The organism is Paenibacillus sp. 2TAB26 (assembly GCF_052115145.1).
Classification (GTDB): domain Bacteria; phylum Bacillota; class Bacilli; order Paenibacillales; family Paenibacillaceae; genus Pristimantibacillus.
On the sequence record NZ_JBFRGC010000003.1, the window covers coordinates 1 to 57,671 of the forward strand.

The following is a 57,671-nucleotide window of genomic DNA, read 5'->3' on the forward strand; positions in this document are numbered from 1 at the left end:
GGCTTATACAGTGCGGGAGAATATGAGACTTCAACCAAAGTCGACTTAGTTGCTCGCCTGCTTAAGGATCACAATATCCAATCGGCTTGGATGGTAGGAGACCGCTCTTCGGATGTGGAAGCGGGTAAAGGCAACGGTCTTCAAACGATCGGCTGTGCGTATGCTACATATGGTCGTGCTTCAGAAATTGAGGGAGCGGATGTACTGATTAATGATTTCCGCGAGCTCCTGCCTTTATTGGAACAATAATAAGCAGCTTGAATAAAAACACACCTGTTAGGGAGGCCGAGAGATGGCGCCGCCCTAACAGGTGTGTTTTTTTGCTATGGATTTCAAATGCTCAGCCGCATCACAGCTCCTTATCAGAAATGAAGTTCTCATCCACACGGGCATCTGATACGGCAGCCTGCTTCTCTTTACCTTTCTTTCGCTTCTTCTGGTTATATAGCCAGATGGCATATTCCAGAGGTCTAATAATCGCATTGCGATAAACCTCTTTCTCTCCAGCCTGTGCAAATACTTCTCTAGCTGGCTTCGGATTTACCTCCAGCAGCCAGATCCCGCCTTTTCGATCAATTGCCAAATCGAGAGCAAGCTCACAAAGTCTGCCGTAATTTTGCTCTAAGTAAGCGGCAATGCCGACCCCCAGCTTCTCTGTCTCTTCCTTAACCTGCGCGACCTTCGCATCATCGCGAAGCCATTCCTTGAGCAAGCTGCTCATCGTAGCAGCATTGCCGCCGCCGTGTAAATTAGAGGTAATGCTGCCGGATGCCCCGATTCGTCCAGCGCAACCGGTAACTTCCCAATTGCCTTCTCCGTTTTTTTGAACAAGCATCCGATAATCGTGGACACGTCCGCTAGCAAGCTTTATTTGAATGCCCTGCTGGGCGATGTAGCGATTGCCTTTCAAATTCCAAGGAGCCAAATAGCTGTTTAAACCTGCAGTGGAAATATATTGCGGTCGTATAATTTTTCTTGATTGATCCCGGCCTTGGATGTGAAGCTGACCATCCTTGCGCCGTTCGATTCGCAAAATTCCTCTGCCGCCGGTTCCATTAATAGGTTTGAGATAAACAAGCTGATGTTTTCGGATCATATCGGTAATATCTTGATTATCGGTGACATACTTCGTGGCAGGCAGATAGCTTTTATATCGAGAATCTTTCGAGAGGATGCGATGGATGGTCCATTTGTTGCGAAGCGGGCGATTAAGGAACGTAAGATGTCCATAGCGTTCACGAAACTTTTTGAGCTGGTCAAAGCGGTAGGTACGTTGGATTCGGCATCGATCATAAATCATATTTGGAAACGAGGTCCACCTTCGTGACCATGTTTGTGTGTCAAGATTGTAGAACTGCGCGTGAATTTTGTTGTTAATATAATTGACGTCCATTGGCGTAAACACGAAGACGCTTAGTCCCAGCTTTCGTCCAGCGGAAGTCATTTTCTGATAGATGGAACGTTCCTCCAGATGTCCGGCTTCATTGAGATATAGAGTCAGGATGCCTAGGACGGGCTGTTTCATTCGTGGTTCCCCTTTCAAAGCGAAGCGTCGGTTTGCCTGTTGGCCCTCTATGCATGGAAACGGCTGTCATGCCTAAACGAAAACATAAAGCCATGCTTGCCGTATTGTCCGTTGCCACATTGCAAGTGAGTTTCCCTAAACGTTGAATCATGGCTTGAACGAGTGAACTGCCAATCCCGAGGCTTCGAGCTTCGGGATGGACGACGACCATGCACGCAGCCTCGCCGCCGTCCTCTGCAAAACCGAAGCCGACGACGCGGTTTCCTTGCTTAACGACTGCAGCAACCGCGCCGCATGGACGGCTCACTCCATCTTGTAGTAATGAAGGATCAAGCTTTCGGAGCGCATGAATAGTCGAAACTGCAAGCCGCTTATCTCCGAAGCGAATGGCAAAGCCAATGAGTCTTTTTTGTTCCGCTAACCATGCTTCCGGTGTAAGCAGCTCTAGATCCACGTTATGCGCCTCCTGCTTTTTCTAATTTTGTTCTAGCTAAATAAGCTCCATAATGAAATACGCGCTCTAACGATTTTTGACGAATATGAGGCTCGTCGAATTTCATAGGCTTAGAATTAGCTTCGAAAAACCACATGTTCCCTACGCTGTCGACGCCTAAATCCAACGACATTTCGCCGAGCTGCTGGCCTGAGGCGCGTTCAATCTGCTTAGCGATAAGAACGGCCGCATTTTTTGCTTTTATAAGCAGTTTACGCGCCTGCTCTTCATTAAATGAATTAATGAGTAGCTTCTCTGGGTCTTCAATCATACCGCCGCGAGGAACATGGGTCGTAATGCTGGATGCGCCTGCAATTCGGGCACCTATTCCAGTAATATCCCATTGCCCTCGTTGGTTTTTTTGAACAAGCGCGCGAAGGTCAAATCTTCGGTCCTGGAAGGAGGCGAGCTTGATGCCTTGTTGAGCGATATAGGCCTCATTGCCGCTTTGTTTCTGAATACGACTCCAAAGTTTATGAAGGGTGGAGCAATTGTAAGTCGTACTCTTTTTGTTTTCTTGAATTCTTAGCCGATAAGGAAGCTGCTTCTCAGCGTGAACCTTGATCGTCATTATGCCTTTTCCAGCTTTTCCGCTTTCTGGCTTTAAATAAAGATAAGAATGTTTTCGCATCATGCGTTCCAGGCTCGTAACCGAAACGAGTTTTCGTGTTAATGGGATATAAGGTTTGGTCAGTTTTGATAAACGAAGCCATTCGAATAAATCCCATTTGTTGAAAAAAGCCGGATTAAACAGCGTGACTCGCGGATGCTTGCGGCAGGCGTTGATCTTTTGCCTTACAGCCGGTTGGATCTCATCTTCGCGCAGCGGAATTCGGTTGTAAATCACGTCGGGAAAGGGCAGCAATCTTTGCTGCCAGCTGTCCTCAGCTTCATTGAAGACATATCCCTTTAAGCTGCTTCTGGTCAGAAGCAGGTTTTTTACGGTGAGGACATAAACGATGAAACCCATCGATTGACCCGTTCTAATCAAATCGACAAAATTGCTTCGATTGCCGCGAAAGAGCTGAACATCATCATCGATCGTCAAAATCGCCAATACGGTTCGGCCGGCACGCTGCTCTCTAACGTCTGCATCATCGGGAAGTAAGCTATCCATCAGCTGGTACCTCCCTCATCTTTGAAGCGGCTGAGATACAAGCAATGCTCTAAGATGTAAGATAGCGAAGCGCGGCCCTCAGAGCGAAGCGCCGGATGCTTGAAGATTGATCGTCCAGGCTTGGCGTTCGCTTCGAACATCCATACTTCTCCATCCTTATCAATGCCGAGATCCAGTCCCAACTCACCAAGTCTATGAGGGTAGTTGCGTTCGATCGCTTCTGATAGTTTAATCGCAGCCAGCTTTGCTTTCTCAAGAACGGCATCTGCTTGCGTGCCGAATGTTTTGCCAAGCGCTTGCTCAGGCGTCATGAGCGAGCCGCCGTTTTTCACATGCGTAGTTACACTTCCTCGGCCTGCTTTTTTGGCTCCGATTCCAGCAGGAACCCACTCGTTGCTGCCGTTCTTATGCATGTGAAAGCGAAAATCGAGCGGGCAGCTGTCGATCTCAACTAAGCGAATGCCTTGCTGAACGACATAATGATTCAAGCTGCTGCCATGCTTCGCCTGAAGCATCCGCATTAAGCTGCTGAATTGCGTGAATCGAAGCAGCACATTTTGGCTGCCCTTGCGATAGCGGGCGAAATACCCGCGCTTCGGGTGATAGGTCAATCGGTAGATTCCTACTCCAAGGCTGCCTGCCGTAGGTTTGTAATATAGAAATTGATGTTTCTCCAGCATTTCCTTAATTTTTTCGGAAGATGGACCAGAGACCGATTCAGGCAAATGAGTCAGCGCTTCAGGATCATTATCAAGCAGCTTGTAGACATCGGCCTTGTTGAAGAAGCTCCAATTAAAAAATGGGATTTTGCGGCGCACGAAGCGTTCGCGCAGTGAATTAATGGATGCAGATGTCTCCGCTTTGCGGCTCGGAAGACGATTGTACACGACGTCCGGGAGCGGAACGATTTTGCGATACCAGCCGCCCTGCGGGTTAAGGAAATAGCCATTGACCGTTTCTTGCTGCCAGTTGATGTCGCTTGGTGTAAAGCCGAAAAGGTAAGCTTTATGTTCACCTGTTTTAATGACTTGCTTGATAAATCCGGTACGCGGACCAAAAGGATTGCTCTCAGAGCGTGTCGAATTGTCGCTCAGTATGCCGACCAGCGGTCCGAGCTGAACCTCATTATCGCCTGAATTAAGCACGTAAACGTTGCCTGACTTCGGCACTTTAATCGATTGACGGATGGCAGTTGATAAATACAGATGATTGCCCGGCCGCTTCAATGGCTTGATTTCAGCTACGATTACCTCTTTGCCCAGCTTGAGGTGAACCGATTTTTTGCCTGAGAGCTTGAGATGTTTGAGCAGTGGGCTGGATAAATAGACAATTTTATTCGATTGCTGTGAGAAATGTACGTTACAAGTTGTCAAACTCATCGATGAACCTCCTGAACGTTGAAAGGCCGTAATTGGTTGTCAGAACTTGAATGATGACGACGGCCATTTGCGAATTCATTGGCTACAAAGGACGGTGATAGTCGCCTAGACAGCATTCGTGCATATAGAAGCGGTCTTTCAATGGAAAGCCGCTCGGCCTCATGATCGCTTATGATTCCAAAGGAAGAGCGGCCAGGCTTCGAGTTCGCTTCGAGCAGCCATATTCGGCCGCTCTGATCAATGCCATAATCTAAACCGAGCTCGGCAAATCTGCCGAATTTGCTTTCCAGTCGTTCTGCCGTTTGCTTGCTTATTGTATGGATCATCTCTAGCAAACGTTCGGATTTTGACTCGCCAAATTTGGCTGACAGCAGCTTTGCCGCCGGGACGGCGCCGCCCCCGCCATGAAGATTGGATGTTAAGGAGTCCGCTTGCCCTGTGCGCACAGCGGCTCCAGAGATCGACCATCTGCTCTTCTCATCCTTTTGAATGAGCACTCGTAAATCAAATGGTTTGTTGTCATTGCCGCTAAGCTCCAGATAGGGCTGAATCAAATAGGAGGTTCCACTTATGAAACGATGAATCCATCGCTCAAAAGCTAAATCCTCCTTAAAGGAGACCGAGAAGGGATGGTTTCTTCGGTTTCGACCTTTTATGAGCAGTGATTGCTCAAACGGGCAGCGCTTCACAAGGATGATGCCTCTGCCCTGCATCCCTGAGGAAGGCTTAAGAATGATGCCTCCTCGGAAACGATCGGCGAGCTCAAGAAGCTGCTGTGTCGTTTGCATGGGAAGAGTAAGCGGCAAATGCCTGCTCAGCATATGGTCTTCTTTGAGTGCTTCATACACATCGAGCTTCCCAGGAAGTTTTCCGTTTAGAAGCTGGTAAGGCTTAACTTGAGCAAGGGAACTGAGCATGCGGCGGCAGTTTATTCGCTGATTGGCTTCAGTAAAGAAACAGCGGTCATAGATGATGTCAGGAAATGGGACGGTCTGTTTAGAAAAATGCTCGTTCTCCAATCGATAGCCTACGAGAGACTCCGTATGCTGCTGAAAGTCTTCTGCTGTAAATAGATAGACGTCCATGCCAAGCTGCTCGCCGGCAATGCTGAGCGCACGATAGAAGGAAGGCTCTGGCATTACCGGAATAGATGCATGCTCTGAGGCATTATCGTTGATTGAGGCCACGAGAATGGCAAGTTTGACCTTTCGATTCTGCATAGAAGCCTCCGTTAAAAGCCCGCTAAAAAACGGGAGTATTGAATCATCATGCGGACGGATGGACGAATTTTATTGTCATTTAGCGGTGTGTTATCATTTTTTGACGGTTTGGAATTGACTTCCAGCAGCCATACGCGGCCTGCCGTATCCATTGCAAGATCGATGCCGAGCTCACCGAAATGTGCTGGTATTTGCGCATCAACGCCGCGCGCGATATTTAGCGCTGCCTGTTGGAGCCGCTTCGCTGCTTCCTGCCTGCTAACCCCTGCCTGCAGATTTGATTTTGCAACAGCTTCTCCAACCGTGCTGAGCGTGCCGCCGCGCGCTAAGTTTGAGACAAAATGATGAGTTCCGGCTGTACGGGCTACAATGGATGTGATCGTCCATTTACCGCTCGAATTTTTTTGGACGAGTGCGCGGAAGTCGACTGGCCGCTTCTGGATTTCAATGAGCTGCAATCCCTGTTGAATTTGGTATCTCACGGTTTTCATCTTCGCGGAAATCGTCGAGAAGAGCTTAACCAAGCTCGTAAACTGCTGTCTTCGAGTACCAGCCGAAGTCGCATACATCACTTGATAATTACTCGAATCAAGATGAGTGATCCGAATGATTCCTTTTCCTAAGCTGCCGCGAACAGGTTTGAGAAAAACGCTGCTGTACCGAGAGCACATTGATTTCAGCATCGTATAGTTGCGCAGCAGATGCGACTCAGGCAAATAGCGAACCAAGCTTTCATCTTTCTTAAGCGCATCGAAAACCTCGGTTTTATCCAAAAACTTTTCATTGAAAACGGTAGTCTGATGGTGCTGTTTTACTTCTTTCATGAAATGTTGTACGCTGGGTCTGTTCTCCAATTTTCGTGAGGTAAGACGGTTATTAACGACGTCAGGAACGGGCATCGAGAGCTTCCGCCAGCCGTCGGAATAGATCCAGCCATCAATGTTGTCGATACTTGTGCCGATCTGATTAGGTGTGAAAAAATAAACGTACGCGCCTTGCGCTGTACAGGCTTCAACAAGCTCCCTGCAAAACATAGTAATGGAACCAAAGGGTTTATCCGGCATATGCGGATAATCTCGGCTAATGAGAACGCCGATTAAAGGCCCAAAAACGAGTGTGGCAGTGCTGGCTTTGTATTGCAGTCGGATCGATGTGCCATTTGTTAATCCCATCTGTCTGGCTAAACTTTGACTGATCCTCATTCCGTCGTACTTTGCGACAGGAATAACCTTGACATGCTGCCGAAAAGCACCAAACTTTACGAGAATGTGCTGGCCTTGAGGGATTTTCCACTGCTTTACTTGTGCTTCGCCAAGCATGAGCGTATCCTCCGGAAGCATACCGGAGCTGATCACCTGTACGGCTACTTTCGATTTGAGCATCATAAATCTCCTTCCAAGCAGGAGGATGACGATAAGAGGTTAGCGGCCTATAGGTGTTTTACACGAATTACTTCAGCATATGAGGACATCTATTCCTTTGTGAATCAGAAACGGTTCTGAAGCTTGTGTTGTTTTAGCATGCTTTTCCATCAAGGATTTGGTTCATGTATAGAATAAGGGGTATGATTGGACGTATTGAATACCAAATGAGAGCGATAAGAATGGGAGAGAGACGAATGAACATTTATGACAAAGCTTATGAATTAGCGAAGGCGCTTAAGGAAAGCGAAGAGGCATTGCTATTAAAGGCTGCGAAGCTGGAAGCAGAAGCTGATGCAGATGCAAAGGAAATGCTGGATGATTTTCGCGAGCGGCAAAACTTTTTACAGCAAAAAATGATGGCTGGTGAAGAGCCTTCTGCCGAAGATATGGAGAAGATGAGCAAGCTCTATGAAGTGATTACGCTTAATCCGTTGATAGGCAAATTGATGGATGCGGAGCGCCGGTTTGCCGTCGTGTTTGAGGATGTTAACCGCATTATGTCCGATGTGCTGAAGTCCATTGTAGACTAATAGGAGACATATACCCTGTCCCTCCTTCATAGAATGATTATGCGGACAAGAATATAAGCCGCTTATGACCGTATGAAGGAGTTGAAGGGAATGTTAGCTGGAAAAGGCCGTCATGTATTGTATTTGCTTATTGCGCTGGCGATGCTTGTATATGCGATTCCGCGTCTCGAGCTGAATGCGCCTTGGAGCTTGATGAGTGTATTCGGATTAGTATGGATTTTGTTCTCTTTAATCATCATAACGTCACATGTCAATGCGCTGGTTATGAATGATGAGAGACGGAAGGAGCTCGCGCGCATTAAGCGAGCGAAGGCGCTGTTATGGGAACAGAAGCTTGTTCAGAAGGCGACAACTGCCCGCAGAGCCCGAGGTTAGCATACAACAAAAAAAAGATCCGTCGGTATTATACCGTCGGATCTTTTTCTTGTTAATAAGCATATTTGACGAAACCTTCTTATTGGATTTCTTTAAATTGAACAAGCTGCTTAACGAATTTATATACCGCTTCCTGCTCCTTTAAGCTTAAGCCGTTCATTTGGTGGGCAACCTTCGTGGCATATCCTTCATCGTCAGTATCATCTGCAGCATCGGGGTTTGGAACAACGTTCACGATTCTCTCGAGCGGCGTTTGAAGGGCAAACGCGATTTTGCTTAGCACATCAATCGTTGGATTTTTTTCTCCCCGCTCAACCTGTCCCATATAGGAAGCATTTATATCAGCGCGAAGAGCAAGCTGTTCTTGACTAAGCCCTCTTTTTTTGCGCAGCAGTCGAATGTTCTCTCCTACAAGTCCTGCAATCCCACTCATTGATTCACCTCAGCCTAACGATAAAACTTTACTAGTCTATCAACAACATTCTATAGAGCATATTAAAAAGAGTGACTATAGTCATTGACTAATAGATGGTCTCTTTACTATAATTGTGTAAAAAAGTATCATTCTAATAATATCATTGCCTTTAAAGGATCAATTTACCATTTTAAATAAAAGTGGTAGGATATATAAGGGCAAAATCAGTGGACACGAGGAGGATGCAAAGTGGTTGACGAATTCGAATTTTTCAGAAAAGTTCGCGCATATTATAACAATGTTCCATTCCTTGTTCAGTTCACATACCGCTTGTCTCACCGTGTCGATAAGGCTTTGGCTGCACGTGGCTCATTCAGCTGTCGTGTTAACCCGCATACCCAAATCGTTGAATATGTGCTTGACTTAAAATCTGATCCTATTTCTCGGCCGCACAGCGAGCAAAGCTCTTTTTTGTTCTCTAGCATATACGATGAAATTCCATCACAAGTGATAGAAATGAATCAATTCCTTATCCAATCACTGCGATATCCGATTCCGATTGAATATGATTGGCAAGCGTTTATCATGTCAGGCGCTGAAGATGCCATCAACGTTCAAACGGTACAGCAGCTGTTCAAGAAATGGCGGTTTAAAGGCTTGGAGGGCCAGCTGATCGATGGCAGGCTGCGTACGAATCAAGTTCTGCTTCAATGGCAGCTCTAGATTAGGCCCGAATTGAGGGTGAGCATGACTTGTTCCTCGCTTTCTCCTATAATAGGGAGAAACAAAGGCAAGTGGACGGAGGATATAAGGTGGCTTCAATCGGACCAGGCAACGAGACTAACACGAAGCATGAACAAATATTGATTTATATACAAAGCTTGAAGATTGGAACGAAAATATCCGTACGCGCGATTGCCAAGGAATTAGGCGTCAGCGAAGGAACGGCTTATAAAGCTTTTAAAGAAGCGGAAAGCTCTGGCCTTGTCAGCACGAAGGAACGTATCGGAACGGTGCGAATTGATCGGAAACGGCGTGAAGCGCTGGACCAGCTTACATTTGGCGAGGTTGCCGAAATCGTGGAAGGCAAGCTGTTCGGCGGAGCAGCCGGCCTTGATAAAACGCTGCATAAGTTTGTCATTGGTGCAATGGAGCTGGATGCGATGCTGCGCTACATTGACGAGGGCAGCTTGCTAATAGTCGGCAACCGTATCGGGGCGCATCGCTGCGCGCTTGAGGAGGGAGCAGGCGTATTGATTACAGGCGGATTTGAGCCGAGCGCGGAAGTAATCAAGCTTGCTGACGAGCGCGTTCTCCCAATCATCTCATCGCGGCATGATACGTTTACAGTCGCCTCCATGATCAATCGTGCGATGTACGACCGGCTTATTAAGCGGAAGATCATGCTGATCGAAGACATCGTAACCTTCAGCAGACCCGCTGATGTGATGCGAATCGGGCAAACGGTTTTGGACTTCCATAAAATATCGCGGGAAACGGGTTATTCCAGATTTCCAGTAGTCGATGTAAGGGGCAAGGTTGTTGGCATGATGACGGCTAAGGATGCTGTGGGATCGCCTGAGGATAGCGCGGTAGATAAAGTGATGACAAAAAATCCGATTACAGCGGCACCCAATATAACGGTCACTTCGGCTGCTCATACGATGGCTGCGGAAGGTATTGATTTGTTGCCTATCGTTGACAGGCATCGCAAGCTGTTAGGCGTTGTGACGAGGCAAGAAGTGCTTGATGCGATGCGATTTGCTGGAAAGCAGCCGGAATCGGGAGAGACTTTCGAAGACTTAATGTGGACGGGCTTTATGGCTACAACAAATGTTAATGTCATTGGTCAGGACGAGCTGGGCATTGCTTATAAGGGAATCATTACACCGCAAATGTCAGGTGCGCTTGGGATGGTGTCGGAAGGACTTCTCTCTACGCTAATGACGCAAGCGGCTCGCAGAATGATTCGAGAAACGGCGAAGCGTGACTATTTGCTGGAGAGTATGACGACTTTTTTTGTAAGGCCGGTTCAAATTGACAGTGAGGTTACGATCATACCTAAAGCGCTTGAGATGAGTCGGAAGTTTACGAAGCTTGAAATCGAAGTGAAGGACAAACAAGGCTTGGCCGCCAAAGCGATGCTGACGGCCCAAATGATTGATCCGTATTAATTGCACATTTAATTTCTTGTCGAGCTGTACGCGCTGAGATTGCGAAGACCAGCAAATACATTAAATACGCCGATCACAAGGAATATAGCGCCAATTACGATGCGAAGCGTAGATTCTCCGGACAAGAACAACTGAACGAGAGCGATAAAAAGCAGCATGGCTCCCATGCTAATATTCATTCTAGCTGTGAAGAGGCCCCGGGTTCTCGCATCAGTGGAGCGGCGTGATTTAAAGCTGAATACAGCCGAAAGCACGAGTGTAATTAGGATGCCCGGCACAAGCAGCCATTGCATCAGTTGATCCATGGAAAAGCAACTCCTTTTAAGTTACGTATGTACAGCTTCGATCTTGTGAATAGACAGGCTCTATTGTATCACGAATCGCAGCTGTATGCTTAAGAAGGAGGCTTTGCATAATCACGCACCTTGATCCAGACATGCAGCACATTATCAACGACAAGAATAGTCTTAACCTCAATGGTATAGTCCTTGCTGTTCACATCCATATAGACCTTCTTCTCAAGGAGGTTGCGTGCGAATTTTGCGTCAGAGTCAATTTCATAAATGCTTTGCCCAAGGAAGACGCTCAAATCCCCTTTTATCCGCTTAATAATCAACGCCTCGGTAACTTGATCAAGATGGGGCCTTCCCGTATTTTGGCCGGCTTCTTTCTCTACACGGGGCAGGATGCTTTTTATAACGGTATGCTGATTCTTGAATTCATTTAAATGTTTTAAATCCGTTTCGTATTGCTCCAGCTTAACCTCCAGCTCACTCTTCAATGTGATTAAAGCCTCAAATTGCGCCAAATAAAGCGAATTGTACACAATTGCGCCAATGATCATCCCGAGTGTCAATACTCCTACCATTTGCAGTCCTCTCGTGAAACGGCTAAACGGCGGCACGCGCATCGCTTAGGTGGCTCCCTTGCAAATAAGCCGCACTAGCTCTGTGCCTAAATGTGCACCCAGAAAAGCGATAATAATAAAGCAGATTTGCTGGGCTGCCGGCGATAACTGACCATCCATAATGTTGCTTTCAATGACTCGAACGGGATCAATCGACCCCCCGATTGCTGCGACGATCGCCCATATTTTCAGTTTTATGGCTGTATCGAGCATTGTATGGGCTGGCGGCATCAGCATAAACACCGATCCCACTGCTGCAAGCGTAGATCCACCTAAAACAACGCCAAATGCGATAAAGAAATCAAGTCCTGCTTTGGACAAAAAATAGCTCACCCGTATCCCTCCAAAAATATAGTCTTGTAGATTAACACCGCATGCTTGTATGCTCTGCTACCATTCTATGGGCGTGTCCATCGCTATTATGATAAAATAGAATTATCTTATTTTTGGACGAAGCGGAAAGGAACCGATGCGATGAGCGGCCATAATGAACAATCTTTCGTGCATTTGCACGTCCACAGCGAATATAGCCTGCTCGACGGCGCCGCCAGAATTAAAGATTTGACAGCTAAAGCTGCGGACCTCGGCATGAAGGCACTTGCGCTCACCGATCATGGAGTCATGTACGGAGCTATTCCTTTTTACCGGGCATGCCGTGCACAAGGAATAAAACCGATTATTGGGTGCGAGCTATATATGACGACTGGTTCTCGCTTTGAGAAAGGGTCGCGCAAGGAAAATCCAATCTATCATTTGATTGTGCTTGCCAAAAACGAAGCGGGCTATCGAAACTTAATGAAGCTCTCCTCCATAGCACATTTAGAAGGTTTTCACTATAAACCCCGCGTTGATTTGGAGATGCTGCGTGAGTACTCTGAAGGGCTGATTTGTTTAAGCTCTTGTTTGGGGAGCGAGATCTCTCAGCATCTGCTGCATGACCGCTTGGAGCAAGCACGAAGCAGCGCTTTGCGTTATAAAGATATTTTCGGAGATGACTTTTATTTARAGCTGCAGGATCATGGTCTTCTGGATCAGAAAAAAGTAGCTGTTGATATGATAAAGCTTGCAGAGGAAACAGGTATTAAGCTGGTCGCTACAAATGATGTGCATTACTTGCAGGCTGAGGACGCTGCTATGCAGGATGTGCTTATTTGCATCGGTACGGGCAAAACGACAGAGGATACTGATCGATTGCGCATGCTGACGGATCAGATGTATCTGAAGAGTGCGGACGAAATGGCGCTGCTGTACAGACATGTGCCTGAAGCGATTGCGAATACAGTTGAGATCGCGGATAAATGTGAGCTTGAACTGACGCTTGGACGCGCTGCGCTTCCTATTTTTAGGCCGGTACCATCGGGTATGAGCTCAGCCGATTACTTAATTACTTTATGCCGCGACGGATTAGTTGCTAGATATGGCGGAAATCCAGAGTGGGTTCAAGATACTGATTATAGACAAAAGGCGGAGCAGCGGCTCGAATATGAGCTGTCTGTCATCGAGAAGATGGGATTCAGCGACTATTTTCTGATCGTTTGGGATTTTATTCGCTTCGCTCATGATTCAGGCATTAGAACGGGACCTGGACGGGGCTCGTCTGCGGGCAGCCTTGTTGCGTATACGCTTCGAATAACGGATGTTGATCCGCTGAAATATAAGCTTTTGTTCGAGCGATTTCTTAATCCTGAGCGAATTTCCATGCCCGATATTGATATTGACTTCAATGATGAACGGCGTGACGAGGTCATTGCTTACGTGGCAGCCAAATACGGCGAAGAGCATGTTGCTCAAATCATTACATTCGGAACGATGGCGGCCAAGGCAGCAGTTCGGGATGTAGGCAGAGCTATGAACGTTCCGTTTCAAGAGGTGGATCGAGCAGCTAAGCTTATTCCAAACCAACTGGGCATTACGATTGAGGAAGCGCTTCGCATGAGCAACGAGCTGCGTGAAGCAAGCGAGCGTCAGCCGAAGACGGCGGCTATGCTGAAGATGGCCTTGAAGGTTGAGGGCATGCCAAGGCATGCCTCCACTCATGCTGCGGGTGTTGTGATTTCACAAGAGCCGCTTACACACTATACGCCTATACAGACAGGAAGCGAGAGAATTCCGCTCACGCAATATTCAATGGAGCATTTAGAAGCTATTGGACTTCTAAAAATGGATTTTCTCGGCTTGCGTACTCTCTCCATTCTAGAGCGTGCACTGCACGCCGTTAAGGAGCAGCACGGCAGAGTGATCGATTTCCACACCATTAGCGATAGTGATCCGGCAACGTATGCCATGCTGAGCCGCGGCGACACGACCGGAATTTTTCAGCTCGAGTCTGCCGGTGTGCGGCGAGTGCTGAAGGAAATGAAGCCAACGGAATTCGAGGATATCGTCTCTGTCCTTGCACTCTACCGTCCCGGCCCGATGGAGTTTATTCCTAAATACATTCAAGGCAAACACGGGCTCGTAACGGTTGAATATCCGCATCCGTCGCTAGAGCCTATTCTCTCTGACACTTACGGCATTATTGTTTATCAAGAGCAGATCATGCAAATTGCCTCCTTGATGGCTGGCTTTTCTCTTGGCGAAGCGGATTTGCTGCGCCGAGCAGTATCCAAGAAGAAGCGTGAGGTGCTCGACGAAGAGCGGGCTCACTTTGTGAAAGGAAGTCTTGCACAAGGGTATTCAGAAACGGATGCCAATCATGTCTACGACATGATTGTTCGATTTGCCGATTATGGGTTCCCTCGGGCGCATGCAGCAGCATATGGAGTACTCGCCTTTCAGACAGCATGGCTTAAAGCTAACTATCCTGTGCCGTTTATGGCATCGATGCTCGCTTCAGTTACAGGAAATCAGCGGAAGACCGCTGAATATGTGGATGAATGCCGGCGAATGGGCATTGCTGTGCTGCCGCCTGACGTTAATGAAAGCAGCGTATCGTTTACACCTGTTGAGAAAGCGGTTCGATTCGGGCTGGCAGCGATTAAAAATGTCGGCACACAAGCCATTGAAGCGATTTTAAAAGAGCGAGAGGATCGGCTCTTCGATAGTCTTCTGGATCTTTGCCAACGTGTAGACCTGCGGGTTGTGAACAAGCGGGTGCTGGAGTCGCTCATTCAGGCGGGAGCTTTTGATTCGTTGCCAGGACATCGTGCTCAGCTACTAGCTGCATTGGAGGAGACGGTAGAGACAGCAATCAAATGGCGCAAAGACCGTGAAGAGCTGCAAATTGAAATGTTTGGTTTAGATGAGGTGCAGAACTGGGATGTCGAGCTGCCCGAAATCCGTCCGTACACGACAGGGCAACAGCTTGATTTTGAAAGGGACCTGCTGGGGCTTTATTTATCCGGCCATCCGCTGGATGCTGCCGAGCAGCAGCTGTCAGCGCTAGGTCTTGATCGGTTGGTTGAGCTGTCTGATGCAAAGGACGGGGCGATTGCTATTGTAGGCATTATGGTCGTATCCATCAAACCTTTCACGAATAAGAAAGGTCTGTCCATGGGTTTCCTCGAGCTTGAAGATCGCATAATGCGTGTGGAAGCTGTCGTATTTCCAACGATCTGGAAGCGAATCGAAAGCAAGCTCAAAAAGGGCGGCTTAGCCATTATACAAGCAACGGTTCAGCAGCAGGATGATGACTATAAGCTCATCGTTGAAGATTGTGTACCGATTGAACATGCGGAGATGGAGCTTGCGGATCACGTAGGACGGCTGCAGAAGCAGGCGAAGGCTCGCGCGGCAAGAACGGGCGGGAGCAGCTATACTTCTCAGGGCAGTACTCAGAAAACGCAAGGCCAAGCTAACCGAACGACGTCACCTAGCAATCGGCCAGCTTTCCAGACTAAGGCTGCTGATAATAGTAGCGTTAAACCCGGCCCTCAGTCCGGAAATAACCGCACGACACCTGCATCCGATGAGCGCAAGCCGCAGCGCGTATATATAAAAATTTTGGCTGAAAATGAACAGCCTGCTGTCCTTGAACAGCTAAAAAGTGTTTTGGCTGGTCATGCCGGACAGCTCGCTACCGTGTTATTTTATGTACAAGGACAAAAATCGATTGCTCTCAGCGATAGTTATCGCGTTAAACCATCTGCTGAGCTTATCTCAGCCGTTGAGCAGCTCTTGGGTGAAGGCTCGATCATCGTAAAATGACAACGACATAAACGAGCTGATGCGAAACCATCTGCAATCTATTTCTCGCTTCGGGTAAATCAGAAATTAAATGCTGATCTTATGCTTGAAAATATGCAATGGCGAGAATAGGTTTGAGYTGAGCAAACCGTGGTTTGAAATTATTTCGATAGTGAGATTATGCAAAAAAATAAGAAGAAAAATTATTCTTTTGCCATGAATATTTAGTATTGATGCAATAGGATTTCTACCCTCCTGTTTTATCTTGCAAGCAACGGCATTTCGTATGCACATCAGAGCCTATCTGTGCATATGTTTAGAGATACATGTGAAGATGGCTATGGGGCTCGGAGAGTGCGAGCGCCGCCTGAGGACAATGTCATCTGCTCACGCCTATGTTTCCAAGATAAACGTACAAGCAGTTACGGGAGGGATGAGTCCTATGACAGGAATCGAGAAATGGCTCTTAAAACGAGGGGTATCCATCGATGATGTAACAGAAATCGTTTATACGCTGCAGCGTCCCTATAATGGTGATTTGACGATGGAAGAGTGTGAGGAAAGCGTAAGGGCGGTACTTGGCAAACGAGAGGTTCAATATGTCATGTATACGGGTATGGCCCTTGATGAGTTAGCTGAGCGGAAGTTATTGCCAGAGCCTTTGCAATCGATTATGGAAAATGATGAGTCGCTTTACGGTGTGGATGAGACGCTTGCGCTCGGCATTACGAATGTTTACGGCATGATTGGATTGACGAGCTTCGGATATTTAGATAAAGTAAAACCCGGTATTATTCGTCAACTAAATATAAAAGGTGAACGAATTCATGTTTTTTTAGATGACCTGGTTGCTGGATTAGCCGCTGCCGCGTCTGCTCGAATTGCACATCAGGACCCGAAAGCGATCCAATATGATTTGCCGGATTCGCCTTAACTATGGTATCATTGTGAGATCATATGGCCTGTTACCGGGATAGCTGTGCTTAGTAAGTGAGCTTTGTGGAAGCAAAGTTTTCAGGAGGTACCATGATGTGGACGGTCATTTATATCGCACCAACAGCAAAAATTGCAGATAACATCAAGAAGCGGCTAACGGATGAAGGGTTTCTGGTGAAAATCCGCTCCGTCAATCTGTCCAAACAGCAATACGAGATACTAGTTCCGTCAGGCGAGTTGGAGGAAGTTCAAGAAGTATTCAACTCCATTATGCGGCCATTATGATGGACTGCTCTATACTATTGCGCCTTGAGAGGTGTCACACGTGCAAATAAAAGATTTATTTACTAAGAAAAAATATGCAACAATACCTTCGGAACCACGCAAGCGTGAAGTTCCTGAGGGCTTGATGAATAAGTGCTCCAAATGCGGCACGATTCAGTATAGCAAAGAGTTGGAAAAGAATTTGAAGGTATGCTCATCCTGCGGTTATCATTACCGTCTAAGCGCGTTGGAGCGTATTGCATTAACGCTTGATGATGGGCATCTAGTAGAATACGATGCCAATATGGAATCCATCGATCCTCTAAATTTCCCAGGTTACGCGAGCAAGCTAGAGCAGCAGAAGAGCAAGTCAAGTCTTCGCGAAGCTGTCGTAACAGGAGAAGGTACGATTGGTGGTTTTCCTGTCGTCGTAGCAGTCATGAGCTTYGATTTTTTCACTGGCAGTATGGGATCCGTAGTTGGAGAGAAAATTACAAGAGCGATCGAAGCGGCTCATGAGAAGAAACTGCCGCTTCTTATTTTCTCAACATCGGGCGGCGCCCGGATGCAGGAAAGTATTCTTAGCTTAATGCAAATGGCCAAAACGAGCGCGGCACTTTCAAAGTTTCAAGGTGCCGGGGGTTTGTTTATTTCGATTTTTACCGATCCTACTACGGGCGGGGTTTCGGCAAGCTTTGCGAGCTTGGGCGATTACAATTTGGCCGAGCCTGGCGCGTTGATCGGTTTTGCCGGACGAATTGTTATCGAACAAACGATTCGCCAGAAGCTGCCTGACGACTTCCAGACGGCTGAGTTTAACTTACAGCATGGCCAATTGGATAAAGTCGTACACCGCAAAGATATGAAACCTACGTTAGCAAAGCTGCTTGATATGCATTGCGTAAGGGAGGAAACATCCTATGGCGGGTGAGCTGCCTTTTGAAAAACCGTTGAACGACTTGCGGCAGAAGGTAACTGAGCTTAAGACCTTAAGCGTGGAGAAGGGTATCGACTTCACGGAAGAAATTCGCGGTCTTGAGCTTAAGTGCAAGCAGCTGGAAGAAGAATTGTATAGTGAGCTGACTCCGGCTCAAAAGATGCATATGGCGCGTCATCATCAGCGTCCGACATCGTTAGACTTCATTCAAACGGTATTTACCGACTATATGGAGCTTCATGGAGATCGTCTGTTTGCAGATGATCTTGCCATCGTTGGTGGCCTTGCTAAGATAAACGGTGTTCCAGTTACTGTTATTGGACACCAGCGCGGCAAGGACACTCGTGAGAATATTGCTCGTTTCTTCGGCAGTCCTCATCCTGAGGGCTTCCGCAAGGCGCTTCGTCTAATGGAGCAAGCGAACAAATTCAAGCGGCCAATCATCACGTTTATTGATACGAAGGGTGCTTATCCGGGCAAAACCGCCGAGGAGCGAGGTCAATCGGAAGCGATTGCGCGCAACCTGCGGGAAATGGCCGGCTTCGGCGTGCCTATTATTTGTATCGTTATTGGTGAAGGCGGCAGCGGGGGAGCACTCGCTTTAGGCGTCGGAAACCGTGTATTAATGTTGGAAAATGCGATTTATAGTGCAATCTCGCCAAATGGAGCGGCATCCATCTTATGGAAAGATGCTTCCAGGGCAGATCAAGCAGCTGAAGCCATGAAGATTACAGCCAAAGATTTGTTAGAATTTGGTGTAATTGAGGATATTGTTCCAGAGCCGCAGGGCGGCGCACATAAGGACTTGGCATTTCAAGCGGAGCAAATTAAGGAAAAGCTGTGGCAGCATTTACAAGAACTTATGAAAATGAGTGCTGAGCAGCTTATCGAAGATAGGTATAATAAATTCCGTAAAGTCGGTCAATTCAAGATCGTTGAAGAGCCCGGAGATGTGGCGGACGGAGCAGTTGCCGATACAAATATCGGTATAAAAGCGGACGCGGTGAATGTATCTCAGGAACAAGCGCCGGAAGCAACTCCGACCGTTCAATAGTGAATAATATGTAAAAATGATTATTTCACTGTACAAGCAGTGGGTTGTCATGTCAGTATAGTAAAGAATATCAGGCAGTATACGGAGGAAACTTAACATGCGTAAAACGAAAATTGTTTGTACTATCGGTCCATCCAGCGAATCACTGGAAAACACTAAAAAGCTAATCAATGCAGGCATGAACGTTGCCCGTCTTAACTTCTCACACGGAGATTTTGAAGAGCACGGCAACCGTATTAAAAACATCCGCATTGCAAATGCAGAACTTGGTACTTCGGTAGCGGTTTTGCTTGATACGAAAGGTCCTGAAATTCGTCTTGGCAAGCTTAAAGAAGAGCCTATTGAGCTTAATCAAGGTGAAATCGTTACGCTTACTACAGAAGAAATTTTGGGTGACCGCAACCGTGTTCCTATTACTTACAACAACCTTCCAAACGATGTAACAATTGGTTCAACTATCCTCATTGATGATGGCTTGATCGGATTGACAGTTGAAGAGGTTAAAGGCACTGAGATCGTTTGCCGTATCGTAAACAGCGGTCCAATTAAAAGCAAAAAAGGCGTTAACGTTCCTGGCGTGAAAATTTCATTGCCTGGTATTACTGAAAAGGATGCTAACGATATCGTATTTGGTATCGAGCAAGGCGTAGACTTCATCGCAGCATCTTTTGTTCGTAAAGCGAGCGACGTGCTTGAAATTCGTGAATTGCTTGAGCGTCATAATGCAGGTCACATTCAAATCATCTCCAAAATTGAGAACCAAGAAGGCGTAGACAACCTTGATGAAATTCTTGAGGTTTCTGACGGTCTTATGGTAGCGCGTGGCGACCTCGGCGTTGAAATTCCAGCTGAAGAAGTGCCGCTCGTTCAAAAAAATATGATCAAAAAAGGTAACCGTGTAGGTAAACCTGTCATTACAGCAACACAAATGCTTGATTCCATGCAGCGCAACCCGCGTCCAACTCGCGCAGAAGCGAGTGACGTTGCAAATGCGATTTTTGACGGTACAGATGCGATCATGCTTTCCGGCGAAACAGCTGCGGGAAGATATCCAACTGAATCCGTACAAACAATGGCTCGTATTGCTGAGCGTGCGGAAGCCGCTTTGGAATACCGTGAAATTTTCACAAAACAAGCTAATGCACAACAAGTATCCGTTACAGAAGCAATCAGCCAAGCTGTTGCTAACTCGGCTCTTGACCTTGGTGCAAAAGCGATCATCACATCGACACAAAGCGGCTTTACAGCTCGCATGGTATCGAAGTACAAGCCTAAAGCTCCAATCATTGCTGTAACGACTGATGAGAAGGTATTGCGTCGTCTATCTCTCATTTGGGGCGTATTTGCAGTGCTTGGTCCAGATGCGGATACAACGGATGAAATGTTCGAAAATGCTGTAAAAGGCGGAATGAGCACTGGATTCCTAAGCTTGGGAGATACAGTTGTTATTACAGCTGGCGTTCCAGTTGGCCGTGCTGGCACTACAAACCTTATCAAAATCCACCACATTGGTGAGCTTTTGGCACAAGGACAAGGTATCGGCAGCCAAACAGCTATCGGTAAAATTGTAGTAGCTCGTACACCTGAGGAAGCTATTGCAAAAACAACTCAAGGTTCAATCTTGGTAACGATCTCCACAGATAAAGAATATATGCCTGCATTTGAAAAAGCTGGCGCAGTTATTACAGAGCAAGGCGGAATTACTAGCCATGCCGCTGTAGTTGGCCTGAATCTTGGAATCCCAGTTATTCTTGGTATTCAAAATGCAACTGAATTGCTGCAAGATGGCATGGAAGTTACCATCTATGGCGAAACAGGCGTTATCTATCACGGCCAATCAAAAGTACTGTAATAAAACAGTGCCTTTGTTAACAACAATATAGTACAAAAACAAAAAGCGATGGTGATCTCACCGTCGCTTTTTGCTAATCAATTCGTCAAAGCATGTTCGATTTGATAAAAAATGGGGGGACATTTATGCTGTCAGCTTCCACTTGGGTTCTGCACCCGCTGCGCGTTCGTTATCAGGAAACCGATCAAATGGGTGTCGTTTTTCACGGGAATTATGTAACTTGGTTCGAAATTGGACGTACTGAATGGATAAGAAATGCTGGTTATGACTATAAAACGATTGAAGAGCATGGATTGCTGCTGCCGGTTATAGATTTGCAATGCCGCTATGTGCAACCCGCTCGCTATGACGATACTGTAGTCGTTTGTACTCGAATTGCGGATTGCAGCCCTCTGCGCGTATCCTTTGAATCACAGGTTAGAAAGGTATCACTGGATGATTTCCATGCGTCAGTAGTATCAGAAAGCGAATCACTGCCTGGAGAACTGCTCGTGGAGGGTGGAACCAAGCATGTGTGGGTCAACGAGTCATGGCAACCAGCGCGCTTAAACAAAGTCATGCCTGAATTGTATGAACTGCTGCGTACGAAGTAAGTTTGCTGCGCAAACCAAGCTTATGCTTACGAAGTAAGTTTACTGCGTAAACTTTGGAGGAGGTCCAATCATGTATAAATGGCTGTTGGCAGTTTTAATTGTTGTTCCATTGGTTGAGCTTTGGGGAATTTTTCAAGTTAGCGGCTGGATCGGGGGCTGGAACACTTTTTTTATACTGATCCTCATGGGTTTGGCAGGCGCTTATTTGGCTCGAATGGAAGGGCGAAAAGTATGGGGCGAGGCTCAGCGTCAAATGCAAGCTGGACAAATTCCTGGCCAGTCGCTATTAGATGGATTATGTGTGTTAGCAGGGGGTATTTTGCTGTTGCTGCCAGGGTTTCTGTCTGACATCATAGGCATTACGCTGCTTATTCCTTTTACAAGAACCTTTTATAGACTAATCATGCTGCGTGAATTAGAGAAAAGAATACGAAACGGCAATTTTAAGATCGGAAGATTCTAATATTTACGTGACATTTACAAAAGGTTAACATGGCAATAATAGTCATGCTTCATAATGAGATAGATATAAGTCGTTTCTTGTCGTTATATTAGCATTCTTGATATGAGGCAAGAAGCGTATGTTAGAAAAGCAGGTTTATTTCGCAAAATTACTCAGGAGGCGTGAGAAATGACCAAGCTTTTGTCCAACTATGTAAATCGTGACTTAAGTTGGATCGAATTCAACCGAAGAGTTCTTCAAGAGGCGCAGGATCTCAGCAATCCGTTGCTTGAGAGAGCAAAGTTTTTGGCAATTGTCTCAAGCAATTTGGATGAATTTATGAGCGTGCGAGTTGCTGGCATCCAGATGCAGATGAGAGCCGGCTTATCCAAAACTGATTTTACGGGCTATACGCCCTCTGGACTTTGGAAGCGGCTGATTAAGCGAGCAACCCAAATGGTCCATGATCAATATCGTACATACAGAGAAGTGTTCCGGAGCCTCAGTCGTGAGGGCATTTTTATTCGTTCGCTGGATGAGCTTAATATAACGCAAACGAAAGCAGTCTCGGATTATTTTCATGAAATCGTATTTCCAGTACTTACACCGATGGCTGTCGATCAGAGCAGACCGTTCCCGCTTGTTCATACGAAAGAGCTGTATTTAGCAGTACTTCTAAGACAAGAGAGTGATCCGTCTGAAGAGGAGCCGTTGTTTGCGATTGTCCAGGTTCCTTCTATTTTACCGAGATTTGTACCTGTTCCTGGACGAATTAACAGCAAGAAAACGGAGTTTGTGCTTCTTGAGGATTTAATTGAAAAGTTCATCGATACGTTATTCAACGGTTATATTCCATTCTCAGTGAACCCGTTCCGCTTAACAAGGGATGCGGATATTACATTGAATGAAGAGGATGCCGAGGATCTGCTTGAGGAGATCGAGAAAGAGCTGCGTCGCCGCCGCTGGGGAATTCCTGTAAGGCTCGAGGTTTCCAAGGGGATGCACCCTTATGCGCTCGAAATGCTTACCGAAGAGCTCGAAATCGAAGATAATTTATTTGAAATAGATGGACCGCTTGATTTAAGCTTTTTGATGAAGTTTGCAGGAGCGGTACCGGGCAATGATAATTTGCGGTATGAGAAGCTTGAGCCGATTTATCCAAGAGAATTTGACCACACTGACGATATGTTTGAGGTCATCCGCCAGCGCGATGTTTTGATGTATCATCCTTATGAATCATTTGATGCAGTTAATGACTTTGTCATGCAGGCTGCATATGATCCCGACGTGCTAGCGATAAAAATGACGTTATACCGCGTGAGCGGCCAGTCTGCGCTCGTTCAAGCGCTTGCTAAGGCAGGCGAAGCTGGTAAGCAAGTAACGGTCGTTGTAGAGCTAAAGGCGAGGTTTGACGAGGAAAGGAACATCGCTTGGGCGCGCCAGCTGGAGAAGGCTGGTTGCCATGTCGTTTACGGCCTAGTTGGTCTGAAGACACATGCGAAAATCCTGTTAGTTGTAAGACGAGAGCAAGGCACGCTGCGCCGCTACGTTCATGTAGGGACAGGGAATTATAATGACAGTACGGCAACATTATATACGGATATTGGACTTTTTACGTCACATCCAATAATCGGCGGCGATGCTTCGGCTTTGTTCAACGAGGTTACGGGTTATTCATCACCTTATGAGTGGAAAGCTTTTGGCGTTGCGCCTTCTGATTTGAAGGAAAAGCTATATCGGTTAATCGATAGGGAAAGATTGAATGCAGCAGCCGGCAAGCCAGCTCGCATTATTGCCAAGATGAATTCTTTATCGAATCAAGAGATGATCGATAAGCTTTATGAAGCTTCTCAAGCGGGAGTGAAAATCGTATTAATCGTTCGCGGCGTTTGCTGCTTGCGGCCGGGTGTTCCTGGGCGCAGTGAAAATATTCAGGTAATAAGTATCGTCGACCGTTTTCTGGAGCATGCACGGATTATGTACTTCCATAATGGCGGGGAAGAAGAGGTATATTTGTCGAGCGCGGATTGGATGACTCGTAATCTTACAAGAAGGATCGAGCTTATGTGTCCCGTATTTGATCCAATTTTGAGACAAATATTAATTAAGATGCTTCAGCTTAATATCGATGATAATGTAAAAGCCCGTGAATTGCAGCCGAACGGTACTTATGAGCATCTTACTAGTGCTGATAAAGAGCCGTTCCGCAGTCAATTCGAGGCAAAGGTTATAGCGTCTTGGAAGGGACGTGCGTAGCCGAAAAGTCGAGGCACGGCGTGAATCCCCAAACTTTCTTGAATTCGCTGGCGAGCTCATCCACTTCTCGGCGCTCAACTGCAAGCGTTCCTCGCGGCTGAACTGGGCGAAGCAGCAGCTGATAACCAGATAATTGGACATTTAGTTGCGCAATGGCTTGTGTTTCCCCGCGATCAAGCGCTGTAGACAGCTGAAGCAGTGAGCCAAGCTTATAAATGACTTCAAGGTCGGATTCGTTGAGCAGTTCCTTATATTCGGAAATGTGCTGACGAGCCCGGCCTTTGCTTTTGTAAGATGCGATAGCTGCTGTCATAATCATTTCGCGATGCGTTAGCCCATTCAACTGGGAATTAACAATAAGATAGAAGGAATGCCTTGCATATTCGTAATAATCAATGGATGCACCGATTCGGAACAACTGTGACGCTGTGTCCAGCAGCACTCTCGATTGAGGTGTCAGTGGATGAACATAATTCAGGACATCATAAATCTCTAGAGAGATTCGGTTAACCTGCAGCACATGCTGCTTTGGTGCTTCCGGATGCAGGGCACTTAAATTTGTTAGGCTATATTTGAGCACATCATCTAGTTTTGGACGATTTGGAAATCTGGTTGCATGGAACAAGCCATCGCGCAGTCCAGCACCGCAAATTCGGTAATAAGTTGCTTTGGTTGCACGGAATAATACGCGTAAAATAGCGACACCGGGTACAACTACATCAGCACGATCCTTGGACAAGCCCGGAAGTTTACGTCTTTTATCAAGCGGAAGCTTGCGCATTTGATGGAAGAGTTCATCAACGTGCTCGCTCGTAATCGGATAATTATGTGTTTGCGGAAAAGGGTATTTGTATGCGGCTTGATGCATTTTTCCTAATGCACGCACCGTTCCTCCGACACCGACGAGAGGCAGTCCTGATGTTTCTCCAATCCAGGTCTCGTTTCGAGCCGCTTCTGCAACGATGGCTTCAAGCGCCTTCAGGTCTTCATCTTGGAGCGTGCCTTTTGTGCCGAAACGTTTGTTGAAGCTTACGCAACCAAACGGAAAGGATACAGAATGAACGAGAACGCGGTTGCGAAATAATGAAAGCTCGGTGCTTCCACCGCCGATATCAATGAGAAGACCGTCACGAATATTGAGTGAGTTAATCATCCCGAGAAAGCCGTACGAGGCTTCATCCTCACCGGTAAGCAATTCGATGGATAAGCCTGTGGCCGAATGAATACGAGCAAGGATTTCTGAACGATTATTTGCATTTCGAATAGCAGCCGTAGCGACTGCTCGAATATGGCTTGTATGATTATATGTGCAAATCATGGTAAAATGATTCAGTGTGTCGATCAGATCATCGATCGCTGCACTTGGCAGACATCCGTTTTCATCAATACGTTCGCTTAGTCTGGCAGGCCGTTTACTGCTATCCGCCACACGATGAGCACCATTTGCTGTCTTCTCGTAAACGACGAGACGGACGGAGTTGGAGCCTATGTCAATAATTCCGATGCGTTGTCCTGTCATGTTGCGCCTCCAATACGGCAAAATTTGCTCTGTAAGTTCTCTTTTTGACATTTTACCACTTTATCCGTTTCTGTAAAAATAGTTTATGCTGCGGCTAAAATTGGAGCGAATAGGGAAAAATGCAGTTTGAGCATACGAAGTGAAGCGGAGAAATAATAAGCGAAAAAAATATTGATGACGCTGATAAAGCATTTTTATGTCTGTATTTGTTCACATAATTGCCGAAATCATTTATGATTAAAGGCGATGGTACAAAAACGACCCCTTTTTATTGTTTACGATAACCATGTTAAAGGAGAGAGAACGATGACAGCAACTAAAGGTCTGGAAGGAATTGTCGCAGCGACGTCCTCCATCAGCTCCATTATTGATGGCGTATTGACATACCGCGGTATTGATATTGATGATCTTGCGGAAAACGCTACTTTTGAAGAGGTTGCCTACCTGCTATGGTACGGCAAACTACCGAATCGTTCTGAGCTTGATGGACTGCAAAAGCAATTGGATCAATTTGCAGCGCTTCCAGAAGGCGTAATTGATCAAATCAAGCTTTATCCAAAAAATACAAATTCTATGGCTGCGCTTCGCACGGCAGTATCCAGCTTAGCATTGTACGATGAATCTGCAAACGATATGTCTCCTGAAGCGAATCAATTGAAAGCAATTAAATTGCAGGCGCAGCTGCCAACAATTATTGCTGCTTTTTCACGCATCCGCCTAGGACAAGAGCCTGTAGCTCCAAAGAAAGGCGTATCCATCGCCTATAATTTCTTGTATATGCTTACTGGCAGCGAGCCGGCTGAAGTTGCTGTTAAAGCACTTGATCAAGCGCTCGTTCTTCATGCTGACCACGAGTTGAACGCGTCGACATTTGCTGCTCGTGTAACCGTAGCAACGTTGTCGGACATTTATTCGGGCGTAACGTCCGCGATTGGCGCTTTGAAGGGCCCTCTTCATGGCGGTGCAAACGAAGCTGTAATGGTGATGCTTGAAGAAATCGGTTCTACTGCTAACGTTGAAAGCTTTATTAACAACGCGCTTGCAAACAAAGTGAAAATTATGGGCTTTGGTCACCGCGTATACAAAAACGGCGATCCTCGCGCGAAGCATCTGCAAAAAATGTCCCGCGAGCTTGGCAAGCTGACAGGCAACATGGAGCTTTACGAAATGTCTGTTAAAATTGAAGAGCTGGTAACTGGACAAAAAGGCTTGAAGCCTAACGTGGACTTCTACTCAGCGTCTGTCTATACAACGCTTGAAATTCCACGTGACTTGTTCACGCCTATTTTTGCAATCAGCCGGGTATCTGGTTGGAGCGCGCATATTCTTGAGCAATATCAAGATAACCGCTTGATCCGTCCGCGTGCTGACTATGTTGGTCCGGTTAATGCGAAGTACATTCCGATTGAAAAGCGTTAATTCGTGATTTAAGTTACAATAGAGAGAGCGGATAAGCTCTACGCTCTCTGTTTTTTAAAAAAAGACATCATATTTCATTTATACTTGCTATAAAGCAGGTACAATTCTAAGGAGGATTTTATTCATGGCTAAGTTCGAAAAATTCGCGCTTCCAACTGAAGGCGAACAAATTACAATTGACAACGGTGTTCTTCAAGTACCTAACAACCCAATTATTCCTTTTATCGAAGGCGACGGCACTGGCCGCGACATTTGGAAAGCTTCGAAACGCGCGCTTGATGCAGCGGTAGAAAAAGCTTATAACGGCGAGAAAAAAATCGCTTGGTACGAAGTATTTGCCGGCGAAAAAGCTTTCAACGCATACGGCGAGTGGCTGCCTGCTGATACATTGACAGCAATTCGTGAATATATCGTTGCTATTAAAGGACCATTGACTACGCCTATCGGCGGCGGCATTCGTTCATTGAACGTTGCACTTCGTCAAGAACTTGATCTTTACACTTGCTTGCGTCCTGTTCGTTACTTCACGGGTGTACCTTCCCCAGTAAAACGTCCTGAGCTTGTTGACATGGTTATTTTCCGTGAAAATACAGAAGATATCTATGCGGGCATCGAGTACCAAGAAGGTTCTGCAGAAGTGAAGAAAGTAATCGAGTTCTTGCAAAACGAAATGGGAGCTAACAAAATCCGCTTCCCAGAAACTTCCGGTATCGGCATCAAGCCAGTATCGAAAGAAGGTTCCAAACGTCTTGTTCGCGCAGCGATCGAGTACGCAATTAAACACAGCAAAAAATCAGTTACACTTGTACACAAAGGCAACATCATGAAATACACAGAAGGCGCGTTCAAAAACTGGGGCTACGAAGTGGCTGAAGAAGAATTCGCTAACGAGACTTTCACATGGGGTCAATACGATCGCATTAAAGAAGCAGAAGGCACTGACGCAGCTAACAAAGCACAAAAAGATGCAGAAGCAGCTGGCAAGCTAATCGTTAAAGACGCAATTGCGGATATCGCATTGCAACAAGTACTTACTCGTCCGACTGACTTTGATGTTATCGCTACATTGAACTTGAACGGCGACTACTTGTCCGATGCTCTTGCAGCACAAGTTGGCGGTATCGGTATTGCTCCGGGCGCGAACATCAACTACTTGACTGGACACGCAATCTTTGAAGCTACTCACGGTACAGCTCCGAAATATGCTGACCTTGACGTAGTTAACCCAGGTTCCGTAATCCTTTCCGGCGTAATGCTTCTTGAGCACCTAGGCTGGCAAGAAGCGGCTGACCTTATCTATAAAGGTATGGAAGCTTCGATCAACAACAAAACAGTAACTTATGACTTTGCTCGCTTGATGGAAGGCGCAACAGAAGTAAAATGTTCCGCATTCGCAGACGAAATCATCAAAAACATGTAGTTTTATAAAAAGTAGGGGGGCAGATGCCCCCCTCATCTTTTATTCTATTGCTTTTCGTACAGGGGAATGGCGTCCCGCAGGGACACATTCCTAGCAGTTCGCACGGGGAATGGCGTCCCGCAAGGGACACATTCCCTTCGCGAATAAGCGTAAAGCGTGTCCCAAAGGGACGAAAGCGATCCATGCTCAACAGTCGCTCAAGAGCGCCGATATCCCTCCTACGTTAGTCCAATTGGCAGGTGTCCAGAGGGCGCAGCGCCCCTTAGGTCCTCCCTTGGAAGGGAGGATTTAGGTGGGTTCGACATCTCTTGGGAGGTTGCAAGTGAAAACAGGGGGTCAAAGGGGTCTCCCCTTTAACTAAAGTTACAGGAGGTTTACACCAGATGGCGATTAAGCGTAAAAAAATTACTGTAGTAGGAGCGGGCTTCACTGGCGCTACTACTGCACTTATGCTAGCTCAAAAAGAACTAGGCGATGTTGTTCTTGTTGATATCGCACCGCTTGAAAACCCAACTAAAGGTAAAGCACTTGATATGCTTGAAGCGACACCGGTGCTTGGAGTAGATGCAAACATTATCGGTACTGCCAACTACGAAGATACAAAAGATTCTGATGTTGTGATCATCACTGCAGGTATCGCTCGTAAACCAGGTATGAGCCGTGACGACCTTGTTAGCACGAACGCTGGAATCGTAAGATCCGTTTGCGAAAACATTAAAGAAACTAGCCCTAACGCTTATGTTATTATTTTAAGCAACCCGGTGGATGCGATGACTTATGCAGCCTTCCAAACGCTTGGATTCCCTAAAAACCGTGTAATCGGTCAATCAGGCGTCCTTGATACAGCTCGTTATTGCACATTTATTGCGCAAGAGCTTAACGTATCCGTTGAAGATGTTCGCGGCTTTGTGCTTGGCGGGCATGGCGACGATATGGTCCCACTCGTTCGCTACTCAAATGTTGGCGGCATCCCAATCGAGAAGCTTATATCAGCAGAACGAATTGAAGCAATCGTACAACGCGCTCGCGTTGGCGGCGGCGAAATCGTAAACCTGCTCGGCAACGGCAGCGCGTATTATGCGCCTGCAGCTTCGCTGGTTCAAATGACAGAAGCCATCCTTAAAGACAAAAAACGTATTATTCCAGTTATCGCTTTGCTTGAAGGCGAATACGGTTATAATAACTTGTTCATGGGTGTGCCAACAATCATTGGCGGTGACGGCATTGAAAAGGTGCTTGAGCTTGATTTGACTGCTGAAGAGAAGGCTGCACTTGATAAATCTGCTCAATCCGTACGCAACGTTATCCAAGTAGTAACAGGCTAGCAAGCAAGCTCAATTGCTGCTTTTATAAATGAATGCGTTTGGGAGGACCCTGACAGAATGCTGCCAGGGTCCTCTTGTTTATTTTCAAGGTACAAAAGAAAAGGTTTACTATGGGAGGGGAACAGGTTGATCGAACAAGCAAGRCAAGCCTTGAAACAGGTATATGGCTATGATTCTTTCCGTAAAGGACAGGAAGACATAATATCGGGGATTATGAATGGACGCGATACACTAGCTATTTTGCCGACCGGCGGCGGAAAATCGATTTGTTATCAAATTCCATCCATGCTTTTGCCGGGAACGTCTCTTGTTATTTCGCCGCTCATCTCGCTCATGAAGGATCAGGTTGATGCGCTGAGGCGAGTCGGGGTATCTGCAGCGTTTCTTAACAGCTCGCTAGGAGCAGCTGAATATCGAGATGTGATGCGAAACGCGATGATGGGAGAATATAAGCTGCTGTATGTTGCGCCTGAACGACTTGATGCGCCGATGTTCCAATCGTTATCTGAGACGCTCACTATACCGCTCATTGCGATAGACGAGGCTCACTGCGTATCGCAGTGGGGGCATGACTTCCGTCCCAGCTATCGTCAGCTGGCAGGCTGGATTGCTCGAATGAAAGATCGGCCGCTCGTTGCGGCGTTTACAGCTACAGCTACAAACGAGGTAGCGCTTGATATTTCAGAAATGCTCAAGCTGCGTGAACCTAGCATTTTTGTAACGGGATTTGCGAGACCGAATTTGTCTCTATCCGTCGTTACAGGCGTGGATAAGAAAAAGTTTCTTGAGAGCTTCATATCAGGGCGTAAGGATCAATCAGGCATTATCTATGCAGCAACTAGAAAAGAAGTCGAGAATGTATATGAGCAATTAACACGCAGAGGCATTCAAGCAGGCAAATACCACGGTGGGTTGTCGGATGCTGAGCGCGCTGACACACAGGAGAAGTTTCGATTCGATGAGATTCGTGTAATGGTTGCAACGAACGCTTTTGGAATGGGCATTGATAAACCAAACGTACGTTATGTGCTGCATTGGCAAATGACTAGCGATATTGAATCCTATTACCAAGAAGCTGGCCGTGCCGGCCGTGATGGAGAGGAGAGCGAATGCATTCTCTTGTTTGAACCAGCTGATATGCAGGTGCAACGCTTTCTGATCGAACAGGGCACTGGGGATTCAGATCGTAAATCGATTCAGCTATCTAAGCTCCATACCATGATGAACTATAGCCGGACACAGCGTTGTTTGCAGCAGTTTATCGTTGATTATTTCGGAGAGACGGATGTTGTGGCATGCGGGAAATGCAGCAGCTGTCTCGATAAGAGCGAGCCGGTTAACCGGACGGAGGAAGCGAAGATGGCGCTCTCCTGCGTTGGTCGAATGAGAGGGCGTTTCGGTGTAACGATGGCAGCCAAGGTACTAAAGGGATCGCGTGATAAACGGCTGCTTGAATTTGGGCTCGATCGTTTGACTACTTACGGTTTAATGCGGCATTTGCCCGAGAAAGAGATAGCGGATTGGCTTTATTGGCTCGTGGCTGAAGGATACTTAAAGCTTAGTGAAGGGCAATATCCAGTCGTCTCGCTAACTGCGAGCGCACTGCCGGTACTGGAAGGCCGCGAACCAATTATGCAAAGAGTTAGAGCAATGGTTCGGCAAGCAGCCTCTTCCGATTCAGCAGCTGCTTCACCTCTATTCGATGCGCTCAAGCAATGGCGCAAAGAAAAGGCAGCTACAGAGGGTGTGCCTCCATTTATGTTGTTCTTTGATGCAACGCTGCGAGAAATCGCAATGGCTCGTCCGCAAAACGAGAATCAATTGCTTAGCGTGAAGGGGATTGGTGCTGCGAAGGCGGAGAAATATGGAGAAGATCTGCTCTCGATTATTCATTCATTCGGAGGCGAAGGTCAAGCCGAAGGAATGATAATAACTGCGGCTAGAGAGCCGTCAGTCGTCAAGAAGGCAGCAACGAATGATGAGCAGCCAAGTCACTATGCTACGCTCGAGCTATTTCAAAGTGGGCTGGAACCTGATGAAATAGCGAAGGAACGCGGATTAACGAAAGTAACCGTTGAAGGACATATCATACGGTGTGCAGATGAAGGTGAAGAAATCGATTGGAGCAGAATCATTCCAGCAGAATATGAGCAATTGATCGTCCATGCGGTTGGCGAGCAAGGAATCGATAAGCTGCGTCCCATAAAGGATGCTTTGCCTGAGGAAGTTACTTATTTTGCAATTCATGGGGTTATGAGTAAATACGGCTTTAAAGCTTAAAGCCAACCGAAAATCGATTAAAATGAGCTTTCTAATTAAAGTGTGAAAATTTAGGGAACGATTTCGGAGCTAATTCAACAAAAAAGGGTATAAAACCTCGGTTCAGGAGCATAGTCATTTGAAAAAAATCTCGTTTCTGATAAACTATTTATAGAATTAATTTTGGCAATTGCGAATCAATGAATGGATGATTACGTTTTACCAAAACAGGAGGAGTTAAAATGTTTAAAGTAATGTTATTTTTGCACGTGATTGGTGCAGTAGGTATGGGCTTCTATATCGTTCTTCCAATCATGCTGGGTAGAGCTACTAAGCTTGCCGGAGTTGGACAAGGCGGATTAGCTGACGGCCTGCGTTCGGCAAACCGAATTGCGCAATATTTTCTAGTTTTGCAGCTGCTAACAGGTGGATATTTGATGTCGCAAGCGGATTACAAGGTGGCATGGATGGTCATTATTATTTTGCTGTTCCTGGCAATTGCGGCACTAGGCGGAATTATTTCCAAGCCACTTAAGCTTGTAGTAGCTTCCATTCAAGAAGGCAAAAGCGCAACTGCACACATTAACAAAGCACGCGTGATGAGCATCATCGTATTGGTGCTATATATCGCTATTATCTACTTCATGAAGTTTCCGATGATCTAAAGCTAATATGGATAACGCCGATTATATAACGCTATAGGGGGATTTTTACGTGTTAGAATCATCGCCGCAAATTGTTACGTTTGGCGAATCAATGGCTTTGTTTATGCCAGAGGAGCATAAGTCAATCGAACGCGCCGCTACGCTGGAACAAAGCTTTGGCGGAGCGGAAAGCAATGTCGCAATAGGACTTGCACGTCTAGGCTCCTCTGTTGGATGGTTTGGCGCTCTCGGCGACGATCCGTTTGGCAAAATTATTTTGAAGACGCTGCGGGGCGAGGGTGTAGACGTATCTCGTGCTCAGCTTAGCTCGGAAGCTCCTACGGGCATGATGTTTCGTGAGCATGTAGCAGGTAGAACAGCCGTTCATTATTTCAGAAAGCATTCGGCAGCTAGTCGGATGCTGCCTGAGCATCTTGACGAGAATTATATTCGCGGTGCTAAACTGCTTCATGTAACCGGTATCACAGCTGCACTTAGCGAGGATTGCCGCAAGACGGTTCGTCGCGCTATCGATATTGCGAAGGAAGCTGGGGTGCTTGTCAGCTTTGACCCGAACCTGCGGCTTAAGCTGTGGTCAATCGAAGAAGCTCGTGCAGCACTGCTGCCGCTTGCAGCAGATGCGGATTACTTTTTGCCAGGATGGGACGAGCTTAAGTTATTGTACGAAACAGACGATTATGAGCATATTAAAGGCCAGCTAAATCAATTAAAAGCAGTGTCGATCATTAAAGGCAGAGGCGACACGACGATTGTTCTAAACAAAGGGCAGGAAGAAAGCTTGCCTTTCTATCCGGCTGAGCAGGTTGTTGATACTGTAGGCGCGGGTGACGGCTTTTGCGCTGGTTTCTTGGCAGGAATTATGAAGGGCTTATCCCCTGTAGAAGCAGTACGCCTTGCAAGTATTAATGGATCATTAGTCGTTCAAATGCGTGGCGACTGGGAAGCTTTGCCGGAATGGAGTGTCGTCCAACAGCGGATGTCCGCCAAGGCTTGGGTGGAGCGCTGACAATGGCTGAATTGATCGGTAACAAGGGTCAGCGTCGCCGTGAAGCTATTCTGCAGCTTTTGAAGCAGCAGGGCAGGGTGACGATTTTGGAAATGGTTGAGCGCTTCGGCTGCTCTGAGGCGACGGCTCGAAGAGATCTTGAGCAAATGGAAGCTGATTATCCGGTTATTCGGACAATTGGCGGTGCGATGTACGATGGAATGAATTCAGTTAGGGATTTGCCTTTTGCGGAGAAGGAAGGTTTGTCGATTCTAGAGAAAGAGCATATCGCGGAATTAGCTGCTTCTTTAATTTTGGAAGGCGATGTGATTGGTCTCTCTGGCGGTACAACAAATTTCCTTATTGCTAAGATGATCAAATCGAGGCGGGGCATCACGGTAGTAACCAATGCGGTTAATATCGCAATGGAGCTGGCAGGCAGCGATATTCAGGTTGTTGTTACCGGCGGCATTATGCGCCATAACAGCTTTGAGCTGTGCGGCCCTCTAGGTGAGGGAATGGTCGCTCATTTGCATATCGGAAAGATGTTTATCGGTGTTGATGGTATATCTGCTGCTGGCGGCATCACGACCTACTCCGAGCAAGAAGCGCAAATTGCTAAAGCACTCATTAAGCGTTCACAAGCGGCATATGCCGTATTCGATCATACGAAGACAGATCGCACCTCATTATTTTCCATTGCATCCTTATCCGAGCTGAAAGGCGTCATTACGGATGTTCCGCTAACTGATGAGCTTGCAGCTGAAATGAAGCAGCACGGTATTTCCGTATACGTGACGGATTAACAAATATTAAAAAGAGGTTCCGTGTTCAAAGGTTTTCTAACCTTTGAGCACGGAACCTCTTGCTTTTTTTACGCTTGTTTAGCCTCGTATATGGAACGGCCTTGCGCCCAAGTCTGTTGAACCTGCATTTGCGAGTCAATCCATACAAGATCAGCCAGTTTGCCGCTTGCAATTGTACCGGTACGGTCGCTGATGCCAAGCTGTTTTGCTGCATTGCCGCTAGCCAACCGACTAATTTCAGAAAGCGATAGGTTGGTATGCTCATGGATAAAGCGTACGGCACTAATCATCGTTAAACAGCTGCCTGCTAGGGCGTTGCCATCTTTTAATCTTGCTTCGCCGTTTTTTACGATGACGGCTAAGCCTCCGAGACTATATTCGCCTTCCGGCATGCCTGCTGCTGCCATCGCATCTGTGATCAGTATAACCTTATCTGAAGGTTTAGCAGCGAGCACCAAACGAATTGCAGCTGGATGCACGTGAATACCATCGGCTATGAGCTCGGCCACAATACGGTCATCGGTCAATACAGCTCCTAGCGTTCCGGGTTCACGGTGATGCAGACCACGCATTGCATTATAGGTATGAACAGCCTGCGTAAGGCCAGCATCAGCAGCAGCGATCACTTCATCATAGACAGCATCCGTATGCCCGCAGGCTGTGACGATCCCTTGYTCAGCAAGCCAAGCGATGGTCTCAATCGCACCGCTTTTCTCAGGAGCCAGTGTAAGCTGACGGAGAAGATCGGGCCACTTGGCATGCCATTGCTGCATCCATTCCAGCTGAGGTGTTTTAATATAAGCTGGGTTTTGAGCGCCTGGCCATGCCTCGCTTATGAACGGGCCCTCCAAATGTACGCCATACAAGGCTGCGTAAGGCATTTCACTCCTGCGGTAATCTGCAACGGCATGCAATACGTCTTCAATTGCTTCCTTAGGAGCAGTCATCGTTGTAGCAAGCATGCCTGTCGTACCTTGTGAGGCATGGAATTTAGTAATGGTGTCAAAGCTTTCACGGCTGGCATCCATAAAATCCGCACCAAATCCACCGTGAACATGCACATCAATAAAACCAGGAAGCAGCCAGCCTCCTTTTCCGTCTATAGACAACTGTGCATCTGAAGCCTCGTTTGCTGCCTCGTTGTCATCTTGGGCAACAATTTTTGCAATTTTCCCATCTTGTACAAAAACACTGCCGTTAACTATCCCATCTTCAAGCACGATATTTACGTTGTGGATGAACCAGTTTGCAGAGTTTAGGGTCATTTAACTTAACATCCTTCCCGCCTCGCGGTCTAGTAGAACAATGACGCGCGCATGAGTTTGCAGCAATGAAGCCGGTACGTTAGTCGTAATTGGACCAGTCAATGCTTCTTTTACAATTTCTGCTTTGTCAGCACCACGAACAGCCAGCACGATCGTATTAGCTTTCAAAATAGAGCCAACACCCATCGTAATTGCATACTCAGGTACTTCATCCATAGAATCGAAGAAACGAGCATTTGCTTCACGCGTTTCCTCTTTTAATTTAACAACGTGAGTGCCGCCAGAAAGATTAACATCAGGCTCATTGAATCCAATATGACCGTTGTGGCCTAGACCAAGCAATTGAATATCTACTGGTCTTGCTTCTAACATTGCATCGTAAGCATTCGATTCCAGCTCAACATCCGAAGCCATGCCATTTGGCAAATGGATTTGGTTCTCGGGAATATCGATGTGCGAGAACAGATGCTGCTTCATGTAGTAGGCATAGCTTTGGTCGTTATCAGGCTTGATTCCGACATATTCATCCAAATTGAACGTTGTCACATCTTTAAAGCTAACGTTGTTTTGTTTATGCATTTCTACTATTTTGTCATAAATTCCGATGGGTGTCGATCCTGTTGCAAGGCCTAGTACTGCATCTGGTTTCTCTTTTACGATACCTACAAATAATTCCGCAGCATAAGCATCTAATTCCTGTTGTGTATCAAATATAATCATTTCCATGTTTAGTCCCCCTATAAGGCTTTTGTTAGTTATATTTTATATGAATTTCGACGGTTTAACAAGATAAAATGATTGTAAAATTCAAATAAATGATTGTAAAAATCATTTATCTACTGAGCTAGCCGTCGCTTCTAACTCATCGGTCAGGCTCATATTTTTAGGATTGGGGTTAGTCTCTTTATAATGCCACATTTATTAGAAGAACTATTCTAGACGCCCGAGCGCATGCATCAGAATGGATGGATCAGCTTATGTGTCAATGTCGTGGAGTTGAGAGCGTGAATCAAAAAAATGTGCTAAACTAGTACATAGTTACTACGCTGAAAAGGTTATGAAGTGTAAAGTGCAAGCAGGCCTAATGGATACATATATGTTCAGCTTATTGATGAGGAAATTCACAAGTTGTATACGCAGGAATAGAAGATAGAGAAGCGAAACGTGAGCGGCGCTGCTATAAAAGGCGTTGGCCGTTTAAGCTTGGGAGGAACAAGCATGTCAGTAGATCAGCAAGCAGCAACTGCAAAGCGTAAAGGAGAACATATACGTATTTGCTTGCAGGAGCAAGTAAACAGCGTTGGCATTGAAACGGGCTTGGGGCGGTACCGCTTTAAGCATAATGCACTGCCTGAGCTTTCCTTCGCTGAAGTAAGCCTAAATACAGATTGGTTCGGCAAAAAGCTTGGAGCCCCACTGCTCGTTAGCTCCATGACTGGAGGAACGGATGAAGCAGGGGCTATTAATCGTCGATTGGCGGTTGTGGCAGAAACGAGGGGCTGGGCGATTGGGCTAGGCTCCATGCGCGCCGCAATAGAAAACGAACAGCTCGCAGCTTCGTTCTCCATACGGAAAGATGCACCTACCGTACCGGTTATTGCTAACATTGGTGCGGTTCAGTTGAATTATGGTTTTGGTGTAGAATCATGCCGCAGGGCTGTAGACATTGCTGAAGCGGATGCGTTAGTCCTGCATCTCAACAGCATGCAAGAGGTGTTTCAACCCGAAGGAGATACCGATTTCCGCAATTTATTGGTTTCGATTGAGCAGGTTTGCAGGTCGCTTAATGTGCCCGTTGGGGTAAAAGAAGTGGGCTGGGGCATTGATGCGGAAACGGCAGCAGCGCTTGTGGGTGCAGGCGTTTCCTTTATTGATGCTGCTGGTGCGGGTGGAACTTCATGGAGTCAGGTCGAGAAGTTTCGCTCCACCGATGATTTAAGAAAGCAAGCTGCTGAAGCATTCGCGGATTGGGGCATACCGACTGCTGAGAGTGTGACGGAAATTCGCGCTGCGCTTCCCGAGGCTAATATTATTGCAAGTGGAGGTTTGCGTACGGGTGTTGATGCTGCGAAAGCAATTGCGCTAGGCGCAAATCTTGCTGGCTTTGGACGCGTATTGCTGCCGCAAGCGGCTAGCAGCAGCAAGGAAATTTCGCAGGAGCAATTGCTGCAGCAATTCGAACGGATTGAGTTTGAAATGCGTACGGCGATGTTTGGCATTGGCGTTGGTACGGTTAGTGAGCTGCGTCAAACAAACCGATTGATCCTAAAATAATAGTTAAATATCATTCGAGGTGAGCCAGAAGCAACAAGCTTCTGGCTCACCTCTTTTGTTTTTGGTGCTAACCCTATTTGATAATGCCTGTACCTTCAATTTTTATATTGGCATTTACGATAAATTTAACGTTAGGGTAGATGGACTGCCACTTCTGCCAAGCCTCCTTACCAGGGTGGGTAGCCCGATAGCGCAGTCCGAAACCTATAGGGTCTACATTTGCTTTTTGGATTTTTTTGAGAAGCGCGAGGCAAGATTCAGCATATTCCTTATTTAAATTTTGCTCAATCGGCTGCCACTGATCTTCATATATGCCTTTTGGCGCTTCCTCAAATACGACCCTGATCTTCACATCAAGCGTGATCGTGTCTTGACCGTTTTGCTTCCCAAGTCGGAAGTTTGAGTGCATATCCGTAATCGCAACGACTAAATCCAAGCCTTCAAACATGCCATGCATCGAAGATTTGGTGAAATCTTCCGCGAGTTGATTGTAAAGCTGCGATTCAGCTGGAGACAACATAAGCTTAACCTTTGTTTTGTCCAGCAGCGCTGTTCGGTTGATGACGAAGCTCTTTTTACCATCCTTTGTAATAACAGGCATCAGCGGATCGAGTCCTTCCTCGGAAGCACGCCTTGCGAAGTCTGATAACGTTTCTACGTAAGTATAGGATGACTCGGTTCCGTCAGCTCCAAAGCTTAAAAAAAGCGTGTTGCCCGGATAACGCTCGGACACAGGCTTTATTTTCAGCAGTGATTCCGCGTCCGGTTTCCCGATAGCAATATCGGCGACACTTTGGATATCTCTTCTCCGCGACATCCATTGCAATATTTCCGTATAGTTTTGGCGGGCAATCTTCTCACCAATGAGAAACACTTTGCAATGCCCGAAATCCAGCTCCTTGTCGACGTAGGATTTCAACATTCGAATGCCTTCTGCGACGGTTTCTGTATCAATGGTCTCGATCTGTGTTTTCGATGCGCCAGGCTCGATCTTTGGAGACGGAACAGCAAGCAGCAGGGAAAGACGAAACGGTTTTTTCTCATTATCTGATGCATCTATGCCAAGAGCGACCACGAAGAATCGTTTGTCGATATCCTTGAACCCGCAGCCGCCAAGCAAACCAAGAGAGAGGATTAACAAAAAGACTCGAAAGGTGATGCTCATACGGCTTTGGACCTCCTTTTGCTAAGCACGAACACCCAAACGACGATTAATATTTCCACGAAAAATCGGACAATGAGCCAATAGGTAGTAATGATCATGTTCATCTTTTCGTTCGTCAGCATGAGATATAGGATGGAGAGCAATGCAAAAATGCCGACGATGACATAGTTGGACATCGGTGTTTTGAGACTATCAAACTCCGGCCTATAGCTTGGAAAACAAGATTTCACAAACTCCATCGCCTGATGCCAGCCGGACATCGTATAAACGAGAGTTAGGTTCAAAAAAACGATTAGAAAAAGAAACAACACACGTTCAATAAAGCCGTATTGCATAAGTAGGGAATCAGCGGTCTGGCTCCATATGTAAATGTATTGGTTTACGCCTTCCGTTCCATGAAAACCAATGGGCACAAAAAATGTAATCAATAAAATAACAGCGCCGGCTATCGGATAGATAAAGCGGAATTTAAAACGGAAATTTGGTGGAAATAGCCGATTGAACAATGAAAGATTAATATAACCGGTAAAAATGAACGTAGAGGCTGCAATGCAGGTCAATGTAGGCATTTCCGTTATGTAGTTGGCTACGACATGAATCGCATCCCAATTAAGCTGATTGCTTCGTACGGCTTTAAACAATATAAAGATGATGATTGGAGCATTTACGATCATGCCGATTTCAACGATGAACATTACTGAGAGGGTTGAACGTGTGGCAGCATAACCGCAGGCAATGACGAGCATGGCTAGAATAATATTCGCATCCGCGTCTGGATTGAAAAAACGATTAATAAGAATGGCGTAGGCAACAACGACGATAGTCGTTGCAAACCACCACATAATTGAAAAAAATAACATAGAAATCGTAACCAGCCACTGCGGAGAATGCAGTTTTAATATCTCAGGCAATCCTTTTCCCGGATAACGAGCCATTGCACTTGTATACATATAGACGAGAATCGTACCAATAACAATCCCGACCACAATAGAAGATACGGCACCGGTATAGCGATATTGAATAAGGATATGAGGGACATACAGCAATAGATTAATGAAACTCACGAGTATAAAGTTGTAATAGAAATAACGGTTCATTTAATCTTCACCTGCCCCACATCGCCTTCTAACGGCCTTAGTTTTCCGAAAATACGCATATATGGCTTGCCAAAGCTTCTTAGGCTGCATAAATAAGTGATATAGATAAACAAACCAACGGCTACTCCAGTGATGCCAAAGAAAATAGAGATTCCGATTAGCGGATACTTTAAAAACCGGACAGCAAATGACAGCGAATTGACGGGAATAACGAAATTCGAAATAGCTACGACTGACGTTACGATAATCATAATGCTGCTTACGAGACCAGCTTGCTGAGCGGCTTGTCCAAGAATAAGTCCTCCAACGGTTGTAGCCGTGGAGCCGATGTACCTGGGCAAGCGAATGCTTGCCTCGATTAGTGTTTCGATCATAAAGAGCATAATAAATACTTCTATGAACGATGGATAAGGAACAGCAGAACGGCTGCCTGCAATGGAGAAAGCAAGCTGCACGCGAAACAGCTCTGGATTATAGGAGACAACGGAAATATAGAGAGCAGGCAAAGTGATTGTGAGCAAAGTTGAAGTGTAACGAAGGAAGATAAGAAAACGAGTCATCCAATAGGAGTCGTAATCATCCTCTACGGCGTGCATGAAATCAAAAAAAGTGGACGGCAAAATAAGAGCGAACATGTTTCCCTTTACGAGAATGATTATTTTCCCTTTGGAAATCGCACTGGTAATGCGGTCAGGACGTTCTGTAATAAGAATAGTTGGAAACAAATGCTTGCGATTGCCGACTAACAGCTTCTCAAGCTCACCAGCGGATTGAAGCATCTCCACGTTAATCGTTGTTAACTTTGTACGTACATTATCAAGTACGGTAGGATCTACACGTCTCTGATCAAATAAGGCGAACACGGGTGTTTGGGACAATGTTCCAATTGTATGCTCTTCTACCGAGAGATCGGGGGAAGGGTACATGCCGCGGATCAGATTGAGTGATATATTTATATTTTCGCTTAATGCGATCTGAGGGCCCTGAATAGCACTTTCCACTTGTGTTTGTGAATTCTCAATACAGATGACACGTTCAGCTTTGAATGAATAGACGACTTCATTTGCTTGAATCAGGACATGCCCGCGCAGAAGAAGACTTTGCCACATAGCGACATCTTCCAGTATTTCATAATCGGGATTTGTATCCAGCTGAGCTTGAAACGAATATTCCTCTTTTATAAAAGGGACGATAATGAAATCGCTTATTTTTTTCTCTTCGCATAACGGTTCGATATAGGCGACTTCGATACTCATTTCGCTATTTTTCAAATTTTCCAATTTGATATCGATGGCTTCTGCAAATAATAAACGAATACGTTCATTCATGCCGGTTCCTCCCTTCAAATGATGCTGAGTTGCAAAAAGATCTGGATAAGCTTCCATAGTTTGCACGTATAATTTGAAAACTATCCTTATTTGATTCGATTTTGCCAGTAAGTTGGAATTCAAGTACAATAAAGTGATCATCATTCGCAAGCAATTCGCATGACCATGATGAAGGAGAGCATTAATATGAAACCATGGTACGAACAGAGCTTCGGCTCCGATTATATGCTTGTCTACAAACATCGCGATTGGGAAAATGCAAATAAAGAAGCTTCCAAAATGATCGCTTGGCTAGAGCTGGCGGAAGGTTCTCATGTACTTGATATAGGCTGTGGAATGGGAAGGCATTCACTCGCTTTAGCAAATCTTGGTTACACCGTTACAGGTATGGATTTATCGACTGCATTGCTTGATGAAGCTCATCGTCATGATGAAGATGGACTTGTTGAATGGGTTAAAGGGGATATGCGGGAGCTGCCGTTTGAGGCGGAGCGTTTTGACGCGACTGTCAATTTATTTACCTCATTTGGCTATTTCACAGCAGAGGAAGACAATGTGAGCGTGCTTCGGCATATTCGGAGAGTGCTGCGTACAGACGGTTGTTTTTTAATCGATTTCCTTAATCCTATTTATGTGGCTCAAACCTTGGTGCCCCGATCGGAACGTATCGATGAGGAGACAGGTCTGCTTATACAAGAGGCAAGATCCATTGCAAATGGTTGGGTGCAGAAGGGCATTTCAATCTTCAATCCGGAAAAAGAAGAGAAGCCAAGACAGTATTTAGAACAGGTAAGGCTGTACAACCTAGACTGGTTCGAAAACAATCTAGATGCTTGCAGTCTTAGAATAGACAAGCTGTACGGCAATTACGATGGTTCGAAATACGATCCAGAGGCTTCTCCGCGAATGATTATGACAGGGAGAGCTAAAAGATGATATTTGAAAACAAGGATTCAAGCAGCATGCCGTCTTCAAATGAACAGGAGTCTTTACATACGGTTTCGTGGCAGGAAGGATGGCTGCAGGTAAAGGTCCCGGTTCCCTTTTCCCTCAAGTGGGTTAATAGCTATCTTATACCCGAAGAACAGGGATATACGCTCATTGATCCGGGACTGCGAACGGACGAAGCCATTCAGGTATGGGATAAAGTCTTGCAGCATCATAACCTGGAGTGGAGCAATGTTACAAGAATCATTTTGACGCATCAGCATCCCGATCATTATGGCCTCGCTGGTTATGTGCAAGAGAGAAGCGGGGCGCCTGTATTTATTTCACGCAGGGCACATGACTATGCGATTAGGCTGTGGGGAGAAAAAAGTGAGTTCGGCGAGCAGCTGCAGGCTCTATATGCGAAGCATGGTATGCCGATTCAGCATAGAGAGGCTATTGCGCAAAATCTTGAAACCTTTGTGAAGATGGTATCCCCTCAACCAGAGGTAACCTATATCGAAGCGGGAGATCAAATCATAATTGGCGGAATGAGCTGGCTTCTAATTGACGCGCCTGGTCATGCAAATGGTCAGCTATGTTTCTATCAGAAAGAACGCAAATGGATGGTATGCGGAGATCAGGTGATGCCTCATATTACCCCGAATGTGAGCATAGTGCCCGGTGAGGATGGCGATCCATTGGAAGCATTTCTGGGCAGCTTGCAGGAGCTTGCTCATTATGAGGTTCAATTGGCTTTTCCAGGACATCGGGATCCTTTTACCGATTTCCATGGCAGGATATTGGAGCTGCAGCAGCATCATATACGGAGGCTAGACAAAATGGTTCGGATGCTCGAAGAAGAGCCCCGCACCGCCTATGGCATGTGCGAGGCTCTATTCGGCAATCGTCTGAACGGGAATGCGCATCAGCTGAGATTTGCAATGTCGGAGACACTTGCGCATTTGGTATATTTGGAGCGTCAAGCTCGAATCTCTTCTACTGAAAAAGATGGCATTTATAATTATTTTGCGATCACCGCTTAACGATCACGGAATTCCTGCGGGGTAATGCCGTATCGATCTTTGAACACCTTTATGAAATAACTCGTTTTCAAATAACCGACTTTAGCTGCTATCTCGTAAATTTTGTCTGTTGTCGTGCGAAGCATATGCGCTGCCGTCTCCATTTTCAATCTGGATAAGTAGTCGCTTATGCCTTCGCCGGTTTCCAGCTTATATATTTTTGACAAGTAGGACGGATTCAGAAATACATGGGAAGCAATCGATTGCAGTGAAGCGTCTTCTAAATGGCTTGAAACATATTCTTGAACCTTCTGAATCGTACTGGAACGAGAATGCTGTACTTTGCTAGTCATATGGCTTCTATAGTTATCAAGTATGCCAGACGTCCAAGTGCGAAGCTGCTTAATCGTATGAAAGTGGGGACCGCTAAGCAGTTGATTGAACTCAGATCCCATAATGTCGGACATCCACAGCTTGTTTTTATGAATGGAGAAACTTAAAGAGCTTGCAATCATGAAATAGGTTTCCAAAATATGCTCATGCGACTCGCCCCATTTAAGCTCCAGCTCCTCAAACGCAAGATTTAGTTTCTCCTCGATCGCGTCCCATTGTCCTGCCTCAAGCAAATGAATAAGCAGCGGCGGATTGTATAAATGAGAGAGGGAGTTCGCTTCTCCTTGCTGTGATTCCTCTGTCAGTGTGAGGAGAAATCCGCGTTCACTGCCAATGCGCTGTCTAAAGTTGATAAGAGAGAAATCATAGGTTTCACGAAGCTCAAGCGGAAATACATCCTGCTTCGTAATGACTAACGATACGGTCCCCTTTAAATACAATTTCACATAATGCTGAAGCTGTGCTGCTTTTTGCTCAATGAGATGCAGCATGGAAGCTTGCTCTTGGCGTTGATTTTCTTTGCCCATAATGAGAAATACAAAGTAGCCATGCTCGTCCTTCGTATGCCATAACCTATATTCCTCTGTAAATATTTCCTCCGCGATGTTGCACACGGCGTATTCAAGCAGCGAGCTGTCACGTTCGCTTTGCTCATAGAAGTAGTCCTCCATCCGCATAAGCATCATACAATATGGTTCTTTTGGATGAAAAGCGAGGTTCAGAATGTCGAGTTTTTCTTTTAATTTTTCGTCGCTGTAGGCCTGTCCCTTCAGAAGTGAGAGCAGAAGATGATTTCGTAAAATAGGGACATTTTCTTTCAAAGAGGTTAGCGCGCTTTGATGCGAGCTGACCTCCTTCCAATGTTCTTCCAGCTGGGAAGCTGCTTTCTGAACGGCTTGCAGCAGCTCTTCATCTTCAGCAGGCTTCAGCAAATAGTCGCTTGCTTGGAACTGAAGTGCTTTTTGGGCATACTCAAAATCATTATAGCCGGACAATAAAATACATTTCACATTGCTCCATGATGCTTTGATTTGCTCGATTAAATCAAGGCCGGAGAGGCCGGGCATATGAATATCTGTAATGACGATATCAATAGGCGTAGCCTGCATAATATCAAGTGCTTCCCGCCCAGAGTGTGCCTGATAGACGGAATCAATGCCAACTGAGCTCCATGGTAAATTACTGGCTAAATCCTCTACGAGATCAGGCTGGTCATCGACAATTAAAAGTTGATACATGGTGAACAGCTCCTATTCATTCATCTAGTTGGCATAGTTTTCATGCGGCCAAGACAGGTACACAGCAACGCCGCCTTCTTCGCGAATTCGGAAGCTGATTGATGCCTCAGAACCAAATTGGAACAGCATCCGCTGCCTAATATTCCACAGCGCGCAGCCGCTCGTATCATCAGGCGGATTGATAATTTTTTTCTCCAGCTTTCGAAGGGCTTCGTCCGTCATCCCCATCCCGTTATCTTCTACAATAATCGTGTGATAGCGATCATTGCTTTCACCGGAAATGGTGATGAGCCCATCACCGTCAAATCGTTCAATCCCGTGCAGCACCGCGTTTTCAACGACAGGCTGCAGGAGCAGACGCGGAATCTGAGCACCAAGCATCGAATCAGGCACCTCGATGCGATAGGACAGGTGCTGGATATGAAATTGTTGAATTTCCAAATAGCTCTCAACAAGCTGCAGCTCTTCCCTCAGCGTTGCGGTCAGCTTCTCGACCCTTGTCGTATAGCGATAATAGGTAGACAAGTGCATGGCAAGCCGCATGACAGATTCCTTTTTATCCAGCCTAGCGAGGCTGCGTATGAGCGCGAAACAATTGTATAAAAAATGCGGATTAATCTGGGATTGCAGCTGCTTTACATTGGCTTCACGCCTGCGAAGCTCCTCCACATAAACCTTCTGAATAAGCTGTTCCGTATTCGCAGCCATATCGTTAAATCTTTGAAATAAATAAGTGAATTCATTTTTGGGGTTTACCGTTATTCTTGCGGAATAGTTGCCTTCCTGCAGCCGTTTCACACTCCGAATAAGCAAACCGATTGGGCGCTGTACATTTCGATAAAGCAAATAACCTGCGAGCAAGCTCATAATGAGCAGCAAACCGACGGAGCCGTAAAATAAATTTTGGCTTTTGACAATAGGTTTCAAAACATTTGCAAGCGGTACGTAGTCAATCAAATACCAATCCAACGTTTTTACATGCGCAGAGGTGACGAGAAAATCATCCCCATTTATCGTCATAATTTGATTGGACGCTTCTGGGACGGTCATTTTTTTGAGCAGCGCTTGAATGCTCTTGGTCATTTCTTTATCGGCCGTTTTATTTTTTATCATGCGCCCATCGGAATGGACAAGAAACGGATCGCCTTTGCCTGCCAGCTTGAACGTATCCAAATCTTTAATGAGATGCTCCTCTGGAAAAGAAATCTCAACGATGATACCGGCTTTCTCTATATCTGTGATTTTGCTTTTTGGCTTGACGATATGGCGTACGAAACGATTTTGCTTTATGTTTTGAATCGTCATTTCCTCATACTTCCAGGTCGGGGTCAATATTTTTTTGATCGATTCGAGATCATACGAGAGATACGTATTTGTTGAGACGAGCTGCTTGCTTGCCGGCGCTGTAATGCTGTATTGCGTATCCCAACGCTGTGCGACATTGAGCAGGCGAAGCCTCTCGAGAATGCGCAGCTTCTCATCGTTTCGCTGGTATGTGCTTTCAATTAAATGTAAATTTTGCAGCTGCTGGATATGGATATCTTCGCTGAGCAGAAAGCCAAGCGTCGAAAGCGTTGTTACGCTTTTATCAACCTCGCTCGCTAGAAATGTAATGTCCTTCTGCTTCAACGATTTCATTTCTTCCGTGATAACTCCGATGCTTGTCCGTATAGAAAGCGTATACAAAATAATGATCGGGATAAGCAAAAGGACGATCAATGTAATCATTTTGGCAAATGTGTTTTCTCTTAAACGCATGCTGGAGTCCTCTCTTTTTATGAAAATAATGATACATAAGTAAACAAAATGGCATGCTTCCAAAGATCGTGGTCTATAGAACAGGAGAGACTGCTGGTAAAATTAATCATACAGGAGAGATGAAAAAACTCAAATCAAATTTTGTTTGGAAAGGGGCAGAACAGTGGAAAGTGCGCTAAACAAACCGCTGCAGCAAGAACCAGAACAAAGACAACAAAAGGATAAAAGAGCGAGAGAACTATTTAGCCGTACTTGGCCCTTGCATCTCATGCTGCTTCCGGCGGCTATTGTTACCTTTATATTTGCTTATGTACCAATGAGCGGGTTAATTATGGCCTTTCAGGATTTTAAACCTTATAACGGCATGTTTCATTCGAAGCTTGTTGGACTGGAGCACTTCCGCTTTATGTTTGAGTATCCAGACAGCAAACAGGTCATTTGGAACACGTTAATCATTTCGGGCTTAAAGATCGTTTTTGGCTTAATCGTGCCGTTCACGTTCGCGATTCTGCTTAATGAGGTTCGAAAAATGCTGTTCAAGCGAGTGGTACAAACTTTGGTGTACTTGCCGCATTTTATATCATGGGTAATTTTAGGTGCGATCCTTACTGACATGCTGGGCAGTAAAGGAATCGTGAATCAGACGCTCAACAGTCTCGGCATAGATTCTGTATTCTGGCTTGGGAACGGGGATTGGTTCCGTTTTACCGTTATCGTAAGCGATATTTGGCAAAACTTCGGTTTTAACACCATCGTGTTTCTTGCGGCACTGGCGGGTGTAAATCCTTCATTGTACGAAGCGGCTGAGGTGGATGGCGCCACGCGCTGGAAGCAGACGCTGCACATCACGGTTCCGTCGATGATTCCAATCGCGGTTGTCGTAGGCACGTTGTCCCTCGGCAATATTTTGAACGGGGGCTTCGATCAAATTTTCAATCTATACAATTCGCTTGTATACGATAAGGGAGACATTATCGATACGTTCGTCTATCGGACAGCGATATTGAATGGTCAATACAGCTTTGGAACAGCTGTTGGTTTGTTTAAATCTCTAATCGGTTTGATCATGATCGTCTTCTCTTACCGAATGGCATACAAATACGCAGGTTATCGAATTTTCTAGGAAAGAGAGGGGCGAGAAAAAGCATGTATCACAAAACAACAGGTTATAAAGCTTTTTCAGTATTTAACTATATTTTGCTTGCGGTCATTTGTATTTCTTGTATTATTCCGCTCGTTCATATTCTAGCTGTAAGCTTAAGCGCCAGCTCACCAGCCAACGCGAATCTGGTCAAGCTATGGCCGATTGGCTTCAACTTTGAAGCCTATTCCAAAACGCTGAATAACGATAATTTTCACAATGCTCTTTTTGTAGGTTTTAAGCGTACGGCGCTCGGCACGCTCGTCGGCATGACTTTGATGATTCTAGCGGGTTATGCATTATCCAAAGATGGACGGACATTTAAGAGCCGTTCGGTCTATACGTGGTATTTTCTCTTTACGATGTTGTTCAGTGGTGGTATTGTTCCTTCGTACATGCTTATTCGCAACTTGGATTTAATGAACTCGATTTGGGCGCTTGTTCTGCCAGGGGCGATCAACGTATTTAATATGGTGCTTCTAATGAACTTTTTTCGGGCAGTACCGAAGGAGCTGGAGGAAGCTTCGCTCATGGATGGAGCGGGACAGTTCCGAACGCTTTGGAGTATATTTTTACCCATTTCAATGCCGGCTTTAGCTACGATTTCATTGTTTACAATGGTAACTCATTGGAATTCATGGTTTGATGGATTGTTATATATTACAGATTATAGAAAATATCCATTAGCAACCTTCTTGCAAACGATTATTGTGCAGCAGGATTTTAATAAAATAAATCCCGATGTCAACGAGCTTAAGCATATCTCGCAGCGTACCGTTAAATCCGCGCAAATCTTCATTGGTACGTTGCCGATATTGCTTGTATACCCCTTTTTACAGCGATATTTCGTGAAAGGCATCATCATGGGGGCTGTCAAAGAATAGTGCAAGAAAAAGGCATCAATAACAAAATTGTGGTCTTTCGGAGCTGTAAAGCGAGCTGTATATTGGTAACAAGCGATATTACAAATATCGTTAATAATAACAAAAATTAACTAACGGGGGTAAAGGCATGAAGAAGTCGCTTTCGGTCTTATTGGTACTATCATTTATGCTCGCAATCGCAGCTTGTTCTGGAACCAACACGAACAAGGGGACTAACAGTCCGGCAGTAACAAACAAAGCGAGCAACGAACCAGCCAAGGTTGAAGAAGGAAGCACTGAAGGCTTTGCGGATGGCAAGTATACGACACCAATTACGTTAACGACAGTTTGGGGTCTTAACCAAAATGGTTCAATCTTCAAAGAAGGCGAGTCCATTGAGGATAATGTTCATACTCGTCTTATCAAAGAAAGACTTGGCATTGACATTAAATACAACTGGGTTGTAACGAATACGAATGATGCTTACAAAACAAAGCTTCGCCTTATGTTGTCATCAGGTGAGGAAATGCCGGATGTTGTCACTTACCGCGGAGATATGGAAACGGTTAATATGTTGATCGACTCCGGTCAATTTATGCCGGTAGGCGATTTGGTCGACAAATACGCGAATGATACTTACAAAGCAGGCCTTGATCTTGATCCAACCATCTGGCTGCCAATTAGCCGGGGCGCTGACAAAATGGCCTTGCCTATTCTAGATTATGCCTACAACGCAGATCATGTTATGTGGATTCGTGAGGATTGGCTGACAAAGCTTAACCTTAAGGCTCCAACAACGCTTGCAGAAATGGAAACGGTTATGGAAGCATTCGTTAAGAATGATCCAGACGGAGACAGCAAAGCGGATACAATTGGTCTTGCAACAGGCTTCAAAAATGGCTTCGCTAACTGGATGACTGATATCGGTTTCGTGTTTGGCGCTTATGGCACAATGCCTGGTCAATGGAATCAAGCAGCGGATGGGTCTTTGGCACATGGTTCGATCAATCCAGCAGCTAAAGATGCATTAACAAAATTAAAAGAATGGTTAGACAAAGGCTACATTTCACAAGATTCAGCACTGCTTGATGAATCAACGGGCTCGGAATTGTTTACTAAAGGCGAAGCGGGAATTATTTTTGGACCAAACTGGCTTCCAGCATGGCCTTTCCCAGATCTTCTGAACAACGTTCCTGGCGCAAAATATAAAGCGTATCCAATTCCTGCTGGTCCAGACGGCAAAATTGGTTCCGCAGGCGGCAACCCGCCAGCAAATGGTTATGTATTCGTAAACAAAAAAGCTAAAAATCCTGAAGCTATTTTGCACTACTATAACTGGTTCTTCGATAATATGGCTAACCCGCAGCCGGGCAGCGAATTCGAGAAGGGCTTCGCAGAAGGTTATGATTATGCAACACTTCCAGACGGCTCTATTACTGCAGATATTGCAAAATACCCAGACCTATTCCCTGGTTTGAAGGATCAAACAGCACCACCGCTCTACTACACGCTCACTTTTGAAGGCGCTCGTATTCCTACTCTTTATGCAGAAACGCATGTTAAGCTTGCTGGCGGCGCAGAGCCGGTAACGCCATACGAGAAACAAGAGTTTAATACACGTCTAAAAGAGAATACAGATGCCATGAAAGTGGTTATGGACCAAAACTCGATCCGCATGAAAAACTACTACATGGGTCCTTTGACGGAAACGATGCAAAGCAAAAACGAGCTTCTGAACAAGCTGCTTAATGAAACGTTCAGCAAAATCGTATATGGGCAACAACCGGTAGATTCGTTCGACACAATGGTTGAAAACTGGAAAAAATCAGGCGGCGAACAAATTACAAAAGAAGTTAACGATTGGTACAACAGCGTAAAATAAGGAGTTATTTTCAGCTGAGGCATCATGTAAAAGTTTAATAGATAGAGAAAACAGTCTGTCACGTTGCAGTTTATCATTTAGCTGTAAGGGGCAGGCTGTTTCCTTGAAAAGACAAGTAAGCGTTATCATTTTATTTCATAATTCGGAAAGGATGTAGGAGAAGCATGAATAAACGGTTTATCTCCATAATATTGGTGTTCATGATGCTCACAAGCAGCTTGCCGGCTGTCAGTGCGGCGACAGCCACAGATGAGAAGGGAACGGCGCATTGGGGCGAGAAAGTGCTGGAAAAATGGATTTCTAAGGGGATGCTTAGCGGATATCCGGATGGGAGCTTGCAGCCTGATCGTCAAGTGACGAGAGCTGAATTTACAAAGCTGGTTCATGCGATTTTTCAGTTTGAAGCTAAAGGCTCGAATACCTTTACAGATGTAGCCGCTGACGCATGGTACAGCAAGCAGGTTGCTGCTGCGTTGGAAGCTGGAGTGATTACCGGTTACCCCGATGGCAGCTTTAAGCCTGACGCACCACTTACGAGGCAGGAGGCTGCGAAAATAACAGCCGAACTGTTTAAGCAGGCTGCGGTAGATGGGAATCAGCTATCTAGCTTTACGGATTATAATCAAGTACAAGCTTATGCAAAAGCACCGTTAGAGCAGCTGCTGGCAGGAGGATACATAACGGGTTATCCGGATCAAACCATTCGGCCGAAAAAACCGATTACTCGTGCAGAGGCCATCACATTGCTTGACCGAATTGCTGGTGAAATCATTAATGCAGCCGGCACCTATGAAAATTTGAAAATAGCCGGAAATGCTGTCGTAAATACAGCGGCAGTAAAGATCAACAAATCTGTTATCGATAAGGATTTGTTCTTAACGCAGGGAATTGGCGAAGGCGATGTCTTTTTAACGGATGTGGATGTGAAAGGAACGGTCTACATCAATGGGGGCGGAATCAACAGCATTCATTTTATAAATTCGAAGCTGAATAAGCTTATTGTGAATAAGCCTTATGGAAAAGTACACGTTGTACTCACAGGCTCTTCGCAGGTGCAGCAGCTAAATGTGGAAACGGGATCTGATATACAAATTGATGCTGGAGCAAGCAGTCAATTACTTACGATTTCGGATACAGCTGAAGGAACGGCAATTCAGGTAAATGGTACTGTAAATCAAATGGTTAATACAGGTTCAAGCACGACATTAAATGGCAATAGCTTAGGCAAAAGCAGTGATGTCTTTGTTCAAAACGGAATTGTAAAAACAGGACAACCGACTGGCTCAGGTCAAAGCGGTGGTGGCGGTCAAACGACTCCGCAACCAACTCCAACAGCAGCACCGACAAACTCACCGACACCTTCGCCTACGACAGAACCGACGGCGACACCAACAACAGCACCTGTGGATGAATGGGAGCTTGTTTGGAATGATGAATTTGATGGAAGTGGCGACAACGTTGATACAAACGGCGTTAACCTCGACAAATGGGCTTATCAGTTAGGCACGGGCTCTCAATATGGCCTTGATGGCTGGGGGAACAATGAAGAACAGTATTATCGCTCCGAAAACATTAAGGTAGCGGACGGGAAATTATCGATCACCGCTGACGATGATGGTTTTGGCGGCAAGAAATATACATCAGGCAGACTATATACAGAGCCTACCTTTAATAAAACGTATGGAAAATTTGAAGCTCGCATGAAGCTGCCGGTAGGCAATGGCATTTGGCCTGCCTTCTGGATGATGCCGAAGGATAGCGAGTATGGGGTTTGGGCTTCATCTGGAGAACTCGATATTATGGAAGCGCGCGGCCGCTTACCGGATAAAGTCGGCGGAGCCATTCATTACGGTAAAAACTGGCCGGCAAACAAGTCAAAAAGTGCAGATTACATTTTTGGAGAAGAAACGGATATTACCGACTATCACACTTACGGTGTAGAGTGGGAGCCTGGTGAAATACGCTGGTATGTTGACGGACAATTATTCCAGAAGCTTAATAATTGGGATAGCTGGGGAGCAGATCAACCTGCAAAATATGCGTTTCCCGCTCCGTTTGATAAGCCGTTTTACATGATTTTGAACTTGGCCGTTGGCGGTAATTTTGACGGAGGGATAACACCTGACCCATCGCTGCTGCCAGTGAAAATGGAAGTCGACTATGTTCGTGTCTATGAACTAACTGGCAGGCCGTATAAGACGCCTGTAGAGCCTAGCGTCGACTCAGAGCCATATCCAGATCAATATAAAGAACCGATTGCAGGTAATTTTATTCATGATAATAGCTACAGCAAGCCGTTCACAACCATTGCTGAGGCGAATCAAGCTTTAGATACGAATTATTGGAATTTTGTACATGTAAGCACATTCCAAGGTAACGGCTCGATTTCTGTTGAAGCCTTAAATGGTGTGAATTTTGCCAAGGCAGATATTACGAGCAGCGGGAATGCCATACATGCGGTTCAACTCATTCAGAATGTAACGCTTGGTAAAGGCAGATGGTATAAGCTCACTTTTGACGCCAAATCGAATGCAAATCGAAATGCGACCGTCAAATTTGGCGGCGGAGAAACACGCGGCTGGACGACGTACTCCGATATTATGGATGTAAAGCTGACAAATAATATCCAATCCTATGAAATGGTATTCCAAATGGGTGCCGAGACGGATACGCTGGCTAGACTCGAATTCAACCTTGGACTAAGCACGAATCCGGTCTGGATCGGAAATGTGAAGGTTGAAGAAACAGCCTCCCCAGATCCGTTTCATGATAACGACCCTAAAGAGCCGTTGAACGGCAATCATGTGTATAACGGCAGCTTCGACCTAGGTCGAATCGATCGTCTGACTTATTGGAATTTCAATAAGGCTGGAGGCAACGCTGCAGCATCGGTGAATGCTGAAACTAGAGAACTTAAAATATCTAATCTTGATGGCGAAACAGAGCCGAAGTCGATTTCGCTTACGCAGTCGGGTATCAATCTACTGAAAGAAAACGATTATAAGGTAACATTTAAGGCTAGAGCAGCTACTGCACGCACCATTCAGATTGGTGTGTACAAATCAGATGGTACGGCCTATGCCGCTCCAGAGACGATCTCGCTTGCCTCCGAGATGAAGGAGTATACATTTCAGTTTGCGATGGAGCAGTCCAACGATAGTAATGGACAGTTGGTATTTTTATTAGGCGGCCATCAGGCTGACATTTATTTAGACGATATTAAGTTGATTCGATTGACTAACAACAACACGGGCGAATTGGTGCTGGCAGATCAATTTCCAGTGAAAAATGGCGACTTCTCGAGTGGCAAGGTGAGTTGGAGCGAGCATGTGCAGGGACGTTATGACGGATGGGGCTCAAGCGCGGACTTTAACGCTCAGAATGAAGAGATGAAGATTGCGATTGCGAGCGAAGGTGTTAATCCTTGGGACGTCATGCTGATGCAAAATAATATTAATCTATTTAAAGGCAAAACGTATACGGTGACGTTAGATGCAAGTTCATCCAAAAACCGTGAAATGGAAATTGTTATTGAAGTAGGCAGCACGCGTTATTTGTCCAAAAAGGTGCAATTGACGCAGACGAAACAAACGTTCACCTACGAGCTGCTTGTTCAGAGCGACATTACGCCGACGTTTAAGCTGCTGCTAGGTAAACTGGACGGTGCAGCTGTAATTGGCGAGCATGATGTATTTGTTGACAACATACATGTGGAGCAGCAGGATGCACGAAGTAAAGCCTTCTTGATCAAAAATGGATATTTTGATGCAGGAATGCAGGATTGGAGCACACATATTCAGGGCATTTATGATGGCCCCTCTAGAGCAGCCATTACTGATGATAATGGTGCGGTGAAAGTCGCGATAGCAAACGCTGGCTTGAATGCGTGGGATATTGTTTTGCAGCAGGGCTCATTGGCACTTGTTAAAGGCAAAACGTATGTCGTTACCTTTTTGGCCAGAGCAACATCGCCTCGAACCATTGAAGCGGTTGTTGAGAACAGCGCTTATAATCGATTCTTAAATGAAAAAGTGCAGCTCAATACGGTTACTAAAATGTACAGCTACGAGTTCACTATGGCAAAGGATGACAACGCAACCTTTAAACTGCTTTTTGGAGTGCAGCCTGATGCTCCTTCTGCGGCACATGACATCTTTATCGATAATGTGCATCTTGAACTGAAAGGAGCTAAGGAAGCAGCAGGCGAGAAGGCTCGCAGCTCAAATGATATTATGCTGCTGCTTCCTCCAGTGGTTTCAAAAGATGTATCCGATAATGAATTGGGTCAAAATATCGACATTACTTTTAATGATAATGTGGCTTGGAGAAATGCGATAACCGATGTATTCGTCGATGAATCGAAGCTTCCTAAAGAAGCATATCAGCTTGCCTCAGGAAAGCTAACAATCGATAAGACCCAATTCAGTGCAGTTAAATCATACACGATCACGATTAGGTCAACTGGTTATGAGCTTGCTCAAGTGATCCAAAGTATGCAAGAGAAAAACATATGGAGTCTCGTATGGAATGATGAGTTTGACAGCGTAGGAGATAATCTGGATACAAACGGTGTCGATCTTGACAAGTGGGCGTATCAGCTTGGCAACGGCAGTGAGTATGGCATAGGCGACTGGGGCAATAACGAGCTGCAGTTTTATAAGAAAGAAAATATAAAGATCGAGAATGGCCAAATGATTATCGAAGCCAAAAAAGAAAATTTTGGCGGTAAACAATATACGTCAGGCCGGCTTTGGACCAGTCCAACCTTCAGCAAAGCTTATGGTAAATTCGAAGCGCGGATTAAGCTCCCTGCGGGTCAAGGCTTATGGCCGGCGTTTTGGATGATGCCGAAGGACAGTGAATACGGAGGATGGGCTTCCTCAGGTGAAATTGACATTATGGAAGCTAGAGGACGAGTGCCAGGTGAAGTTGATGGTACCATTCATTTTGGCAAAAATGCTCCTAATAACAAAATTACCGGTGCGCAGTATGAATTTCCGCAAGGTGAGGACATCACGGGTTACCATACTTATTCTTTAGAGTGGGAACCAGGTGAGCTGCGCTGGTATGTGGATGGAAATTTGTTTCAAACGCTTAATGATTGGAATAGCTGGGGAGCAGATCAACCCGAAAAATATGCTTTTCCAGCACCATTTGATAAGGAGTTTTACATTATTCTCAATCTAGCTGTAGGTGGCAATTATGACGGCGGGTTGAAGCCTGATCCTTCCTTGTTGTCAGCTCAGATGGAGATTGACTATGTGCGTGCTTATGAGCTTACTGGCAGACCTTACAAGGTGCCTGTTGAACCGATGCTTGTAAAGGATTCGTTCCCGCAGAATGGGAAAGCGGCTGTAGATGGCAATTTTATTTATGATCCTGCCTATACTCATGGCGTTAAGAACATCACAGTAGAAAATCCGGTAATAGATATGAATTACTGGAATTTCCTTCATGGCGCTGAATTTGGCGGAGCGGGTGAGGTTTCGGTTGATCAGATTGACGGGTCACCATTTGCCAAAGTAGACATTTCGAATGGCGGGAATGTGCCATATTCCTTGCAGCTTGTCCAGTATGTGACGCTTGTTAAAGGCCAGGCCTACAAAATTAGCTTTGATGCAAAGGCATCAGCGCCGCGCAGCATGAGCTTGAAGTTTGGCGGCGATGCGAACAGCGGCTGGGGAATTTATTCTGACAACTTTGAAGCATCCTTGAAGAATCAGGTCGGTCATTATGAGTATCGCTTCCTCATGACTGACAAAACAAATGTTGCTGCAAGGTTGGAATTCAATTTAGGTCAAAACGTAAATGATGTGTGGATCGGAAATGTTCATTTAGAGGAAATAAATGAGTTAATTGAACCAAGTGCTGCAAAAGCTCCACTGAATAACGGCAATCACATTTACAATGGAGGTTTTGATCTAGGGACGATGGATCGTCTGCTCTATTGGAACACAAAAATAACGGATTCGGCTGTTGCTGACATCAGTGTAGATCCATTATTGCGCAGGTTAAACGTTAATATTTCTGATGGTGGTACTAATGCTTCGTCTATAAAAATAACCCAACAGGGCATTAATCTGCTGCAAAAGGATTCGTATGAGCTGACCTTTGATGCAGAAGCTTCGGCCGCTCGGACCATTACCGTACAGCTTAAGAGCAAGGACGGATCAACGATTTATTCAGGTCCACACGCGATTCAGCTAGATACATCGAATAGTTCGCATAAGCTCTCATTTACGATGCCTCCTAACGTAACAGACGAGGAAGCGCAGCTTGAATTTTTGYTAGGCGGCAGCAACGCTGGGGTTCAGCTGGATAACATTGAGCTTATTCGCACAACAAATTTGAATGTTGATTTTACAGGCGTCGATTTGTTTCCGCTTAAGAATGGAGATTTCTCCAATGGGCTAAGCGGCTGGGAGCCGTTTACGCAAGGAGGTACAGCAGCATTCACGGAATCGAATGGAGCTGCAAAAATAGCGGTAACAAACGTAGGAGGGGAAGCCTGGAACGTGATGTTTAACCAGTCGAACCTTAAGCTTTCCAAGGGGATGACGTATGTGCTCTCTTTTGATGCGAGTTCGACGGTAGCACGCGACATCGAAGCGGCTCTTGAAAATGCTGGTTATACAAGGCGTTTTTATACGGGACCTTTGATGCTGACACCTTCGATGCAGCATTTTGAATTTACATTTAAGATGATGACCGATGATAATGTTGCGCTTAAGTTTTTACTTGGCAAAACTCCAAAAAGTGCAGCTGCACCGCATGACATTTTCTTTGATAATGTTGTGCTGGAGGTGAAGGATGCGCCAATGCTGCGCCCGCCAACCTTAATACCAGATAAAACGGATAACCTAGTAGGGAATGCGGTAGAAATCCGTTTTGTAGATAAC

Annotated in this window: 46 protein-coding genes (1 of these 46 running past the window's edge); 28 read left to right on the forward strand and 18 right to left on the reverse strand. The window is 45.7% G+C overall.

Translation table 11 applies throughout. The features are described 5' to 3' along the window. A partial coding sequence (locus AB4Z50_RS03090) for an HAD family hydrolase (protein ID WP_441875598.1) occupies window positions 1-249 on the forward strand: 249 nt, incomplete at its 5' end. Window positions 250-349: 100 nt separating this feature from the next. Here the strand turns inward: AB4Z50_RS03090 and AB4Z50_RS03095 are convergent. Genes AB4Z50_RS03095 through AB4Z50_RS03120 form a run of 6 tightly spaced genes read right to left on the reverse strand, consistent with a single transcriptional unit; the run spans window position 350 to window position 7,116 of the window. Next, the gene (locus AB4Z50_RS03095; protein ID WP_441875601.1) at window positions 350-1,525 is read right to left on the reverse strand and encodes a YheC/YheD family endospore coat-associated protein; all 1,176 of its coding nucleotides are present in this window, start codon (window positions 1,523-1,525) and stop codon (window positions 350-352) included. Beyond that, the gene (locus AB4Z50_RS03100; RefSeq protein WP_441875604.1) at window positions 1,482-1,979 is read right to left on the reverse strand and encodes a GNAT family N-acetyltransferase; all 498 of its coding nucleotides are present in this window, start codon (window positions 1,977-1,979) and stop codon (window positions 1,482-1,484) included. The genes AB4Z50_RS03095 and AB4Z50_RS03100 overlap by 44 nt, the downstream gene beginning before the upstream one ends. Before the next feature lies 1 nt (window position 1,980). Beyond that, the gene (locus AB4Z50_RS03105) at window positions 1,981-3,135 is read right to left on the reverse strand and encodes a YheC/YheD family endospore coat-associated protein (RefSeq protein ID WP_441875607.1); all 1,155 of its coding nucleotides are present in this window, start codon (window positions 3,133-3,135) and stop codon (window positions 1,981-1,983) included. Further along, the gene (locus AB4Z50_RS03110; protein WP_441875610.1) at window positions 3,135-4,514 is read right to left on the reverse strand and encodes a YheC/YheD family endospore coat-associated protein; all 1,380 of its coding nucleotides are present in this window, start codon (window positions 4,512-4,514) and stop codon (window positions 3,135-3,137) included. The genes AB4Z50_RS03105 and AB4Z50_RS03110 overlap by 1 nt, the downstream gene beginning before the upstream one ends. Then, the gene (locus tag AB4Z50_RS03115) at window positions 4,511-5,734 is read right to left on the reverse strand and encodes a YheC/YheD family endospore coat-associated protein (RefSeq protein ID WP_441875614.1); all 1,224 of its coding nucleotides are present in this window, start codon (window positions 5,732-5,734) and stop codon (window positions 4,511-4,513) included. The genes AB4Z50_RS03110 and AB4Z50_RS03115 overlap by 4 nt, the downstream gene beginning before the upstream one ends. Window positions 5,735-5,745: 11 nt before the next feature. Beyond that, window positions 5,746-7,116, reverse strand: a complete 1,371-nt coding sequence (locus AB4Z50_RS03120) for a YheC/YheD family endospore coat-associated protein (protein ID WP_441875617.1) — start codon at window positions 7,114-7,116, stop codon at window positions 5,746-5,748. A gap of 236 nt (window positions 7,117-7,352) precedes the next feature. Here AB4Z50_RS03120 and AB4Z50_RS03125 point away from each other — a divergent pair, with 236 nt between their 5' ends. Continuing rightward, a complete protein-coding gene (locus tag AB4Z50_RS03125; protein WP_441875620.1) occupies window positions 7,353-7,688 on the forward strand; it encodes a YlbF family regulator in 336 nt (111 codons plus the stop codon). A 90-nt stretch (window positions 7,689-7,778) separates the two neighbouring features. Continuing rightward, a complete protein-coding gene (locus tag AB4Z50_RS03130; protein WP_339207799.1) occupies window positions 7,779-8,063 on the forward strand; it encodes a hypothetical protein in 285 nt (94 codons plus the stop codon). Window positions 8,064-8,142: 79 nt separating this feature from the next. Here AB4Z50_RS03130 and AB4Z50_RS03135 read toward each other — a convergent pair whose 3' ends face one another. After that, complete coding sequence (locus AB4Z50_RS03135) at window positions 8,143-8,496, reverse strand: helix-turn-helix domain-containing protein (protein ID WP_441875623.1); 354 nt, start codon at window positions 8,494-8,496, stop codon at window positions 8,143-8,145. Window positions 8,497-8,727: 231 nt separating this feature from the next. Between AB4Z50_RS03135 and AB4Z50_RS03140 the strand changes: the two genes are divergently transcribed. Both AB4Z50_RS03140 and AB4Z50_RS03145 read left to right on the forward strand, forming a co-directional pair. Beyond that, window positions 8,728-9,201, forward strand: a complete 474-nt coding sequence (locus AB4Z50_RS03140; RefSeq protein WP_076267806.1) for a hypothetical protein — start codon at window positions 8,728-8,730, stop codon at window positions 9,199-9,201. Window positions 9,202-9,299: 98 nt separating this feature from the next. Further along, the gene (locus tag AB4Z50_RS03145; protein WP_441876186.1) at window positions 9,300-10,652 is read left to right on the forward strand and encodes a DRTGG domain-containing protein; all 1,353 of its coding nucleotides are present in this window, start codon (window positions 9,300-9,302) and stop codon (window positions 10,650-10,652) included. A gap of 8 nt (window positions 10,653-10,660) precedes the next feature. Here the strand turns inward: AB4Z50_RS03145 and AB4Z50_RS03150 are convergent, their stop codons facing one another. The 3 genes from AB4Z50_RS03150 to AB4Z50_RS03160 form a co-directional block, all read right to left on the reverse strand. After that, window positions 10,661-10,957, reverse strand: coding sequence for a YtpI family protein (locus tag AB4Z50_RS03150; RefSeq protein ID WP_076267805.1), 297 nt, complete (start codon window positions 10,955-10,957; stop codon window positions 10,661-10,663). 89 nt (window positions 10,958-11,046) lie between these two features. Beyond that, a complete protein-coding gene (locus tag AB4Z50_RS03155) occupies window positions 11,047-11,520 on the reverse strand; it encodes a hypothetical protein (RefSeq protein WP_441875626.1) in 474 nt (157 codons plus the stop codon). Between the two features lie 45 nt (window positions 11,521-11,565). Continuing rightward, the gene (locus AB4Z50_RS03160; protein ID WP_076267803.1) at window positions 11,566-11,892 is read right to left on the reverse strand and encodes a YtrH family sporulation protein; all 327 of its coding nucleotides are present in this window, start codon (window positions 11,890-11,892) and stop codon (window positions 11,566-11,568) included. A 141-nt stretch (window positions 11,893-12,033) separates the two neighbouring features. Here AB4Z50_RS03160 and AB4Z50_RS03165 point away from each other — a divergent pair, with 141 nt between their 5' ends. The 9 genes from AB4Z50_RS03165 (at window position 12,034) to ppk1 (ending at window position 24,018) form a co-directional block, all read left to right on the forward strand. Next, window positions 12,034-15,705 carry a DNA polymerase III subunit alpha gene (locus AB4Z50_RS03165; RefSeq protein WP_441875629.1) on the forward strand — a complete coding sequence of 1,224 codons (3,672 nt, stop codon included), beginning with the start codon at window positions 12,034-12,036 and terminating at the stop codon, window positions 15,703-15,705. 421 nt (window positions 15,706-16,126) lie between these two features. After that, window positions 16,127-16,618, forward strand: a complete 492-nt coding sequence (locus tag AB4Z50_RS03170) for a phosphatidylglycerophosphatase A family protein (RefSeq protein ID WP_076267801.1) — start codon at window positions 16,127-16,129, stop codon at window positions 16,616-16,618. Window positions 16,619-16,713: 95 nt separating this feature from the next. Then, window positions 16,714-16,905 (forward strand): glutamate decarboxylase, encoded by a 192-nt coding sequence (locus AB4Z50_RS03175; protein ID WP_076267800.1) that lies wholly within the window; start codon window positions 16,714-16,716, stop codon window positions 16,903-16,905. 40 nt (window positions 16,906-16,945) lie between these two features. After that, window positions 16,946-17,815 carry an acetyl-CoA carboxylase, carboxyltransferase subunit beta gene (gene accD, locus AB4Z50_RS03180; RefSeq protein ID WP_076267799.1) on the forward strand — a complete coding sequence of 290 codons (870 nt, stop codon included), beginning with the start codon at window positions 16,946-16,948 and terminating at the stop codon, window positions 17,813-17,815. Beyond that, on the forward strand, window positions 17,805-18,875 hold the full coding sequence (locus tag AB4Z50_RS03185) for an acetyl-CoA carboxylase carboxyltransferase subunit alpha (RefSeq protein ID WP_076267798.1): 1,071 nt from the start codon (window positions 17,805-17,807) through the stop codon (window positions 18,873-18,875). Before accD ends, AB4Z50_RS03185 begins: the two co-directional genes overlap by 11 nt. A 97-nt stretch (window positions 18,876-18,972) precedes the next feature. Continuing rightward, a complete protein-coding gene (gene pyk / locus AB4Z50_RS03190; RefSeq protein ID WP_076267797.1) occupies window positions 18,973-20,727 on the forward strand; it encodes a pyruvate kinase in 1,755 nt (584 codons plus the stop codon). 125 nt (window positions 20,728-20,852) lie between these two features. Beyond that, entirely contained in the window at window positions 20,853-21,320 is a 468-nt protein-coding gene (locus tag AB4Z50_RS03195; RefSeq protein WP_441875635.1) for an acyl-CoA thioesterase, read from the forward strand. A 70-nt stretch (window positions 21,321-21,390) separates the two neighbouring features. Next, the gene (locus AB4Z50_RS03200; RefSeq protein ID WP_076267795.1) at window positions 21,391-21,783 is read left to right on the forward strand and encodes an FxsA family protein; all 393 of its coding nucleotides are present in this window, start codon (window positions 21,391-21,393) and stop codon (window positions 21,781-21,783) included. 168 nt (window positions 21,784-21,951) lie between these two features. Then, window positions 21,952-24,018, forward strand: coding sequence for a polyphosphate kinase 1 (gene ppk1 / locus AB4Z50_RS03205; protein ID WP_441875638.1), 2,067 nt, complete (start codon window positions 21,952-21,954; stop codon window positions 24,016-24,018). Here the strand turns inward: ppk1 and AB4Z50_RS03210 are convergent. Then, window positions 23,990-25,537, reverse strand: a complete 1,548-nt coding sequence (locus tag AB4Z50_RS03210) for a Ppx/GppA phosphatase family protein (protein WP_441875641.1) — start codon at window positions 25,535-25,537, stop codon at window positions 23,990-23,992. The two genes, ppk1 and AB4Z50_RS03210, sit on opposite strands and share 29 nt — an antisense overlap. 306 nt (window positions 25,538-25,843) lie before the next feature. Between AB4Z50_RS03210 and citZ the strand changes: the two genes are divergently transcribed. The 7 genes from citZ to AB4Z50_RS03245 all read left to right on the forward strand — a co-directional run bounded on the left by citZ (window position 25,844) and on the right by AB4Z50_RS03245 (window position 34,416). Further along, complete coding sequence (citZ, locus tag AB4Z50_RS03215; protein ID WP_441875643.1) at window positions 25,844-26,956, forward strand: citrate synthase; 1,113 nt, start codon at window positions 25,844-25,846, stop codon at window positions 26,954-26,956. Window positions 26,957-27,080: 124 nt separating this feature from the next. Further along, the gene (gene icd / locus AB4Z50_RS03220) at window positions 27,081-28,376 is read left to right on the forward strand and encodes an NADP-dependent isocitrate dehydrogenase (protein WP_054028579.1); all 1,296 of its coding nucleotides are present in this window, start codon (window positions 27,081-27,083) and stop codon (window positions 28,374-28,376) included. Between the two features lie 383 nt (window positions 28,377-28,759). Next, window positions 28,760-29,701: a malate dehydrogenase gene (gene mdh / locus AB4Z50_RS03225; protein ID WP_076267790.1), complete on the forward strand. Its 942-nt coding sequence runs from the start codon at window positions 28,760-28,762 to the stop codon at window positions 29,699-29,701. 126 nt (window positions 29,702-29,827) lie between these two features. Next, window positions 29,828-31,981, forward strand: a complete 2,154-nt coding sequence (gene recQ, locus AB4Z50_RS03230) for a DNA helicase RecQ (protein ID WP_441875648.1) — start codon at window positions 29,828-29,830, stop codon at window positions 31,979-31,981. A 221-nt stretch (window positions 31,982-32,202) separates the two neighbouring features. Next, complete coding sequence (locus AB4Z50_RS03235; RefSeq protein WP_076267788.1) at window positions 32,203-32,625, forward strand: hypothetical protein; 423 nt, start codon at window positions 32,203-32,205, stop codon at window positions 32,623-32,625. A gap of 49 nt (window positions 32,626-32,674) precedes the next feature. Beyond that, a complete protein-coding gene (locus AB4Z50_RS03240; RefSeq protein ID WP_076267787.1) occupies window positions 32,675-33,631 on the forward strand; it encodes a sugar kinase in 957 nt (318 codons plus the stop codon). Window positions 33,632-33,633: 2 nt separating this feature from the next. Continuing rightward, complete coding sequence (locus AB4Z50_RS03245) at window positions 33,634-34,416, forward strand: DeoR/GlpR family DNA-binding transcription regulator (RefSeq protein WP_441875652.1); 783 nt, start codon at window positions 33,634-33,636, stop codon at window positions 34,414-34,416. A 68-nt stretch (window positions 34,417-34,484) separates the two neighbouring features. Here AB4Z50_RS03245 and nagA read toward each other — a convergent pair whose 3' ends face one another. Next, the gene (nagA, locus tag AB4Z50_RS03250; RefSeq protein ID WP_441875655.1) at window positions 34,485-35,681 is read right to left on the reverse strand and encodes an N-acetylglucosamine-6-phosphate deacetylase; all 1,197 of its coding nucleotides are present in this window, start codon (window positions 35,679-35,681) and stop codon (window positions 34,485-34,487) included. Further along, window positions 35,682-36,407 (reverse strand): glucosamine-6-phosphate deaminase, encoded by a 726-nt coding sequence (nagB, locus tag AB4Z50_RS03255; protein WP_441875658.1) that lies wholly within the window; start codon window positions 36,405-36,407, stop codon window positions 35,682-35,684. A gap of 492 nt (window positions 36,408-36,899) precedes the next feature. Here nagB and fni point away from each other — a divergent pair, with 492 nt between their 5' ends. Then, entirely contained in the window at window positions 36,900-37,955 is a 1,056-nt protein-coding gene (fni, locus tag AB4Z50_RS03260; protein ID WP_441875661.1) for a type 2 isopentenyl-diphosphate Delta-isomerase, read from the forward strand. Between the two features lie 73 nt (window positions 37,956-38,028). Here the strand turns inward: fni and AB4Z50_RS03265 are convergent, their stop codons facing one another. Genes AB4Z50_RS03265 through AB4Z50_RS03275 form a run of 3 tightly spaced genes read right to left on the reverse strand, consistent with a single transcriptional unit; the run spans window position 38,029 to window position 41,545 of the window. Beyond that, complete coding sequence (locus AB4Z50_RS03265; RefSeq protein ID WP_441875664.1) at window positions 38,029-39,120, reverse strand: Ger(x)C family spore germination protein; 1,092 nt, start codon at window positions 39,118-39,120, stop codon at window positions 38,029-38,031. Then, the gene (locus AB4Z50_RS03270) at window positions 39,117-40,217 is read right to left on the reverse strand and encodes a GerAB/ArcD/ProY family transporter (RefSeq protein ID WP_441875667.1); all 1,101 of its coding nucleotides are present in this window, start codon (window positions 40,215-40,217) and stop codon (window positions 39,117-39,119) included. The genes AB4Z50_RS03265 and AB4Z50_RS03270 overlap by 4 nt, the downstream gene beginning before the upstream one ends. Then, the gene (locus tag AB4Z50_RS03275; protein ID WP_441875670.1) at window positions 40,214-41,545 is read right to left on the reverse strand and encodes a spore germination protein; all 1,332 of its coding nucleotides are present in this window, start codon (window positions 41,543-41,545) and stop codon (window positions 40,214-40,216) included. Before AB4Z50_RS03275 ends, AB4Z50_RS03270 begins: the two co-directional genes overlap by 4 nt. A 186-nt stretch (window positions 41,546-41,731) precedes the next feature. Between AB4Z50_RS03275 and AB4Z50_RS03280 the strand changes: the two genes are divergently transcribed. Then, on the forward strand, window positions 41,732-42,481 hold the full coding sequence (locus tag AB4Z50_RS03280; protein WP_441875673.1) for a class I SAM-dependent methyltransferase: 750 nt from the start codon (window positions 41,732-41,734) through the stop codon (window positions 42,479-42,481). Further along, complete coding sequence (locus AB4Z50_RS03285) at window positions 42,478-43,518, forward strand: MBL fold metallo-hydrolase (protein WP_441875676.1); 1,041 nt, start codon at window positions 42,478-42,480, stop codon at window positions 43,516-43,518. The genes AB4Z50_RS03280 and AB4Z50_RS03285 overlap by 4 nt, the downstream gene beginning before the upstream one ends. Here the strand turns inward: AB4Z50_RS03285 and AB4Z50_RS03290 are convergent. Beyond that, the gene (locus AB4Z50_RS03290) at window positions 43,515-45,128 is read right to left on the reverse strand and encodes a response regulator transcription factor (protein WP_441875679.1); all 1,614 of its coding nucleotides are present in this window, start codon (window positions 45,126-45,128) and stop codon (window positions 43,515-43,517) included. The genes AB4Z50_RS03285 and AB4Z50_RS03290 overlap by 4 nt on opposite strands. Before the next feature lie 24 nt (window positions 45,129-45,152). Next, window positions 45,153-46,886: a sensor histidine kinase gene (locus AB4Z50_RS03295; protein ID WP_441875682.1), complete on the reverse strand. Its 1,734-nt coding sequence runs from the start codon at window positions 46,884-46,886 to the stop codon at window positions 45,153-45,155. Between the two features lie 268 nt (window positions 46,887-47,154). On the opposite strand from AB4Z50_RS03295, the gene AB4Z50_RS03300 reads away from it, so the two are divergent. The 4 genes from AB4Z50_RS03300 to AB4Z50_RS03315 form a co-directional block, all read left to right on the forward strand. Continuing rightward, on the forward strand, window positions 47,155-48,009 hold the full coding sequence (locus AB4Z50_RS03300) for an ABC transporter permease (RefSeq protein WP_076268055.1): 855 nt from the start codon (window positions 47,155-47,157) through the stop codon (window positions 48,007-48,009). Window positions 48,010-48,032: 23 nt separating this feature from the next. Continuing rightward, a complete protein-coding gene (locus AB4Z50_RS03305; RefSeq protein WP_441875685.1) occupies window positions 48,033-48,911 on the forward strand; it encodes a carbohydrate ABC transporter permease in 879 nt (292 codons plus the stop codon). 127 nt (window positions 48,912-49,038) lie between these two features. Further along, on the forward strand, window positions 49,039-50,772 hold the full coding sequence (locus AB4Z50_RS03310; protein ID WP_441875688.1) for an extracellular solute-binding protein: 1,734 nt from the start codon (window positions 49,039-49,041) through the stop codon (window positions 50,770-50,772). 164 nt (window positions 50,773-50,936) lie between these two features. Then, window positions 50,937-57,671 carry the 5' portion of a carbohydrate binding domain-containing protein gene (locus AB4Z50_RS03315; protein WP_441875691.1) on the forward strand. 1,827 nt of this gene lie beyond the right edge of the window, so only the first 6,735 of its 8,562 coding nucleotides appear in the window; its start codon is at window positions 50,937-50,939; its stop codon lies off the right edge, out of view.

Excerpts from the sequence above, each read along its gene's own strand:
- AB4Z50_RS03275 (WP_441875670.1), bottom strand. The coding sequence starts at position 41,545 with ATGAATGAACGTATTCGTTTATTATTTGCAGAAGCCATCGATATCAAA.
- AB4Z50_RS03105 (WP_441875607.1), bottom strand. The coding sequence starts at position 3,135 with ATGGATAGCTTACTTCCCGATGATGCAGACGTTAGAGAGCAGCGTGCC.
- mdh (WP_076267790.1), top strand. The coding sequence starts at position 28,760 with ATGGCGATTAAGCGTAAAAAAATTACTGTAGTAGGAGCGGGCTTCACT.
- AB4Z50_RS03175 (WP_076267800.1), top strand. The coding sequence starts at position 16,714 with ATGTGGACGGTCATTTATATCGCACCAACAGCAAAAATTGCAGATAAC.
- AB4Z50_RS03110 (WP_441875610.1), bottom strand. The coding sequence starts at position 4,514 with ATGAGTTTGACAACTTGTAACGTACATTTCTCACAGCAATCGAATAAA.
- AB4Z50_RS03280 (WP_441875673.1), top strand. The coding sequence starts at position 41,732 with ATGAAACCATGGTACGAACAGAGCTTCGGCTCCGATTATATGCTTGTC.
- AB4Z50_RS03130 (WP_339207799.1), top strand. The coding sequence starts at position 7,779 with ATGTTAGCTGGAAAAGGCCGTCATGTATTGTATTTGCTTATTGCGCTG.
- AB4Z50_RS03195 (WP_441875635.1), top strand. The coding sequence starts at position 20,853 with ATGCTGTCAGCTTCCACTTGGGTTCTGCACCCGCTGCGCGTTCGTTAT.
- AB4Z50_RS03235 (WP_076267788.1), top strand. The coding sequence starts at position 32,203 with ATGTTTAAAGTAATGTTATTTTTGCACGTGATTGGTGCAGTAGGTATG.
- pyk (WP_076267797.1), top strand. The coding sequence starts at position 18,973 with ATGCGTAAAACGAAAATTGTTTGTACTATCGGTCCATCCAGCGAATCA.
- AB4Z50_RS03200 (WP_076267795.1), top strand. The coding sequence starts at position 21,391 with ATGTATAAATGGCTGTTGGCAGTTTTAATTGTTGTTCCATTGGTTGAG.
- AB4Z50_RS03305 (WP_441875685.1), top strand. The coding sequence starts at position 48,033 with ATGTATCACAAAACAACAGGTTATAAAGCTTTTTCAGTATTTAACTAT.
- fni (WP_441875661.1), top strand. The coding sequence starts at position 36,900 with ATGTCAGTAGATCAGCAAGCAGCAACTGCAAAGCGTAAAGGAGAACAT.
- AB4Z50_RS03150 (WP_076267805.1), bottom strand. The coding sequence starts at position 10,957 with ATGGATCAACTGATGCAATGGCTGCTTGTGCCGGGCATCCTAATTACA.
- AB4Z50_RS03135 (WP_441875623.1), bottom strand. The coding sequence starts at position 8,496 with ATGAGTGGGATTGCAGGACTTGTAGGAGAGAACATTCGACTGCTGCGC.
- AB4Z50_RS03170 (WP_076267801.1), top strand. The coding sequence starts at position 16,127 with ATGACAGGAATCGAGAAATGGCTCTTAAAACGAGGGGTATCCATCGAT.
- AB4Z50_RS03285 (WP_441875676.1), top strand. The coding sequence starts at position 42,478 with ATGATATTTGAAAACAAGGATTCAAGCAGCATGCCGTCTTCAAATGAA.
- AB4Z50_RS03095 (WP_441875601.1), bottom strand. The coding sequence starts at position 1,525 with ATGAAACAGCCCGTCCTAGGCATCCTGACTCTATATCTCAATGAAGCC.
- AB4Z50_RS03245 (WP_441875652.1), top strand. The coding sequence starts at position 33,634 with ATGGCTGAATTGATCGGTAACAAGGGTCAGCGTCGCCGTGAAGCTATT.
- AB4Z50_RS03265 (WP_441875664.1), bottom strand. The coding sequence starts at position 39,120 with ATGAGCATCACCTTTCGAGTCTTTTTGTTAATCCTCTCTCTTGGTTTG.
- AB4Z50_RS03115 (WP_441875614.1), bottom strand. The coding sequence starts at position 5,734 with ATGCAGAATCGAAAGGTCAAACTTGCCATTCTCGTGGCCTCAATCAAC.
- AB4Z50_RS03295 (WP_441875682.1), bottom strand. The coding sequence starts at position 46,886 with ATGCGTTTAAGAGAAAACACATTTGCCAAAATGATTACATTGATCGTC.
- AB4Z50_RS03270 (WP_441875667.1), bottom strand. The coding sequence starts at position 40,217 with ATGAACCGTTATTTCTATTACAACTTTATACTCGTGAGTTTCATTAAT.
- ppk1 (WP_441875638.1), top strand. The coding sequence starts at position 21,952 with ATGACCAAGCTTTTGTCCAACTATGTAAATCGTGACTTAAGTTGGATC.
- nagB (WP_441875658.1), bottom strand. The coding sequence starts at position 36,407 with ATGGAAATGATTATATTTGATACACAACAGGAATTAGATGCTTATGCT.
- AB4Z50_RS03290 (WP_441875679.1), bottom strand. The coding sequence starts at position 45,128 with ATGTATCAACTTTTAATTGTCGATGACCAGCCTGATCTCGTAGAGGAT.
- AB4Z50_RS03185 (WP_076267798.1), top strand. The coding sequence starts at position 17,805 with ATGGCGGGTGAGCTGCCTTTTGAAAAACCGTTGAACGACTTGCGGCAG.
- AB4Z50_RS03125 (WP_441875620.1), top strand. The coding sequence starts at position 7,353 with ATGAACATTTATGACAAAGCTTATGAATTAGCGAAGGCGCTTAAGGAA.
- AB4Z50_RS03310 (WP_441875688.1), top strand. The coding sequence starts at position 49,039 with ATGAAGAAGTCGCTTTCGGTCTTATTGGTACTATCATTTATGCTCGCA.
- AB4Z50_RS03155 (WP_441875626.1), bottom strand. The coding sequence starts at position 11,520 with ATGGTAGGAGTATTGACACTCGGGATGATCATTGGCGCAATTGTGTAC.
- citZ (WP_441875643.1), top strand. The coding sequence starts at position 25,844 with ATGACAGCAACTAAAGGTCTGGAAGGAATTGTCGCAGCGACGTCCTCC.
- icd (WP_054028579.1), top strand. The coding sequence starts at position 27,081 with ATGGCTAAGTTCGAAAAATTCGCGCTTCCAACTGAAGGCGAACAAATT.
- AB4Z50_RS03300 (WP_076268055.1), top strand. The coding sequence starts at position 47,155 with ATGCTGCTTCCGGCGGCTATTGTTACCTTTATATTTGCTTATGTACCA.
- AB4Z50_RS03210 (WP_441875641.1), bottom strand. The coding sequence starts at position 25,537 with ATGACAGGACAACGCATCGGAATTATTGACATAGGCTCCAACTCCGTC.
- AB4Z50_RS03120 (WP_441875617.1), bottom strand. The coding sequence starts at position 7,116 with ATGCTCAAATCGAAAGTAGCCGTACAGGTGATCAGCTCCGGTATGCTT.